Genomic DNA, 57,671 nt, shown 5'->3' on the forward strand with positions numbered 1-57,671 from the left:
AGCGGGGCGACTTTGTCCTGAAAATCAAGAAAGAAGGCATCCTGCACACGCTGGTATACGATTACCACCCCTTCGATGTGGTGGGCTGGGATGGCTACAATTTCCCCTACGGCATTTCGATTCACGATTTTGAACCCATCACGGGCCGCATTCACCAGCCGCCACCGGTGCATCAGATGTTCGAGACGAAGGCCTGCGTGGTCTGTTCCTTTGTGCCCCGTTTGTTCGATTACCACCCGCAGGCCATTCCAGCCCCCTACAACCACAGCAACATCGACTCTGACGAGGTACTGTATTATGTCGATGGCAACTTCATGTCGCGCAACGGTATAGGTCCGGGCGTGCTAACGCTGCATCCGGGGGGCATTCCGCACGGCCCGCACCCCGGCGCCATGGAACGCAGCATTGGCAAAACCGGCACCGACGAACTCGCCGTGATGGTCGACACGTTCCGCTCCCTACGCCTCACCACCCAGGCTATGGGTATTGATGACGGCGTGTATTTTCAATCGTGGCGGGAGGAAGGGAAGTAAGGGTTTGATTGTTTGTCTGTTTGTTGGTTTGTCTGATGCTGACGCCAATGAGTGTTCGCACTTGACAGACAAACACTAAACTAACAAACAGACAAACCCACAGACAGTCGAACATTTTTCCCCATGCATCCCGATTTTACCCTTCATAACCTGCCGTTTGGCATTTTTAATACCGTCAACAGCGAACCCCGCGTAGGGGTAGCTTTTGGCGACCAGATCATCGACATGGCCCTGGCATCTAACTGGGCCATTTTTGATGACTTTTTGACCAACAAGCAGAAAGAAGCTTTTGAACAGCCGTTTCTCAACGACTTTATCCGCCTGGGTCGGCCTGTTTGGCGGCGGGTTCGGGAGGTGTTACAGCTAGCGCTCACGAAACCTACGTTGCAATGCCAACTGCCCGCACATGCGTTTGTGCCCATGGCCGAGGCCACCATGCACCTGCCCGTTCAGATTGGCGACTACACTGATTTCTATTCCAGCATCGACCACGCCACCAACGTGGGCAAGATGTTTCGCGACCCGGCCAATGCGCTCCTGCCCAACTGGCGGCACCTGCCGGTGGGGTATCATGGGCGGGCATCGTCGGTGGTGGTGTCGGGCACGGATATCCGGCGGCCCAGTGGGCAAATGATGCCAAAAGGCGCTACGCAGCCCGTTTTTGGGCTAAGCCGTCGGCTCGATTTTGAGCTGGAAACGGCCTTTATTGTGGGCAAAGACAGCCCCCTGGGTACAGCCCTGACCCCCGCCGATTTCGACGAACACGTGTTTGGCATGGTGCTGTTTAATGACTGGTCGGCGCGGGACATTCAGCAGTGGGAGTACGTGCCGCTGGGGCCTTTTTTGGGTAAAAGTTTTGGCTCGTCGATGTCGCCCTGGGTAGTAACGATGGAGGCTTTGGCCCCGTTTCGCGTGCCGGGCTACGAGCAGGACCCCACGCCACTGCCTTACTTGCAGGAGACCAACCCGCTGCCCAACCTCGACATTAACCTGGAGGTGGTCCTGGCCACCTCAACGGGGGACGCCGATTCGGGGCAAACGGTCATTTCGCGTTCGAATCAGCGTTTTTTGTATTGGTCGCAGGCGCAGCAGCTGACGCACCATACGGTCAACGGCTGCAACATCCGGGTGGGCGATCTGATGGCATCGGGTACTATTTCGGGGCCGGAACGGTCATCGTGGGGATCGCTGCTGGAACTGTCGTGGGGTGGGGCCGAACCTCTCGCCCTGGCCAACGGCGATACGCGTACCTTTCTGGAAGACGGCGACACCGTCACGTTCCGGGCCTGGGCGGGCGAAGGCGAACACCGTATCGGTTTCGGCGAAGTCACGGGCCGAATTGTGGGCTAATCAAAAAAACACGACCAATGCGCTTTATTCCTTTTCTGTTTCTGCTTGCCACGGCTGCCTGTGGTCAGGATCTACGTACCAAAGGCCTGCAACAGCCGGTTGAGGTGCTACGCGACACATGGGGTGTGAACCACATATACGCCAAGAATGAGCACGACCTGTTCTTTGCGCAGGGGTATCTGGCGGCGCAGGACCGGCTGTTTCAGTTGGAACTCTGGCGGCGGCAGGCCACCGGCACCGTGGCTGAACTGCTTGGTCCGCAAGAACTTAAGCGCGATGTTGGTACGCGGCTGTTTATGTTTCGGCCTCAGAACCTAGATGCTGAACTGAACCGCTACCACCCCCACGGCAGCCAGATTGTGCGGGCGTTTGTGGCGGGCATCAACGCCTACGTAACGGAGATCAACCAAACACCCGAAAAACTGCCCTTCGAGTTTAAGACTCTAAATACCCAGCCCGGACTATGGACGCCGGAGGTGGTCATCAGCCGCCATCAGGGCCTGCTTAGCAACATCCGCGATGAACTAAATTTCGGTCGGCTGGTGCATCTCATCGGGGCCGACAGCCTGCGGGCGTTACAGTGGTTTCACCCAGTAGCTACCAAAGATAGAGACGATAAATCGCCCGACCTGACGCTGCATGTAGATGGCAAAGGACTGATGCAGCACATTTTAGGTCTGTACGAAGCCTTCCGCCTGCCCATCCGGTTTAGCAAAGCCGACAAGACCCTGGGCGTAACCATGGAAGACGACGCGCTCAATAGGAGGGGTAAGGATTTGGACGGTTTGAAGCAGGCCGAAACCGATGCCTGGTTTGACGCAGAAAAGCAGTTTGTGGGGTCGAACAATTGGGCTATTTCGGGGCAGAAATCGGCGAGTGGGTACCCCATGCTGGCCAATGACCCCCACCGGGCGCAGTCGGTGCCCTCGCTGCGGTACTGGGCGCACCTGAACGCACCGGGTTGGAACGTGATTGGTGCGGGTGAGCCTACACTGCCGGGCATATCTATTGGCCATAATGACTACGGCGCGTGGGGCCTTACCATCTTCGACACGGACAATGAAGACCTGTACGTCTACGACATTAACCCCGCCAACGCCAACCAGTATCGGTACAAGGGCCGCTGGGAAACCATGCGCACCCGCCGCGAAACTATTGCTGTGAAGGGGCAGGCGGCCCAAACCATCAAGCTGAAATACACCCGCCACGGGCCGGTGGTGTTTGAAGACGGCCCTTCCCACAAAGCCTATGCCGTGCGGGCGGGCTGGCTCGAACCGGGCTGCTCGCCCTACCTGGCTAGCCTGCGCATGAATCAGGCCCGGTCGTGGACCGAGTTTCGGCAGGCGTGTCTGGCTAGCCGGGTGCCGGGTGAAAACATGATCTGGAGCGATCCCAAAGGCACCATTGGCTGGCAGGCGGTGGGGCTGGCCCCCATCCGAAAAAACTGGACGGGGCTGGTGCCCGTACCCGGCGATGGTCGCTACGAGTGGGCCGGTTTTTTACCCATCGACCAGTTGCCGCATTCCGAAAATCCCCAGTCGGGTGTGATCGTGACGGCCAATAACAACCTGACGCCCACCGACTTTCCGCACCGCGATGCCATTGGTTGGGTGTGGGCTAGCCCTTCGCGGGCGCAACGCATTGAAGAGGTGCTGAGCGACGGCAAGCGCAAGACCGTGAGCGATTTCATGCGCCTGCAAGCTGACTATATAGCCCTACCCGCCCGCACGCTGGTGCCCCTGCTGGAACCTCTTTCGGCAGAAGAACAGACCACCGAACAGGCGTTGGCGTACCTCCGCAAGTGGAACTACTCGCTCGATATGAACTCGGTAGCGGCATCTATCTATGTGGGTTTTGAAGCCAGCCTACGCCGTGCCTTCGCCGACCTGACCATCCCTGCCGATGCCAAACCGTACCTAAAATCGGTTCCCACCAAACGCATCCTGGACTGGGCAGTGTCGCCGCAGTTGATTCTCCATCAGGCCATTAACCGCGACAGCCTGCTGTTGGCCTGCGTGGCGCAGTCAGTGGCCGATTTAACGCAGCGATTGGGACCAGACATGGAAACGTGGGTGTACGGGCAGCGCACCAACAAGCACATCACCCTCACCCACACCCTCAGCGACCTGGTAGGCGACGAGCAGCGGAAGCGAATTAACCTGGGACCCGTACCTCGAGGCGGCTACAGCGAAACCGTGAACGTGACGGGAAGTGGCCTGAATCAGGAGCATGGCGCGTCGTTTCGGATTGTGATGGACACCGAAGACTGGGACCGCACGATGGGTATCAATACGCCCGGTCAGTCGGGCAACCCCGACAGTCCTCATTACCGCGACTTATTCCCCCTCTGGGCTGAAAACAGCTATTTTCCCGTGTTTTTTACCCGCAAAAGGATTGAGCAGGTAACAGAGAGCAAGATGGTTTTGAAACCGTAGACTGGTCATTAGTCATTACGCTTCGCTGTCATTGGTCATTTGTTGTATTCAGCTGCCAATGACCAATGACAGCGAAGCGTAATGACTAATGACCAGTTCACACCGGCAAATACACGCTGAAAGTGGCTCCCTGGTTGGGCTGGCTGGTTACGGTGATGGCTCCACCATGGTTGGCTACCACTTTTTCGCAGATGGCCAGCCCGATGCCCGTACCCGCAAACTGCCCGCGACCGTGTAGCCGCTGAAACACCTGGAAAATACGATCTGCATATTTCTCGTCGAACCCAATCCCGTTATCGGCCACGTCGATGCGGTAGTAGGTGTCGGCTTCGCGTGCTGGCTTAAGTATGTGGGGCAGGGCGGCGGCGGGTAGGGTATGTACCGTGATGTTCACCTGGGGCGGAATACCTGGGCGAGTAAATTTCAGGGCATTGCTGAGCAGGTTTTGAAAAAGCTGACCCAATTGCGAGGCATCACCCTGGACGGTGGGGAGTGGCACCACCTCGATCACTGCCTTGGTCTCCTGAATGCGCAAATCGAGATCGAGCAGAGCGTTGGAAACAACGGTTGTCAATGACACACGGGTGGTGGCCTCCTGCCGGGTCGAGATGCGCGAAAACGTCAGCAGGTCCTGAATAAGTATCGACATCCGGTTGGCCGAGGCCTTCATCCGATCCAGCAGGTCGCCACCATCGCCTAGTTTATCACCATACTGAGTTGAGATCAGCGTGCCGAATGACTGAATCTTGCGGAGCGGTTCCTGCAAATCGTGCGAGGCCACGTAGGCAAACTGCTGAAGATTCTGATTCGACCGTTCCAGGTCACGCACTGAGGCCTGCAATTGCTGGGTGCGTTCGGCCACTTTCCGTTCCAGTTCGGCTTCAAGTTCTTTCTGCTGCTGAATATCGGTGGCCGTGCCGACCCATTGGATAATCTGACCCGATTCGTCGGACAGGGGCCGGGCGCGGTTAAGGTGCCAGCGATATACGCCGTCGGCCCGTTTGTAGCGGTTTTCGACCACAAACTCTTCGTCGGTAGCTAAGGCGTGCTGATAACGGGCTACTGTCTGGGCCACATCGTCTGGGTGAACCACGGCCTGCCAGCCCCAGTCGCGGGTTTGTTCAAACGTCAGGCCCGTATAATCGTACCACCGCTGGTTGTAGAAATCAACATCGCCTGTTGGGGTGTTGGTCCAGGTCATCTGCGACATGGATTCGAGCAGGGTACGGAACTGCCGCGCACTTTCTTCAATTTTCTGGCGGGCCAGCACTTGCTGGGTCACGTCGGTGGCAATGACAAACACACCTGAGATCGAGCCATCTGCTTCATACTGGGGCTGATAGGTCAGGTCAACGTAAATTGTCTGTAGCTGACCCTGCCGCAGCAGTTGTGCCGCCACCTCATTGGCAATGAATGGCTTGCCGGTTTCTATTACTTCGTTCAGCAGTTGGTCGAACCCCTGCCCGGCCAGTTCAGGCATCGCCTCCAGCATGGGTCTGCCAAGCAGTTCGTCGGGGGCACGTCCGGTCAATACGCCATAGAACGGGTTTACCAGACTAAACGTGAGGTTTTCTTTTTGAATAATGGCAATGCCTACCGGCGACCGCTCAAACAGGGCCAATAACTGCCGTTGACTTGACTCAACCTTCTGCCTGGCCATCAGGCTCTCTGTTACGTCAACGGCCATGTTCATAATGGCATAGACTTCCCCATTATTGGTAAAAAGGGGTTTATAAGTGTAATCGAAATAATACGTACGCAGAATTCCATCAACTAGTAGCGTAGCTTTTTCTGCTGTGGCAACATAGGGTTTGCCCGTGGTGAACACCTGGTCAAGAATGGCTAAGAAGGGCTGGCCGTCTAGCTCAGGCAGGGCCTTGGCAAGAGGCTGACCAAGCACCGATCGGTCTTTGCCCCAATAGGTAATGATCGTGTCGTTGGCTACTTCGATCACCAGATCACGACCCACCAGCAGGCAGGTTGCTACCGGCGCTTCTTCAATCAGCGACCGGAACTTGGCTTCGCTACTGCGCAGGGCTACTGCTGCTTCCCGTTGCCGGTTGATGTTGGTATGTACCCCCACCCACTCGCGGATCGAGCCATCGGTGTTGAGCAAAGGAATGGCCCGTACCGAGAACAACTCATAATGTCCCGCCGCTATCCTTACCCGATGCTCGAATACAAACATACTGCGTTGCGCAAGCGCCTGTTCCCAGGCCGCAATGGTTGGCTGTATATCGTCGGGGTGAACGGCTTTGGCCCAGCCGTAGCCCTGGTAGTCGTTGTACTGCTGCCCCGTCAGACTGCTCCAGCCAGGTTGTTCGCCTTCCATTTCGCCAATGGCGTTGTTGGTCCACAGGATACCTTCAACGGCAGTGATAGCGGCCTGAAACCGTTGTTCACTGGCCCGCAGCGCTTCTTCGGCCTTTATTCGCTCGGTAAGGTCCCTGGCCACTGCAAACATGTGGGGTTTGCCATCCAGCAACAGCCCGCCCATATTTACCTCAACAGGGTAGGTAATGCCGTCTTTACGGCGGTGGATGGTTTCAAAGGGTGGTATCTTTTCGGTCTGTGACCGGGCAAAGGCTGCGGTAAATACAGTGTCGTTATAGATTAGGTCTACGTCGGGGACTCGCAACGTCTGGGCTTCTTCGGCAGTGTAGCCCCAGCGATCAAGGGCCAGTTGGTTGAGGTAGGCGAATGTACCATCTTCGCGCATCAGGATAAAGGGGTCCGAAGCGTTTTCGACCATGTACCGGAAGCGGGTGAGTGCTGCTTCTGACTGGCGCAACTGGTTAGCAGCCATCACCTGTTGCGTGGTTTCGGTGCAGGTTACCAGCACACCGGCTGTCTGGCCTTCATCGTTATAAGCCGGGCCGTAACTGAAGGTCCAGTATACGTCTTCAAGCTGGCCATTGCGGTGAATGGGCACCAGCTGATTTTCGTACCAGACTGGCTCGGCCGTGGTTATGACTTGCTCAATCAGGGGACCAATGAACGACCAGATTTCTGGCCATACGGCTTTGGCAGGCCTTCCAATGGCAGGGTGTTTACCAGTTTGTCCCAGGCTAGGCCGGTAAGCGTCGTTATAAAAACACGTCAGCTCGTCGCCCCAGAACAAAAACATGGGGAATGCCGAATGCAACACAATACCCAAAGTGGTCTGCAGACTTAGCGGCCAGGCGTCGGGTGGACCGAGGGGCGTTTGGGTCCAGTTGAATTCGCGGGTTAGCTGGCCCAACTCCCCGCCACCGTTCAGAAATGAGTATTGGCGTGTAGTGGTAGGGGTCATAAAATGATGGCTGAATAGCGGCTTAAAATAATAGCAAATCGGCATCAGGAAGTAATCATTGGCCGGAATTCCATTCTGCGGGCTTTGCCAACCAGGCCTACGCTGCCATTGTATGGCGCGATAGCTTTAGCCCTGCATCAGGATAAAATTGACCCGGTTTACCTTTTAGCCGGTAGGACCTATTGAATTTTACCCTGCTGCTGCGGTTTGTTGATCGCCTGGGGTTGCTTTCCGGCTGAATCGCCTAATTTTAGCTTTTGCTACGTATGGCATTACCTCTCTAAACCCACGAAACTGTTTTCATGAAGCAACTTGTTACTGCGGATTACATCGTTTTCCTCCTCTATTTTATTGGCGTTTCGGCCTATGGCTACTGGATCTACAAACGCAAGCAGACCAAAAATCAAGATACTAAAGATTTCTTCCTGGCCGAAGGGTCGCTGACCTGGTGGGCTATTGGGGCGTCGCTCATCGCCTCTAACATCTCGGCCGAACAGTTCATCGGCATGTCGGGCAATGGGTTCACGCTGGGGGTAGCTGTGGCGGCCTATGAGTGGCTGGCGGCCATTGCGCTCATTATTGTGGCGGTGTGGTTCATTCCGATCTACCTGAAGAATAAAATCTACACCATGCCGCAGTTTCTGAGCACCCGCTATAATGAAACCGTGAGCCTGATCATGGCCGTGTTCTGGCTGTTTCTGTACGTTTTCGTTAACCTGACCTCTATCCTGTTTCTGGGTGCTCTGGCCATCAGCAGCCTCGTTGGCCCCGATTCGTTTCATCCCATCGTGATCGGCCTCAGCCTGTTTGCCATCGTGATCACCCTCGGCGGCATGAAAGTGATTGGCTTCACCGACGTGATTCAGGTGCTGGTGCTCATCATTGGTGGCCTGGTAACGACCTACCTGGCGCTGGTAAAGGTGAGCGAAGTGATGGGCCTGGGTTCATCGGCAGTGACGGGGTTTCAGGCTATGATTGCCAACGCCGATGACCACTTCCACATGATCTTCGAGAAGCCCACCGCCAATACCCCGCAAGTGGAAGTAAACAAGTATTTGACCCTGCCGGGCATTGCTATGTACCTGGCCGGGCAGTGGATCGTGAACCTCAACTACTGGGGTTGCAACCAGTATATTACCCAGCGCGCCTTGGGTGCCGACCTGCAAACGGCCCGTACGGGTATTCTGTTTGCAGCCTTGCTGAAGCTGTTTATGCCCCTGATCGTGATGGTGCCGGGCATTGCCGCCTATGTGATTTTCAAAAATGGCGGTCTCCAGGCCGAAATGGCCACCAACGGCAAGGTCATGGCCGACAACGCCTACTCGGCGGTGCTCACGTTCCTGCCTAGTGGACTCAAAGGTCTGTCGGTGGCGGCGCTGACGGCGGCTATCGTGGCCTCGCTGGCGGGCAAAGCCAACTCCATTTCTACCATCTTCACGCTCGACATCTACCAGAAATACATCAAGCCGCAGGCCAATCAGCAGCAGCTGGTGTGGGTGGGTCGGCTCACGATTTTGGCGGCCATGCTGATCTCTATTGGCTTCACCTGGCAAGATTCGCTCGGCATTGGGGGTGAGGGTGGCTTCACCTTCATCCAGAAGTATACGGGCTACGTTAGCCCCGGTATTTTCGCCGTGTTTATCCTGGGCTTTTTCTGGAAACGGACCACCGGTGCCGCCGCCGTAACGGGTATTTTGCTGGGCCTGGGGCTGGCGGTGCTCTTCAATGATTTTGCGCCAAAACTATTCGGCAATGAAACGCTGCTATACACGGCCTTCTTCAACAGCAATTCGGGCCAAATGGAGATTCCGTTCCTGATCTGCATGGGCTGGTCATTTGTGTTTACGGTATTGACTATGGTGGCCATGAGCCTGGCCGGACCCAAAATCAACCCCAAAGCCTTCGTTATCGACGCCAGCATGTTCCGCGTGTCGCCATCAACAACGACCATGATTGTTATCATCCTGGTCATCATTTCGGCCTTGTATATTCGGTTTTGGTAGTACTTGTAGAGACGCAAGATTTTGCGTCTCAGGCGCGGCATACTAAGAATGATAACCGATGGCTTTCATTAAAAATCATTCATACCTCTTAGTATGTCGCGCCTGAGACGCAAAATCTTGCGTCTCTACTACCTTTGCCTCCTGAATCTCCTCCCCTGTGAACGAAATACGCGTGTTTGCCCCGGCTACGGTGGCCAATGTGGCTTGTGGCTTCGATATTTTTGGCTTTGCCGTCGATCAGCCCGGCGATGAAGTGCTGCTCCGCCAAACCGACGTGCCGGGGGTTCGTATCCTCGACATCATTGGCGACGACGGTCGGCTGCCCCGCGAGGCTGCCCGCAATACGGCCGGCATTGCCATCCAGGTGTTTCTGAAAAAGCTAGGCCGTACCGACGTGGGTTTCGACATGGTGCTGACCAAGCATATGCCCCTGGGTAGTGGGCTGGGATCCAGCGCGGCGAGTGCCGTGGCGGGGGTTTTTGCGGCTAACGAACTGCTGGGCAGGCCCCTGACCACGCTGGAACTGCTACCCTTTGCTATGGAAGGCGAGCGTGTAGCCTGCGGTTCGGCTCATGCCGATAACGTGGGGCCGTCGTTGCTGGGGGGATTTGTGGTTGTTCGGAGTTACAATCCCCTCGACGTGATCAAGATTGAAACGCCCGCCAATCTGTTCGCCACGCTGGTGCACCCCGACGTGGAGGTGAACACCAAAGACGCCCGCTACATTCTGAAAAACGAGGTGTCGCTCAAGAATGCGATCACGCAGATGGGCAACGTAGCGGGCCTCATTGCGGGCCTGATGAAGCCCGATTATGACCTCATCGGCCGCTCGATGGTCGACGTGATCATTGAACCCGTCCGGTCGATTCTCATTCCCGAATTCAACGAAGTGAAACAGGCTGCCATGGCCAGCGGTGCCCTGGGGTGCAGTATTTCCGGCTCCGGCCCGTCGATGTTTGCCCTCAGCCGCGACGCCGAAACCGCTCAACACGTGGGGCAAGCCATGCAACAGGCGTTCCTCTCCGTCGGCATCACCAGCGACGTATACGTCTCCGGCATCAACAACGCCGGACCGAGGGTGATGTACTGAAAGGAGTGGCAGTAGGCAGTGCTGACGCTGCTATATTGCTCTAGCGTCAGCACTGCCTACTGCCACTGCCCACTGCCACTTCTCTTAGTACATCACCGTCAGTGTACCCTGCTGTTCGGGTAGGAAGGGAGTAGGCCGCACCATGTAGTGATACACGCCCGACGGGATCAACTGCCCGGACAGTCGCCCGTCCCAGGGGTGTTGGTAGTCGTCGCTGGCAAAGACTACCTCGCCCCAGCGGTTGAACACCCGCACCGTGCAGCCCGGAAAAGACTCAACACCCCGAAACTCCCAGGTGTCGTTCATCCTGTCGCCGTTAGGGCTGAAGGCCGTGGGGATAAACAGGCCCGGCAGCACCGTCAGCTCCACGTCGTCAGAGAGGGGGCATACGCCGTTGCGGCTCACGACGAGGCGGTAGGTGGTGGTCTGGGCAGGCTGCGCCACCGTGCTAATGGCCGTACCCGAACTCAGCCCCGCCACCGGTAACCAGGTGAAGGTTAGCCCCGTGCCGGGTGGGCCGGTTAAGGAAACTCGGCTACCCACTACGATGGTCTGGTTCGGGCCAAGATCGGGCTGTGGCACGTCGACTACGGTATACGTTCGGGTAGTGTCGGCGCGGCACCCGGCAGCGTTCGTTACTGAATACACAACCGTGTGGCGACCAGCCCCCACCAGGGCCGGGTTTAGCTGACTACCGCTGACGCCCGTGCCTGAAAACACGCCACCCACGGGGCTACCCCGCAAAGCCAGCGCCGGGGCCGAAGACCCGCAAATAGGCGAAATAGAGTCGATTTGGGGCACTGGGCGGGCGTTCACCTGCGCCACCGCCGACTTCACCGAACAAACCGAATCGCTGACGGTAACCAGATACCCCCCCGGCTTGTCGGCGCGGGTGGTGGCCGCCGTGGTAGACAAGGGTGCACCGTTGAATTGCCAGCTGTAGCTGATGCCGGTTAGCGACTGGGGAAGCCTGACAGTTAGTTGACTTCCCGTGCAGAGCGGCCCCGACAGCGATGCCACCACGATGGCACTCGTGAGCGGGCTTTTCACCAGCTTCACCGAGTCGGCGCTGAGGCAATTGTTGGCCGTATTTAGTATCTCCAGCCGGTATTTTCCGCCCCGTGGCGACATCAGTTTGGGGCTTGTTTCGCCGGGTAGGGGCTGGCCATCCTGAAACCACTGGTACCTGAAATTGGGGCTGGTGTTGGCCTGTAATGATGCAGGACGATCTGCACAAATGACCGTGTCAGCGACCGTAATCCGGGCCGGGTCGTTGGGTTTATACGTCACCCTGAACGCCTCCGAGACCGAGTCACGGGTGCAGACGGTGGCAAAACTTTTGATAACCGTATAGTCGCCCGCCAGCGTGGTGCGAATCGTAGGTTTGTTTTCGCCGGGTAGGTTATAACCGTCGCGCCGCCACTGGTAGTTGAAGTCGGGTGCGTTTTCTGACGTAAGTGTAATGTCGCTGCCCAGGCAGATGGCAATGGGCGAGGCCCCCGTTGGCGAGACCGGCGTAATGACGGGCTTGGGCGGCACCTGCGGCGAACAGTCGACAACCAGAATCTGATGGTCGCGGCGCACTTCGCCAATCTTCACGCCGTTCCGATATTCTTCGCAAAGCACCGCAAAGGCAAACAAACCCAGCTTGTCGGGCCTTACGCTCAGCACACCGTCGCTGCTGATGGTCAGAGCTGGTTTTCCCGAAATAGCATTTTTGGCCGAGTAGCCCGGTTGCCACGACAGCAAGGGAAAATCGGGGTCTTTGTACGAATTCTTGAAACCATAGGGCGTGTAGATATTGTCGCGGTAGGGTGTCACGAGCGAATACCGCAGTTCATCACCGTCGGCGTCGGTGGCCTGAAAGGGGAGGGTGAAATCTTTGTCGCGGCAGATGTATTCGGGGTTGGGCGTCAGGAATACCGGCGACGAGTTGCGGAAGGCACCACCCCCGCGCAGCAGGGCCGGAAACGCCAGGTAGTAGATCATACCCGACTGATCGGGCCGGTCGATGTTGGTGACGTTTTTGTTACGGCAGCACTTCTCCCAAACGATATAGTAGCCTGCCGGGTCGTTGTACTGCGCGGCGTCGAGTTGAATCAGCCCCTGGTATTTCACCTCCGACGTTTCCAGGCCCTTCGACCGGGCACAGGCGGGGTTGGCGTAGACCAGCAGGATTTTACGGAGAAATTTCAGCGGGAAATCGCCCATCAGCTTATTGTCGCGCTGCCTGAAAATGGAGAGGAAAATCTGCGGGTCAATGACGGCCTCGGGGCCTTTGCTGGCTTCGTCGATATACAGATTAAGGCTCAACCGATACTGTCCCGGCTTACCCGTAGCCACCAGCTCCACGTTGCCCCCGGCAATGTGCGATGCCCAGGCTAGTCTACTGGTGAGGCAAAACAGCATGAAAAAAAGTAGTGCTGGTTTCATACGTCGAGATAACAAGTAAGCAAGGAAAAATACGAACTAATCGGGAAAGCAACGTATACTTATCTACTGGTTGGCCCGAATACGGGCAAGACCTTAACCAGACGCAAAAGGTTGCTTCGTACCGTATATCTCAGACGTGATTTTCGTAGCGACCGCTGGGTAGAGGATCTCTTTTCGCAACACTAGGCGGCGTGGGTAGGTTATCCGTCAAATTACCAACGTTATGTCAACTCCCGAAAAAGCCAGCCGAGCCTTCAATTATGACCTGGACTACCGCAACCTGAACCTGCGCGAACAGCCGGAGCTTTATCGCGTAGGTAAGGGCGAGATGGGGGTCTTGTTGGTGAGGCCGTACAGAGACGAAATCCTGCCCCACTGGCGCTTTAAAACGCCGGATATCGCCCGCGAATCGTCGGAGAAAATCTACGCGATGTTTCTCGATTACAAAGCCGCCAACGACTTCATTGGCATGGACATGGCCAGAAAATTTTTGCAAATGGGCTATACACGGGCGAGGCGGTACGCCAACCACGCCTCTGGCCAGAAATACGATGGCCCCGTTCCTGATGATAAAAAAGGGCAGTCTGGTGCGCACGGCCGCGAGCAGCTACCGCGCACGGAAGACCCCGTCAAAGCCGAATCGGCCCGGATTTTCTACGCCAAATACCTCCAGGCCCGCGAAGACCCGGAGTATAAGAAACAAAGAAAAGAGTGGCAGGAGAAGTGGGGGTGAGGTAATAGGCCGAGGGCTATTTCCGGCCAAAGTCGGCGGGGTTTTCGCCCCACTGGGTGGTTTCCCATTTCAGAATCGCATTGGCAAACCGGTGGGTGTTGAGCCAGGTTTCGGCCCGTTGGATCAGCTCGAACAGCTCGGCGTTGCGGGGGGTGGGGTCCAGCTTAGTGTTGGCCTTTTTCTTTTTCACCCAGCTAATGGCCGTGCGCGAATCGGAGTAGACAGGCAGGTTCGAGTCGCGCTGATGGAGCATGGCAAGGGCGTGGACCACCGCCAGAAACTCGCCGATGTTGTTGGTGCCGTCGGGGTAGGGGCCGCGGTGGAAGAGTTTTTGTTTCGTAGGGAGGTAAATACCCTGATATTCCATGTCGCCGGTGGCGGTGTTCCAGGCGGCATCGACCACCACGCTGTCTTCAATGGGGGGGCGGTGCAGGTCGGTGAGTTTCAGTTGTGGGGCGGCTTTGCCCTTGCTACCCATGTACCGCGATGGCTTGTCGCTGTAGGCTTTCAAGGCCTCTACCTTACTGTCGAACGATTTAAAAACGGCCTTGTCGAAGCCTTCAACCTGCTTCTTGCACGTATCCCAGCTATCGAACACCCCCGTTTGCCGCCCACTCCAGACCACGTAATATTTCTGCTTCTTCGCCATAATTTATGATGCCGGAATCACTTCGGCTAAATCGACATAAGTAATCGTTAGATTTTTGAGCTGACCATAAGGAAATACAACTAATTGCTCATTTATTTCCTCAGACTCGTCGTAACTAAACGCTTCTTTATTGCTGAATTTTTCGCCCAACGGACTGTCGAAATTCGCCGATTGCTGGTATTTAAATCCACTTATCTCTTTATGAATAAATCGTTTAGACACGTTAAATAAAATAATTCTGTCCAAGCCATTATTGTCTGATAACTCATAATCCCAAAGAAAACCATCGTAGATGATCGATTGCTCTTTTGTTTCACTCAACACGTGAATCCAAATAACGTCAAGCGTTTTTTCCGCTTTACCCAAAATTCGGCCTGAGAGCAAATAATCCCAATCGCTACTGAAGCGTAATAGTTTGATAAACAGGTCGATGTAATACCGTTTGACTACTGTACGGCAGACTGCCCCTATACTACTTGCTACCACCAAAAGGGCCAAAAAATAGCCTATAAAACGGGGTAAGCTATCCGTAACCTGCTCAATAGCAGCAGCATCGAGCCTGTCTGCAACTAAAATCCTGTAGACCAGTCCATAGTCGGGTACGCTTACTCGCCAATGACCAAAGCCCGACACCAGCTGAATGGTTAACAAATGCACAAAAAAAGCAGGCAATAAAGAAGCGATAACCTGCTCCCATATTGCCTGCCCGAAAATGCGAAATTTACTTTTACTTACGTTTCTGTTAAACTGAATCTGACCTTTGCCTAATGGCACCGTTGCTGAAGCACCAAAGATTCCTTTTACATCGAAACCTCGAACATACAAAACCCGAAACAAAACACCTGGGTAAAGTAACGCCACAATAACGACGGCCCCGAAAGCTATATTCATTCGGAAACCAGTTAACGGGAGGTCACTTCGACAACGACACTTTTGCTTTTGTCTTTGTCATAATAAGTGATTCTGTTGCTCTGGGCTTTGCCAGACAAAACGTCTTTCAGTTGACGAGTAGCAGCTTTGTCTGTTAATAACTTCTGAGCTAATTCACTGATTGGCGGTATCATGCTGATTGGTAATTATGCTCGAAATTGATTCATTCTCTTGGTAACAACAAGCGTTTGCTAACAAAAGTTGATCCGGTATTTCCCTTGACCTGGTACCGTTGCTTGTTTAGATAAGCGCCAGCAACCAACAATCGTTACACCAGCTTTTCCAAATCCATCGGCAGCCGCCGTTGCCGTTTGCCGGTGGCCATGAAGATGGCGTTGGCGAGGGCGGGGGCTACGGGGGGCAGACCAGGTTCGCCCACACCTTTGATAACGGGGCCGCCTTCGGTCAGGATGTGTACCTCCACCACGGGCATCTCGTTAATGCGCAACATGAGGTTGGTGTCGAAGTTGGTTTGCTGGGCGGCACCGTGTTGGAACGTAATGCCCGGCTTGGTGGCCGCAGTGAGGGCCATAGCAATGGCACCTTCGGTTTGTGCCCGCACCATGTCGGGGTTCACCATCGTGCCCAGATCGATGACGCAAATCACCTTCTCTACCTTCACCGAGCCATCTTTTCGGGTCGATACTTCTACCACGTGCCCGGCCAGGCCAGCGAAAAACTCCCACTGCGCCACGCCGCGGCCCCAGCCCGCCCGCAGGGGTTTGTCCCAGTTCGAGACCTCGCGGAGCTTGGTCAGCACCCGTTTGGTATCTGATGCCTTGGTCATCATGGCCAGGCGGTAGTCGAGTGGGTCTTTTCCGGCTTTGTGGGCCATTTCGTCGATGAAGCACTCGTGGGCAAACGCCAGCGTGGTGCTCGTCACGGCCCGCCAGTAGCCGGTGGGTACGGGCAGTTCGGCAAAGACGAAGCGATTGTCTACGTTCGGAATCTCGTATTTCTGTTCGCTGATGCCCTCGGTCATGGTTTTGTCTACCGTTCCGGCTTTGAGCGGGGTGCCCAGCGTGGCCTCAATAGAGGGCGAAATAACCTTGTGCTGAAACGCCAGCGGCATACCATCAGCACCGAGGCCGGCGCGGAAGGCCGAGAACGTCATGGGCCGGAAGGGGCCAAGCTGTGTGTCGTCCTCGCGGGTCCAGATCACTTTCACGGGCTTGCCCACCTCCTTGGCGATATGGGCGGCTTCGAGCACAAAGTCCTGAAACAACCGCCGACCAAAGCCACCGCCGTTGAAGGTGATGTTGACTTTCACGTCGTCGGCCTTGAGCTTGAACTCCTGCACCATGTTTTCTTTGATGATGGTGGCCCCCTGCGACGACGCCCAGATTTCGACCGACGTGGGTGAGGCCCAGTGCACCACGCAGTTCATGGGTTCCATGGGCGAGTGGCTCACGATGGGCGTTTCGTAGAACGCGTCCAGCTTCGTGGGGGCGTCGGCCAGGGCTTTGGTGAAATCACCGGCGGCATGGTCTACTACGCCGTCCTGCCTGGCCAGCTCGTGCAACTGCTGTTCGTAGGCCGGGGTGTTGAACTGGTCCAACCCCTGATGATCCCAGGTCACGGCCAGCGCCCGGCGACCTTTTAGGGCGGCCCAATAGGTATCGGCCACCACGGCTACGCCCTCGTACCGGTTCTTCTCAAGCACACGATTGGCTTTCAGGACGTGCTTAACGCCCTTCACCTGCTTGGTTTTGGTATCGTCGAAACGAACCACCTTGCTGCCAGTAACGGGGCTGCGTTCCACTGATGCATACAGCATACCCGGCACCTTCACGTCGATACCAAACACGGCCCTGCCCGACGATTTGGCGGGTACTTCGGGCCGCATCGTGGCCTTACCCAGGATCGTGAAGTCTTTGGCATCTTTGAGTTTCGGGCTTTTTGGCGTGGGTAGTTTCGATGCTGTCTCCACTAGCTCACCAAAGCCAACGCTACGGTTCGAGGCTTTGTGGTGTACGCGGGCATCGGCCACGGTGCATTCGTCGGCGGGCACGTTCCACTGCTGGCTGGCGGCGGTCACGAGCAGCTCCCGCGCCGACGCCCCCACCTGGCGCAGGGTCATGTAGTTGCCCCGCACCGACGCACTACCCCCCGACACCTGGCCCCCGAAGGCTTTTTCGCCCCCGGTTTGCAAAATCGTCACCTTGTCGAGCGACAGCCCCAGTTCCTCGGCCATGAGCGCGGGGATAGACTGGTGGGTGCCCTGCCCCATATCGGGCTGAGAGTTCATGAGCGTCACTTTGCCCGTTTTGTCGATGATGATGTAGGGCGTTAATGCCGTGCCGGTGGGGGCCGCGTTGATGTTGAGCAGACGGCTCACCGGCCCGCCCATTACCTCGGCACTGCCCGACGACACGCCCACGACGAGCGCCGCGCCCGTGAGGCCCAGCATCTTCAAAAAATCGCGGCGGTTGGCCGACAGGGTATCGTTCGTGTTCATCGCTTGCCCACTTTAGCACCGTTTCTGGGTAATTTATTCGTCGTGCTGATCTCTGCCGAAGCCGTGTGGATGGCTTCCCGAATGCGCGTGTACGTGCCACAGCGGCAGATATTCCCCTGCATGGCATTGTCAATATCGGTATCGGTTGGCTTGGGGTTGGTCTTGAGCAACGCCACCGCGCTCATGATCTGGCCCGACTGGCAATAGCCGCACTGTGGCACCTGATGCTGAATCCACGCCTTCTGCACGGGGTGATCGGCGTTTTTGGAAAGGCCTTCGATGGTGGTAATCTTCTGCCCGCTCACCGCCGACACTGGTACACTGCACGACCTCACCGGCGATCCGTCGAGGTGGACGGTACACGCGCCACACTGGGCAATGCCACAGCCGAATTTGGTGCCGGTAAGGCCCACCACGTCGCGGATAGCCCACAGCAGGGGCATATCAGGCTCCACGTCGAGGGCGTGCGGCTGGTTATTGATCGTGAGTTTGATCGTAGCCATTGGAGAGGTTTATAGAGTATATGCGAAGGTAAGGAAAAGTAGTAGCAGTAGGCAGGACTGACGCAGGCATAGCTTCGCGCATCGTGCCCTTCGACTACGCGTCTCGGACAGGCTCAGGGTGACAACGACCTTGAAGCAATTCAAGAGATTTTTTTTATTGGACTGTCACCCTGAGCTTGTCGAAGGGCCATGCGTCAGCAATACGCTCATTTATGATCCATAACTCACGTTTCATTGGCACAAAATATAGGCTAATTTGGCTTTTCTAAATGAAGCGCCCACAGCCAGATGTGGAACATACGTTTGATTTTGACGCACATTTCCACCGCCTTAAACATGCTAGTGGGGATGAGTTTATGACGATTTGGAAACAATTTCACACGTAACCAAATGGGTCAGTAAAGGACTCCCTGCTACATGCTCAAACTGACTACTCAGCTAACAAAAACTTATCTAAAAAAGCTAGGCCAGTTTCCATATCGCTTATAAGTTCAATTATGGCTTAGTACCGTTGCTGAAATAACTTCCCCAAGGTAAATACTTTACGAGAGCATACTCTGCCTCATCTTTAGCTCTCAGATCAGCCCACTCTGTAGACTCAATTACATCCTTATATTTCTCCAGATCACTCTCTTTAGATGCAACAATCCAGCGTCGAGAGTAAAGTGCCATTACTTTGTTTATAGCATCTACGAATTCGGGCTTTATACCCATGTGGAGTATCGTTGAGTTAGCTGCATTTTTAAATGCTAGTACAATCTTGTTGGTCAGTACGATGAACGAAACGTCGTCATCGTCAAATAGTCTGTGTATTAATGGGTGATCGCAATAGATGAAGTGGTGATCATCATCCGATGTCATGACGGTGAACTCTATTCCCACATAACTGTTAACTTCCTCTGAGATCGTATTGATAATATTTTCAAGCGCAAGTACCTTATCGTCTCTTTCAGGCTTGCCGCTGATGTTTTCTTTAAGTTCTGGGTTTTCTTTTATGAACCTAAGATAGATATCAAATCTGTGTTTTGATGAATAATCCAAAACAAAAATGGCCGTTAAAATCTTTGCTAGATGAGTTCGATCTTTGGCAATATTATTTATATTCTTGCTTATAAGTTTATCTATAAATGGGGCGATTGTATCCTCAAGACCACTTTTCCATAATTCCATATCTACGTTTCGTATACCATCTATTGTTGGTACATATAGATCAGATGAAATTGCAAATGAAAAGGCACTTTTACCCTTAGAAGATGAGAAATATTGCTTGCCTTTGATTATGTCATAAACAAATACTCCTTCACGCTCATCCTTTGTTATGACCCAGTGCTTTAGAACGGCTTTAGGTATTGTATGGTTTTTCTTGTATTCCATTGTTATTGTTTAGTTATAAATTTAGCTAATTCAACAGTTTTTGTTTCATGCTGAAGCCCGTTTCTTGAATCAGCGTTTGATTGACACATACAGTTTCTGCCGCCATTTGTCTGCCATTTTTTCGGAAATGCCAACAAAAACGCCTGACAATACTTGATTATCAGGCGTTTGCACGCTGGAGACGCAGGGATTTGAACCCTGGTCCAGTCAAGGAAAACGTCGCGCTTTCTACATGCTTAGTGGTGATTTGGATTGTCGGGTGGAAGACTGGCTCACCACTGGCCTATCCGACACCGTATACTGCTCAGATTATGAATAGACAAAGGCATCTGCGATTGCCTGCTTCACAGAATAGATGCCATTCTCAAGCCCAGAAATACTGGCATACTTGTCGCTAGTTGCCAGAATGCTTCCACTCCTGTCTTTTAGCACAAAATAGTGAAATTCTTCAGCATCCGTTTTTTTGTCATACAGGAATGTATCTGTAGGAAGATGAAGGAGAGAGTCCAGGGCCTGATCGCAGTCCTGTTTCGTTTCGTAAAGCTTACTTGTCAAAATCACTTCTCCATTGTGTGCCAGAAGGCTGAATGAGTAACCTCCCCCAGCTTTGATTAGTCTAAACCGATTCATCGTGTTTGCGTTGATGTTTGACGAAGATGACCATTTACCTCATTAACAAATTTATCGATCTCATTGATCCAGCTTTTTACCTTGATTAAGCTGATTGATTTATACGCATGATTGCCGCTACCTATGCGTCTGCTGCCATCCCTGTCAGCACGATGCACAATATTGTGTCGGCGCTTTATCATTTCGTCTAAAAGTGGGAAACAGTCTCTCATCGGTTCCGTTACCTCTACGCCAATACTCCTCATGGCCGAGACGATATCAGTCGTATTGTTGAAACTCATCATGCCCAGGTATTCGACTATTGACGCCTCAATGACCTCGTCGACTGTTTTTCCTCTATACGCAACCAGATCACCGAGTTTAAATTTAGTCTCTCTGTTTCCTGTTAACGACATACCGACCAACGGCACCTGATTCAATTTAGTGCTGTCTGCCATAGATGGTAATTTCCACATCAATACGCTTCTGAGGTAATCTTCAAGCGTAGAATGGGCCAAAACAGTAGTTGATCTTAACAGATCGAGGTGGTAGCTACTTTTTCTGCCCCGGCCAGTTGTCAGCGTACTGTACAGAGCCATCAAATTTCTCAACCTCAAAAAATTTTTGTCGAAATAGTAGACGATGTCGTCAAGCATTGTTCAATCGGGCGTGCTGGTAAAGGCCATGCAGAAAAAGCTGGTTAGCAGGTAATTATAAGAAAATTGAGGCGAAACGCAAAAGCCCCCACTCATCCGAGTGGGGGCTTTTGCCATTTTGGGTGGAGACGCAGGGATTTGAACCCTGGTCCAGTCAAGGAAAACGTCGCGCTTTCTACATGCTTAGTGGTGATTTGGATTGTCGGGTGGAAGACTGGCTCACCACTGGCCTATCCGACACCGTACATTGTTTTGTCTCGCCTCTTGTTACAATGATTATCGAAGCCAGCGCAGCGGGTCGACGCCTCCTGATCCACTCAGCGGCGCAGAGAGTGGGGAGACGATGGCATTTGCTTAACCCTCCGGGTTAGGCAGCCATGGCGTAGTTATATTCGCCAGTTATTGTTTTGACGATTTGTTTGGGCGGGAAATACCGTCAACTCCCGGCATGCTTACACGCGCCTTCGGCAAGCTGTCAATTCCAGTCGCCCCCGGGTAATGTGCTTAAATAACCTGGATGTAGGGTTCAAAGTTCAAGGTCTAAAGTCTAAAGTTGCTTCGCGCTGGCGTATTGCTGACGCACGGCCCCTCGACTGCGCTCGGGGTGACAATCAGCTTGAATCAACTCTTTGAGATTGCTCTACTCACCTGTCACCCCGAGCGCAGTCGAGGGGCCAGGCGTCAGCAATACGCCACCAGCGCCAGCCAACTTTAGACCTTAGACCTTGAACTTTAAACTTAAAACTCCCAGCGGTAGCTCAACACCGGAATGATGCCCAGCTGGTATTGGGGGACTATTTTGCGCTGGAAGGCGTCATAGTAGCTGTAGGCCTGATTATGGGTGTCGGTCACGTTTTGCAGGTCGAGGGCCAGCATCCGGCTATAGTGGGGGTTGCTCTTGCGCCAGTAGATACGCAGGTCGGCGCGGGCGTAGGCGGCCAGGCGGTTGGTATAGGCGTAGCCCACGTAATAGGTTGAGGTTTGTCCCTGCGAGGCCGTCACGTCGATGGTGCGGTCGAGGAAACCCCCGGCGTAGGTGAGACGGGCGTTGAGGCCCCAGGTCTGTATTCGTTTTCGGGCCTTGCCCGTGGTGGCGGGCGTGGCGGCGGTGGTCCATTCGCGGCCCACGGTGGCGTTGGTGGCGTAGCGCCCGTTGAAGCGCGACTCGCGCCAGGTGCCGTCTAGGGTGCGGTACTCGGCGTTATAGAGCGACCCCGTCAGGAGCCAGTAAAGCTGTTTGGTGAGGTACTGCTGGAAGGTGATCTCCAGCCCCATGTTCCGGCCACTGCCGCCGTTGACCAGCCGCAAGGGCCGTTCCACAAACTCGGTGGTTTCAGACAGGTTCAGGGCCGAAAAAGCCCCCGTAACGCTGTTGTTCACCAACGCCACCGGCACGTCGAACAGGTATTGGTAGTAGGCCTCGGCTTTCAGGTAGGCCGACGGGGTAAGCTGATGCGTGTAGCCCAGCACCAGGTGATGCGCTTTGGTCAGGCCTAGGCCCGTGTTGTCAATGATCGATGCCGACGTGGGCGGCAACTGGGCCAGATACACACCCGGCTGCTGAAGCTGAGAGTGCAGCCCGTAGGCCAGTGAAATTGTCCGCCCCGGCCGCACGTCATACCGGGCCGAGAGGCGAGGTTCAAGTAGCTGACTACGAGCATTATAGCTAAATGTCGTGTAGTGCAGCCCAGCCTGAATAAACCAGGCGGGGCTGGGTTGCCACTGGAGGTTTGCATACGGCTCCACCAGCCAGCCCGTCACCGTGCCGTCTACCACGTCGGGGGGCAAGATGGCCCCGGTGTCGGCGGGGAGTCGCTGGGCGGTCAGGTTCTGCTGCACCCGCGTTAGGTAGGCCCCCGCCTGAAGGGTCGTTTTGCCCGACAGGCGCACCCCCAGCGAACTCGTCAGCGTGGCCCGGACGTTGGTGCTCTGGTCAACCTGGGTGGCAATGCCATTGGGCGGAAAACCAACCGGCAACTGGGCAAATTCCTGGTAGCGGCTGCTTTGATTGCCCGACACCACCAGCGCCGACCGCCACGTAACGCGCGCGCCCAATGGCCGCACATAGGTAAGCCCGCCCGCGCCCATCTGCGACCGGAACCGAATGTTATACAAGTCTTTAGCCGACACCTGATCGCTCTTGGGCAGGGCCGTGAACACGTTGCCGCTGTTGCCGGTTACGCCAAAAATCTTTAGCAGGCCCCGTCCGTGCGTGGGTAGGGTCAGGCTGACCGACAAATCCTGAAACCGGATGGCCTCGCCGCCAAACGTGACGCCCAGTAGCCCCAGCAGGCCCGTAAACGAATACCGGTAGTTGACCAGGTACGACCGCCCGCTGCCGGGTACGCCCATGGGGCCTTCGGCGGCGATGTCGAGGCCAATGAGGCCCGCCTGCACAATGCGCTCGTGGCGCTCGTCGTTGCCGCTCCGCAGGTTCATGTCCATCACGCCCCCCACCGTGTTGCCGTAGGCAGGGCCAAACGCACCCGTCAGAAACCGCGTGGTGCCCAGCAGCTGCGCGCTCAGGATGTTCACCCCACCACCCGACGCCGTAGGCCGGTCGCCGAGGGTGCCAGCGTTGCCCAGGTGGTTGGGGTTCACGATCTCCACGCCCTCCAGCCGCCAGATCAGCGCGTTGGGCGTGTTGCCCCGAATGGCAATGTTGTTGGCCTGGTCGTTGGTGTTCACCACGCCCGCGTAGGCCGTAGCGAGTCGGGCTGGGTCGAGGTAGGTGGCGGGGTAGCGCAGGATCTGTTCGGGCGTAATGGTCTGGGCGCTGGTGAGGTTGGCGTCGGGGCGCTGGCCTTTCACCACGGTTTCAGGCAGGGTGCGTGCGCCCGCCCGCAGGCCCACGTCCAGCACCTGCTCCCGCCCCGATTCCACCAGCACTTCGGCGGTGGTTTGCGGGTCGTAGCCCAGGTAGCGAACCGTAAGCGTATAGCGACCAACGGGCACGTCGGGCAAACGAAAAACGCCGCTCGAGTCGGTGTAGGCCACCAGCAACGACGGTGCGCCGAGGGCTACGCTGGCACCTCCCAATGGCCTGTCGGTGCTGGCGTCATACACCCGCCCGCGCACCACCTGGCCAAGGGGTTTTGGTTGTGCAACAAGCTGATAATGACCTGCCAATAAATAAAAACAGGCGAAAACAAACGGCAGACGGTGAATCATTCGGGCCAGTTTACGAACTTGCTTAAACCTTACTAAACAACGGTTGTTACCCATGTCTATAGGGGTAACTATTTTTTGCGCATAGGTTTCCACTTGTTTATCCATAAGGCCATGACGCTGACGCCGTTTGAAACCAGCCTGTACCGGCAGTTAGCCCGGTTTTTCAACGAAAATGGTTTCGCCCTGCTACCCGAAAAGAAGCAATTCCGAAAAAATACCGAGACGGGTTTCCATAACGTCATTCTGTCGCCGTCCTACTATGGCAACACAACGCTGCTCGATGTGAATTTCGGATGCCGCAATGATCAGGTCGAACAGATTGCCCAACAATTTCTGCCTACCCTCACCGATTTCCGGCCCGATGCCAACACGCTGCTGATGTCGGTCAATAAATACCAGCAGGCCGCCACACCTCGTTTCAGCATCCATACCGATAGTGAACTGGAGCACGTTTGCGACACGATCATGGCGTTTTTCGTGGAAACCGGCTTCGATACCCTCGCCAACAGTATATCGCTGAAACGTCTCGACGTGATTTTCAACAGCGAACCCGCCAAGCCCTGTGCCTTTGTCTACAACCAGACGTTTCGCTGCTACAAGGGTCTGACCGTGGCGAGCCTGACCCACAATCCGCACTTTCTGGGCCTGATCGACCTTTACCGCCATCAGCTCACCCGCCAGTCGAACAACGCCTACGAAGCCATGAACTTCGACCGGCTGGTGTCCTATTTGCAGCACTATTCGGCAAACTAGGAAGAGAGTTTAGAGTTTGCTGTTTAGAATCTTCAGTTATGGGTTAGCCAGCGCCTTGTCCCGTAGGGACGTAACAGGCTACCGACGCTGCGCTGTTACGTCCCTACAGGACAAGGCGCTGGCTAACCCATAACTGAAAACTATTTTTTTACAAACGCCGCCATCACATCGACCACGCCGGGGATGATGGTGAGTTTGGCGTTTTTGTAGGTGGCCAGATTGGCCATGCGGTCGGCGGGGGCTTCTTTCAGGATGTGGCTCATGGTGTCGAAAAAGGTTAGCTGAGCGTCGGGGCGGGCTTTTTTGAGCAGTTCGGCTTCCGATACGGCCACCTGTATGTCGCGTTTTCCCTGAATGATCAGTACCGGCCCTGTGAAGGTTTGTAGCTCAACGGCGGGGTCGTAGTGCATCCAGTTGATGATGTATTTCTGCTGCGACGGCGGCACGGGCATCAGGGGTAAGATCCTGACCGTATACCCCGCCTTCAACGAGTCGATACCGGCCACCGACTTATCGACCAACATGGGTGCCGCCCCCGACGCGCGGAACTGCGTTTTAATTACTTCGGCGATGTTTTGCCCCGCCCCGGCAATGGAAATAAACGCATTGGCCTTGGTTTGTCTGGCCGCCAGCATCCCCACCAGCGAGCCTTCGCTATGCCCGGCCACCACCACCCGCGAAAACCGTTTGTCGGTCTGAAGCTGACGGATAAATCCGGCGGCATCGGCCACGGCATCGTCGAACGTAGATGCTTCGAGCTGTTTAAACTGGTTGATAAACGCAGCCCGGTTGGTGCCCGTCCCCCGCTTGTCGTACCGAAACACGGCCACCCCCTGTGCCGCTAGTTTGTCGGCCAGTTGCCGGAACGTGTTGATCGAATCATAGCCGGGTATGGCGCTGTTGCTGTTGCGGTCGGTGGGGCCGGAGCCGGCAATGAGCAGCACCACCGGCACCTTCTTTTTGGCGTTTTGGGGCATGGTCAGGGTGCCTTCCAGCGTGAGGGTGGCGCTGGCCGGGCTGGTAATGGCATAGCGGAGGGTCTCTTCGGCAGGCGTTTGCGCCGGGGCATGTGTGGCCGCCAGCAGCACCACCAACAGGACCGCTAACCCCTTGCGAAACAGGGAATAGGAATACCCGAACGGCACCACCACCAGGATGGCTACGATGGTCATGAATACCGGAAATTTCCAGGCGTCGGGCAGGATGAGCATGGCCACAAAAGCCAGTAGCCCACCCGCCAGCCAGAGCCGCCCGCCCAGGCGGTGCGTCTTGCGCCAGTTGGCTTCGCTGGCCAATGCCCAGGGCGTTTTTATGCCTACAAAGTAGTTTTGCGGCACCGTGACCATCACATTACCCAATGCCGCCAACAGCAACGAAACTGTGGCCAGTAGGAGTGTATTCAGGCTGCTGCCGGTCAATTTGGTATGCGCCAAATACACCAATATCAGGCCAAGCGCTGACAGAAAAATGCTGATTGTCAGTCGGATACGTTCGTAACCGGCACCGCCTAGTTTCTTAATAGGGTCAATACGCGGCAACAGTCGAAGCAGGGCATAGGTCAGTAGCGAGAGAGCCGCGATGAGGATCAAAAAACCAGTTTTGGAGGAATAACCGTCTGGCTGGCCACTGGTGTCGAAATGGGTAGGTACCTGCTGGGGGAGGGTATTCCAGACCAGGGCAAGGTACACTAAGGGGACCAAAGACAAGCCCATTAACAGGGCTTCACGCGAACGCAGAGAGGTTGACATGATACTAGTGACGAGAAGGATGAAAGGGATGAATAGCAGCAAACGAAACGACCGTTGCATTAAGGCTGGGGCGGGTCGACGGGTGGCGAACTGTTGTGAACGGCTGATCCCTTGAAACTCATAAGCCACGATAACATCTCGTCCAACACGGTGGTGTTCAACGTGTAGCGAATAAACTGCCCTTCCTTTACTGAATCAACCAGGCCCGCCTGCCGGAGCAGATCGAGGTGGTGCGAGATGCTGGGTTTGGTCATGGCAAACTGATCGGCAATCTCACCGGCGGTCAGGTCACCGGCCCGAAGCAGGTCCAGCATCTGTCGGCGGGTGGGGTCGTTCAGGGCTTTGAAAAGCATGTTCATGGCGGGAGAAGCATTAGATAATTAGACAAATGTCTAAATAACAGCTTTGGTTAGTTCATTTATTATATGGACGGTCGTCAGGCCTGTCGGATAGTCTATTTCTGTTCTTTCAGGATCACGCTAAGGTTGCCACTCCCTTCTAGAAAACACCGTTTCACGTCTTCGACCGATTCAACGCTTTGTTGCCGCAGTAATCCCATAAACTCGTCTTCGGTGATGAGCTGCTTCTTTAAATTTTGCCGTTGCAGCACCCCGTCCTTGATTAGCAATACGGGGTCTGGGTTGCCGAGGCGGTCGAAAAATACGGAACGGTAGCCCAGCCAATTGATGCTGTAATCCCAGGCTACCAGAGTGCCCACCAACGCAACACCTTCTGTAACAGATTCGTACGACCCCGCCATGGCATTCTGCGAGGCATCGGAAATCAGCGTAATCAGCAGAATATCGGTCACGTTGAGCTGACCACTGCTGCGTCTGAAAAAGCGGAGAAAGAGAAACACAAACCAGTAAGTAAGCGAACCCCGGATGATGATTTCCAGGATAGAACTGCTGGGGATAAACATGGTCCGCCAGTCAACGTCGAATAGTTTTTCCATTGGTAGAGTGCGTTTAGTAGAGGATGCCGGATGTAAAGTATCACAACGCATTCGCCAACTTTGCGGCTTTACTTTCTTAGCCAGCAGTCAATCATGCCCGTTTTACCCGTCAACAAACAACATCAGGCCGCATTTCAACAGGTAATCGACCAAAAAACCAAGCCGCTGGGTGCGCTGGGTGCCCTGGAGGCCCTGGCTCTGCAAGTGGCTCTGATTCAACAGACCGACACCCCCCAACTCACCAAACCGCACGTGGCGGTCTTTGCCGCCGACCACGGCCTTACTGCCGAGGGCGTAAGCGCTTACCCTGCCGACGTAACCTACCAGATGGTAGAGAATTTCAGGGCAGGGGGCGCGGCTATCAACGTTTTTTGCCGCCAGAACGGCCTGCAACTGGTGGTCTGTGATGTGGGGGTGCGGGGTATTTTTGAGGAAAATACCCCTGATTTTGTGAAATTTAAAGTGGCCCACGGTACCCAAAATATGCGCCACCAACCCGCCATGACCACCGACGAAGCCGAAGCCGCCATGGACGCCGGTCGGCTGGTGGTCGACGGGTTGCATCACCGGGGCTGCAACATACTGGGCTTCGGCGAAATGGGCATTGGCAACACATCGTCGGCGTCATTGCTTATGCACCGACTGCTGCAACTGCCTCTCGATCAGTGCGTTGGGCGGGGCACAGGCCTCACCGACGACCAACTGATTCATAAGCTGGCCATCCTGACCGACGTGGCCCGGCGGTATGAATCGCTTACCCAACCGATGGACCTGCTGGCGGCTATGGGTGGTTTTGAGTTGGCGGCCATTGCCGGTGGCATGCTCCGCGCCGCCGAATATGGTATGGTGATCCTCGTTGACGGGTTTATTGCCACGGCGGCTCTGCTGGTGGCTCACGCGCTTGAACCCGCCGTGCTGAATTATTGCGTGTTCACTCACCAGTCAGACGAGGCGGGTCACCGGCTTATGCTGGCCCACCTGAACGCCCGCCCCCTGCTGAGCCTGGGCTTGCGCCTTGGCGAAGGCACTGGCTGCGCCCTGGCCTACCCACTGGTGCAGGCGGCCGTAGCCATGCTCAACCAAATGGCCTCCTTCGCCAGCGCGGGAGTTTCGGTGAAAGAGTGAATGGTGAAAGAGTGAAAGAGTGACTGACCGGACCACACTCTTTCACTCTTTCACCATTCACTCTTTCACCCTTTTCCTCTAGTTTCGTGCTAAGAAACCGCCACCCAAATTGCCATGACCGATCAGACAAATTTGCCCGAAGAACCAACCGCTCAGCTACCTGCTGACCAAGCGCTGGAGGCTGCTTTGGCAGAGAAAAAGACTAAGAAAGAAAAGAAGGAAAAGAAGAAGAAAAAAAAGGCCAGTAAAGGCGTCGAGACGATGTTTCGGACCACGCTGGGCAACCATTTGCGCCTCAGCGAGATGGCCGACCAGAAAGCCAACCTGATGATCACTATCAATACGCTGCTAATCTCGATCACGATTTCTTCGTTCCTGCGTCCGGTGGCCGGTGCCGATGGGTTGCTGATCCCCGAAATCCTATTGCTGATCGTGAGCCTGATCACGGTGGTCATTTCCATTTTCGCCACCAAGCCCAGTTTTTCGCTCCGTAAAAACGTGATGCCCCGGATTCACCCGCCTATTGATCTGCTCTTCTTTGGCGACTATACGCAGTTGTCGGCGGCACAATACCGTGAGCAGCTTCAGCAGTTGATTGCTAACGAAGAGGGGTTGTATAACAGCATGATCGACAATATTTACGCGCAGGGGCTGGTGCTGAGTAAGAAATACCGCCTGCTTACCGTGGCCTACAACTTCTTTATGGTGGGCTTTTCGGTGGTAGTGCTCAGCAGCCTGGTTATGCTCGTTGCCCGCCGCTGATATAATTCATCAGTTGTTATTCATACCCCGAACCTGAATGCTCCGGTCGAGGTCGCTCTGGAAGGCGGCGCGGGCCTTTTCGGGGTTATCAATTGTCTTGTAAAAAGCATCGAGGTAATAGATGGTGTCCCGTATGTAGCTTGGGCTGAGGCGCTTTTCGTTCTGATAGAAAGCGTAGAAGGTAGGCTTTAGCGCTCGAAAACGGGCAAAAACCCGGTTGAGCATCGCCTGCGGATAAGCCGGGCCCCGGTAGAGCCGTTCGCGGACCGATTCAATGGACAACTGCTCGGCGGGTTTGGCGTAGCGGGCATCTACCAACCCCGCATGATCGAAATCATAGGGAACAGCCAGGGGCCGGGGCATGGTAGAATCGAGCACCATCTTGATATTGTGCCGATACACCACCGACCAGTCGGTGTTACCAATCATGTATTCAAACACCGAAATTGTAGCCATGTTGAGGCTATCTACAAACGCTGACTTCACCCGGTTTTTATAAACGGCCACGTTGTTTCGGCTGGCCACGTCGTCTTCATCTTCCAGCAAAATGCCCAGGTGCGTTTCGGGTTTGCGTTTTCCCGCTGAATCGAGGTAGGTGACCTGTGCCAGCCGGGCTTTAAAGCTCAGGTCGGTCAGTTGGTTATAGAGTCTGTAGACCAGGTATTCGCGCAAGACGTATTCGTCTTCGCGGCAGTGTGTTACCAGCTTCAGCTTATTCTGTTTGGCAAACAGCGTGCCTTTAACTGCTTTTTTGGGAAAATCGACGTACAGTGGTGGAAACACGCAGTTGGCTGCGTCGCGCCGGAAATTGCCTCGCACTACCAGATCGAGCGGCAGGGCCACTATTGAGTCGCTGGGGGTAGCGGAGTAAGTCAGTCGGGCGGGGTGACGCGTAACCGGGGCTTTGGGGGAGGGTTTGGTGCGGTCGCGGACAATGCGCTGCATCTGCGCCGACAGCGTAAACGAAAGCGGCTCATCAGCCGCAAATAAGGGCCGAACGGTAGCTACACCCGTTGCCTTAGCCTTCTTTTTGGCCCCTGTTTGTTTCGTCGTGGTGGTATCGGTTTGGGCAAAGGCCATAGTAATGCCCAGCGTCATGGCAACAAGCATGACGACGGCCACCGGGTAACGGAAGAAAGCAGAGTAGATCACGGCAGATTAGTTGAAGAGTTAGTGGTCATTGGTCATTGGCTGCGCGGTCATTTGGTAGTCATTCAATAGTCATTCGTCGTCTTTACAGCGAATGACCGCGCAGCCAATGACCATTCTATGGCTAAAAATAAGCCTGTAGCTGCAACAAAACACGTCTGGTTTAGGCACCATAGCGTAATGCCAGTGTCTGGTTAATAACAAGCGATTGGAGAAGGAGGGGGATGGCTTCCGGCGTGGGGAGGCCTGGTGGGCAGCAACCTGAGAAGGTAAACGTGCTGATAATCAATCAGATGATTATATAGACGTGGGCTGAGCCAGGAAGTAGTTGTTAAGCAGCGGGCCAGATTTATGAAGGAGGCTTGCAGGGCGAACCCATGCACAACATAAATCAAAGCCGGTGTTAACGAAACAAATGCACTTAGAAATCGAGGCGGTACGTGTACTGGGTTCTGAGTTTATCGCGGGTGCGTTTCAATCTCATTTTCACAGCACTGTCTTTCAAATTGTACTGTTTGGCAATCTCCTTAATGTCTAGGTCTTGCTCGTATTTCAGTCGGAGTAGAGTTACTTCATCAGTCGAAATTGTTTGAATGGCGAGTTGTAATGTTTGAAGTTGCTCTTCGTGAAATTCAGCATCTCCTTCATCAGCTATGGTATGGGCCATGTCTTCGTCAATCGTCACGGTATTTAACCGATGATTCAACCGAATCTGATCCATGCAATAGTTGTATGAGATCGAGTACAACCAAGTTGAAAAGGATGAACGTTCTTTAAAGCCGTTAAGGTTAGCATGAACCCGTAAGAAGATGTCCTGCGTGTAGTCTTCGGCTTTGGCGGTGCATTTTGTCAGTGAATAACATCGTCGGTAGACCTTATTCACGTACCGATGGTAGATCGTCTCAAAATACTCATTCTGATGAGTACTGAGAAAGAGACGAATCAGTTCTTCGTCTCTTAGTTGAGGGGCTGTCATAGGGGCATATTTTATGGGTCATTCGTGGGTAGGGAGAGGCGATGGTTTTGTAAGCGCACAAATTAGGTCCAAACTTGTCATATCAAACAAAATGGCCCGCGAGATTAACGAATTTTAAGCAGGTGACCTGCTACGGGTAACAACTGTAACAAGAATAACCCTCATTCGTGAAATAGTTGCTTAAAATATAGTAAGCGGCTAGTCAATGTTGAATATGGACCAACGCATGGCTCTTGAAATGAAGAAAATCGGGATTACTGGCGGTATTGGCTCTGGTAAAAGCACGGTTTGCCAGGTGTTTAGGGCGCTGGGCGTCCCAGTTTACGAGGCCGATGAGCGGGCTAAATGGCTGACGATGCACGATCCTATATTGCGGGCCGACATTCTGCGATTGCTAGGGCCACAAGCATATGACGCGGCCGGACAGTACAACCGGACTTTTGTGGCGGCGCAGGTATTTACTGATCCCGCCCTGCTTAGGCAGTTAAATGCCCTTATTCATCCCCGTGTGCAGGCTGATACCCTCCGCTGGGTCGAACAGTACAGCCATCTGCCCTACGTGATTAAAGAAGCGGCCCTAATGAATGCGGCCGGCGATGGTAACGACCTCGACGCCGTGGTGGTGGTGATAGCCCCCCTCGACCTGCGTATTCAGCGCATTCGGCGGCGCGACCCGCAACGCACTGATGCCGAAATCAAGGCCATCATTAGCCGCCAGATTACCGACGAGGTTCGGCGCGCCCTGGCCGACGAATTACTCATCAATGACGAGACGCAACTCCTTGTTCCGCAGATACTTCGATTAGATAGGGCTTTTCGGAATTAACCCCTATTTTGGGGCTCATTCATTCCTTGAACTAACTAATGCAAAAGAAATTCACCCTCGCCGAAACTGACATTCCAGAACAGTGGTACAACATTGTGGCCGATATGCCCAACAAGCCGCTGCCCCCGCTCCACCCCGGCACCCACCAACCCATTGGCCCCGAGATGCTGATGCCGCTGTTTCCGATGGAGCTTATTAAACAGGAAGTGACCACCGACCGCTGGGTGGGTATTCCTGAAGAGGTGCGGGAGATTTACAAAGTGTGGCGCCCTACGCCGCTGTTTCGGGCCACGGGCCTGGAAAAAGCCCTCGACACCCCCGCCAAAATCTATTATAAGTACGAAGGCGTAAGCCCAGCCGGGTCGCACAAGCCCAATACGGCCGTTCCGCAGGCATTTTATAACAAACAGGAAGGCGTAAAACGCATTACGACCGAAACGGGTGCCGGACAGTGGGGGAGTGCGCTCAGCTTTGCGTGCAGCCTCTTTGGCATGGAGTGCGACGTATATATGGTGCGGGCCAGCTACGACGGCAAGCCCTACCGCAAAATGATGATGCACACCTGGGGAGCCAACGTGTACCCCTCGCCATCAGATCGGACCAATGCGGGCAAGCAGATTCTGGCGCAGGACCCCCACTCGCCGGGCAGTCTGGGCATTGCCATTTCCGAGGCCGTGGAGATGGCCGTGCAGGATGAGCACACCAAATATGCGCTAGGCAGCGTGCTCAACCATGTGCTGATGCACCAGACTGTCATTGGACTGGAGGCCATCAAGCAACTGGAACAGGCTGGCGATTTTCCCGACATTGTGGTGGCACCTTTTGGCGGCGGGTCCAACTTTGCTGGTATCTCGTTTCCGTTCCTGCGCTACAACCTTGCCGAGGGTAAACAAATCCGGTGCATCGCTGCCGAGCCCGCCTCCTGCCCAAAGCTCACGCGCGGCGTGTTTCGCTACGACCTCGGCGACACCATTGGCATGACGCCGCTGATACCCATGTACACGCTGGGCCACAATTTCATTCCGGCACCTATTCATGCGGGTGGTCTGCGTTACCACGGCGCGGGGGCCATTGTGAGCCAGTTGCTACACGACGGCCTGATCGAGGCGCAGTCGCACAACCAGCTGTCGTGTTTCGAGGCGGGTATTCTCTTTGCCAAAACGGAAGGCATTATCCCCGCCCCGGAGGCCAACCACGCCATTGCCACGGTGATCCGTGAAGCGCAACAGGCCAAAGAAGAAGGTGTGCCCAAGACCATCCTGTTTAACCTCTGCGGCCATGGCCACTTCGACATGGCCGCCTATGAGCAATACCTCTCTGGCAAGCTGGTCGACCACGAGGTAACGCAGGAAGAAATCATGGCATCGCTGGCCGAACTAGATACACCATTAATTAATGTATAATGAACCGCCGCTGCGGTTCATTATACATTCAAAACTATGATTGCACTTATTACCGGCGCTTCGTCGGGTATTGGCTGGGCCACTGCCTACGCCTTTGCCAACCTACAGTACCGCCTCATCCTGTGCGGTCGCCAGCAGGATAAACTGGATGAACTGGCCGGGCAGTTGTCGGCCAAAACCGAGGTGACTACCCTGGTGTTCGACGTGCGTGATTATGAGGTTGTTACCGCAGCCATCGGCTCGTTGCCCGAAGCCTGGCAGGCCATTGACATCCTGGTCAACAACGCCGGGAATGCCCACGGCCTTTCCGCTATTCAGGACGGCGACGTGGCCGACTGGGACGCTATGATCGACGGCAACGTGCAGGGATTATTGTACGTATCGCGGGCGGTGGTGCCCGGCATGGTAGCCCGGCAGCGGGGGCACATTGTCAACATCAGCAGTATCGCGGGCAAGCAGACCTACGCCAACGGGGCGGTGTACTGCGCGAGCAAAGCGGCCGTAGAAGCGCTCAGCACGGGCATGCGGCTAGACCTCACTCAGCACGGCATCAAAGTGACCAATATTGCCCCTGGGGCCGTAGAAACGGGTTTTTCGTCGGTGCGTTTCAAAGGCGATACCGAACGCGCTGCCCAGGTCTACGCCGGTTTCGACCCCCTTCAGGCCACCGATATTGCCGATACCATTGTCTACGCCGTAACGGCCCCTGCCCACGTCACCATCGCCGACATCACGATCCTCGCCGCCGCCCAAGCCGCCGCAACGACGATCTACAGGAAATGAAAAAGGAGTGGTAAGTGATGAGTGGTGAGTGGTAAGTTTGCTTCCGCCAGAGTAGTTACCCTGGCGGAAGCAAACTTACCACTCACCACTCATCACTTACCGCTCTTTTTGGGTGTACTACTCAGCATCATTGTTTTGCCTGTTTGCAGGAAATCGCAGTGGGGGGCTAGTACGCAGGCGTCGCACTTAGGTGTGTACCAGGTGCAAACGCGTTGCCCGTGCCAGTAGAAGTGCTTGTGGAAATTGAATAGTTCGGTCGCATCAGCAGGTAAGTAGCTGAGCAACAGAGCATGGGCTTTTTCGGCGCTTACTTTTGGGCCAATTAGACCCAGGCGTTGCGTAACCCGGTGCACGTGGGTATCAATGGGCAGCACGGGTTTGTGAAAAGAGAACAGCAGCAGTAATGTGGCCGTTTTCAGGCCGACGCCGGGCAGATTGGTCAGCCACTGCATGGCGTCGTCGGTGGTGAGGTCGTGCAGGAAATCGATGTTGGCAGCACCCCGTTCGGCAATGAGTTCGCGGAGCACATTCTGGATGTACGGTGCTTTCACCTCGGGATAATTGGCCGTATGGATGGCAGCAATCAGGTCGGGGAGGGGGGCGTCGCGCACGGCCTCCCAAGTAGGAAACCGCTCACGCATAGTGCGGTAGGCCGTTACTTCGTTGGCATGGGTAGTCCGGTGCGACAGGATCGTCCCGATTAGCTCGTGCATAGGGTCTACGCGGCCGTAGATGGCCTGCACACCGTAGTGTTCATTCAGCAGTTGGTGGGCTAGTTGGGTCTTTTCTGCGGGTGTCATAGACAGGAGAACGCAGATGACACAGATTGGGTGGATCTAAGCGGATTTTCTGCTTTAGCGGGCAACTTCAGCAATTAATTTATCGGCCAACTGCGTCATGCCAATGCTGGCGGGTTCGCCGATGAGAGTAAGATTCGGGCGTTTTTTTACCTCCGGCAGATTAGGATCGACCACGTAGATGGGCACGGTGTCGGGAATAAAATCGACCAGGCCAGCGGCGGGATATACCACCAGCGACGTGCCCACGACAATGAAAATATCGGCGGTCAGGGCCACGTCGACGGCTTCTTCAATCATGGGGACAGCCTCGCCAAACCAGACAATGTGCGGGCGCAGTTGAGAACCTTTTTCGCAGCGGTCGCCCAGCTTAATTTCCCATCCCTCGATCTCATATACCAGCGAGGGATCAACCGAGCTACGGGCCTTTGAGAGTTCGCCGTGAAGGTGCATGACGTGGCTAGAACCGGCCTTTTCATGGAGGCCATCCACGTTTTGCGTCACGATGGTCACGTCGTAGTACTTCTCCAGCTTCGCCAGTGCGTAATGGCCCGCATTGGGTTCAACGGAAATAGCCTGTTTGCGGCGCTGATTGTAGAATTCCAGCACCAGTTCGCGGTTTTTCTGCCAGCCCTGCGGCGTGGCTACGTCTTCGATCCGGTGGTTTTCCCAGAGGCCATTCGAGTCTCGGAAGGTGGCGATGCCGCTCTCGGCGCTGATGCCCGCCCCCGATAATACCACGATTTTCTTACGCTGTTTCATAGGTATAAGATACGGAAAAAATCCGTGTCAATTCCTGTCTACCTTCAGTTCACGTAATCAATAACCGTGACCGAATAGATCTCTTCGCCTTTCATCGTGCGCAGGGTTACCGAGTCGCCGATGTGTTTGCCCTGCATGGCGCGGGCAATGGGGGCGGTGAAGGCTACACGTCCGTGGGTGGCGTCGGCTTCATCTACGCCCACAATGGTGAGGATGCGGTCGGGGCCTTTTTTAGGGTGTAGCGTTACGGTAGCGCCAAATCGAACTTCGGTGTGGGGTTGGTTGGCGGGGTCAACTACACTGGCTGAGGCAATTCGCTGATTCAGGGCGCCCACGCGGCCATTGATCAGGGCCAGCTTTCGGCTGCGCTCACTCTCGTCGGGGTCGTGTTGCGTGGCTCCGCGTTCAGCTTCCAGGTCGGCTAGTTCCTGACGGAGGAGGGCTAACCCCCTCGGTGTCACATAGTTGGTCACGCCCGGTGGCAGCGGTGCCCGCGCCGGAATCACTACGGGGGCGTCGGCGGTTTCGTTCTTTAAAAAAGCACTACTCATAGAAAACGTTGGCTCGTAAAGGCCTGTAAATGACTGATGCCATCACTTGAAGTGATGGCATCAGTAAACACAAGACCAGCGTTCTTCGCTTACTTTTTCTTCGCAACGGCTTTTTTTGCGGGCGCTTTGGCTGCCGCTTTCACCGGTACTTTGGCTGACGTAGCTGCTTTCTTAGCGGGGGCTTTTTTCGCGGCGGGTTCGTCGCCACCAGCCAGTTCCAGGCACTTCTCCAGCGTCAACTCGGCTGGGTCGATATCTTTTGGTAAGCGAACGTTGCGTTTGCCTACGGCCAGATATGGGCCATACATGCCGTTAACTACTTTGATTTCAGGACGTTCCGGAAATTCTTTGATATACTTGTTTGCTTCGGCGTTGCGCTTTTGCTGAATCAGCTCAATGGCGCGTTCCAGGGTCAGGCCCGTCAGCTGCTCACCTTTGCCCAATGAGATGTACTTGTCTTCGTACTTCACATACGGGCCAAAACGTCCTTTGCCACTCGTAACGGGCTTGCCTTCAAACTCCCCCAGCGCATCGCCCGACGATTCGTTGCGTTTCTGCAAAATCAGTTCGGTGGCGCGTTCGGCGGTGATCGTGTAGGGGTCGTCCTCCTTGGTCAGCGAAACGTATTTGCCGTCGTGCTTTACGTAGGGACCGAACTTACCGATACCAATGGTCATGGCGTTGTCTTCAAAGAAACCCACCTCGCGCGGCAGGGCAAACAGGCTCAGCGCATCTTCAATGGAAATCGTCTCGATCAACTGCCCGTCGCGGAGGTTGGCGTAGATGGGTTTTTCGTCATCGGTCGATTCGCCGATCTGGACGTAGGCCCCGTATTTACCCAGCCGCGCCGAGAGTTTTTTGCCTGACTTGGGGTCAATGCCCAGTTCGCGGGCACCGGTCTTGAACGATACCACGCTCGACCCCTGAATCTCTTCAATGTTCTTATGAAAATCGCCGTAGAAGTCGCCCAGCATTTTCTGCCAGTTCACTTTGCCGTCGGCAATCTCATCGAATTCTTTCTCTACGTTGGCCGTAAACTTGAAATCGACAATGTCGGGGAAATATTCGACCAGGAAATCGTTGACCACAATGCCCGTGTTGGTGGGGAACAGCTTGGCTTTTTCCGAACCGAAGTTTTCCTTGCCGCTAGTCTCGCTGATCTGTTCGCGTTGCAGCGTAAACTCTTTGAAGGTCCGCTCGGTGCCAGGTTTGTCCTGCTTCACTACGTAACCCCGGTTAATGATCGTCGAGATTGTGGGCGCGTAAGTAGACGGGCGACCGATGCCCATCTCCTCCAGTTTCTTCACCAGCGACGCTTCAGCGTAGCGCGGAGCCGGGCGGGTAAACTTCTCCGACGCTTTCATCACGCTCAGATCAAGCTCCTGCCCAACCGTCAGCGGGGGCAACATGCCCTTGGTGTCTTCGTCGTCCTCGTCGTCTTTCGATTCAAGATAAACGGTCAAAAAACCGTCGAATTTGATCACCTCGCCTTGCGCAATCAGTTCAGAAGGGAACTGACTGTTGCGGCCACCGGGGCTTTGAACATCAATCGTAACCGTGGTACGTTCCAGCTGAGCATCGGCCATTTGCGAGGCAATGGCACGTTTCCAGATCAGTTCATACAAGCGTTTCTGGTCGCGGTCACCACCGGCGGCGCGGTCGTTGAAGTTGGTGGGGCGGATGGCTTCGTGGGCCTCCTGCGCCGACTCGTTCTTGTTCTTGAAATGCCGCGTCTGCACGTAGTTCTTACCAAACTCGGTCGAGATTTCGGCCACGGCCTTGTCGACGGCTTCCTGCGAGAGGTTCAGCGAGTCGGTCCGCATGTACGAAATCTTACCGGCCTCGTACAGGTTCTGAGCAATGCGCATGGTGCGGTCTACCGAGTAGCCCAACTTGCGCGATGCCTCCTGTTGCAGCGTGGAGGTGGTAAACGGTGGTGCCGGTGATTTCTTGGCGGGCTTCACCTCCAGGTTTTTAATAGTAAACGTGGCACCAATGCAGTGCTCCAAAAAGGCGCGGGCTTCGGCGGGCGTAGCAAAATTTTTGGCCAATTCGGCATTCAGCATCTTGCCGCCGTCGACCAGAAACTGGGCTGTTACCTTAAAGCTCGACTTGCTGCTGTGCTTGTCTATTTCCCGCTCGCGCTCTACCACCAGCCGTAACGCTACCGATTGTACGCGCCCCGCCGACAGGCTTTGGCCGCCTTTGATTTTGCGCCACAGCACCGGCGAGAGTTCATACCCTACCAGCCGGTCAAGCACACGCCGGGCCTGCTGGGCGTTAACCAGGTCAACGTCTATGGTGCGCGGCGACTGAATGGCATTCAGGATGGCCGACTTCGTGATCTCGCGGAAAACAATGCGATTGGTATTGTCACGCAGGCCGAGGGCTTCTTTCAGGTGCCACGAAATGGCTTCGCCTTCGCGGTCATCATCCGTGGCCAGCCACACGACCTCGGCGGCTTTGGCCAGCGATTTCAGTTCACTCACCAACTTCTTCTTGTCGGGCGAAATTTCGTACGATGGCAGAAAGCCGTTGGTCACATCAACGGCCAAACCATCTTTGGGCAGGTCGCGGACATGGCCAAAACTAGACCGAACCGTGAAGTCGCGGCCCAGATAACCTTCAATTGTTTTCGCCTTCGCCGGCGACTCCACAATGACTAAGTTCTTCGACATAAAGTGTCTATCGTGTTGATGATGTTGTTACTGCATATACGTACGACAGACTGACCAGCGATTGGCCAAAAACTGTGCCGAACGGTAAGCGGAGCATCAAATGAAGACCGCCAAATATAGACGCAAACGCAAGATATAGCGCAAGCATTGCCACCCGGATAACCAAGTGCGACGTAGCTGACAGGTTTACTTACTTAACACCGTTAGGCGGCAATTCGTTCGGCATGAGATAACTCTGTCTGTTATATAAATAACTGTATATCAATAACTTATGTTTATTAGCGAGAGCCAGCGCTTGCCGACTTATTAGCAACAGAATGGGTCTAAAAAACAGCAGTTGACTCCAAAAAACGCTGCTGAATTGCCCATTAGTTTACTTGACAAACAGGGTTAACTAGCGCCGGGCGTACTGTTTATATCGTTGCAGGACGGCAAACGTTAAGTCATATTCGGCGGCCTGCAAGACAAAATCGTCGTTGAAATTGCAGTAGTCGCGGAAGGTCTCAATAGCCTCGCCCTGGAGGTCGGTGGCGCGTTGCGTAATGAGTTCAACGCGGTAATTGGCCAGCATCCGTTTGCGGTGTTGCTGACTAATCATAACGGCCTTGCGGTGCGACCGGGCCTGCTTGCTGAACAACTCATATAGTAGCGTCACGGGCGACTGCGCCAGCGAAAATATCTCTTCGCCCGACAGGCCTTTGCGGGCTTCGGGTTCGCTCAGGATCTGGGCCAGTTCTTTCCGTATTTCGGCTTCGCGCTTTCCCCGAACGGTCAGCGTGGGCAGGTTTATTACGTCGTCGGTGAGTTGTCGTTTCATCACCAGCTGTGGCTCTTTAGTCATGCCGTCCCACTTCATGGCCACCCGCCCGTGGCTGGGGCTGATCACAATTACTGAGTCGCCGGGTTTCACGTCGATGTAGAAAGCCCCCAGCGTGTTGGTGCGGCCCATGGCCTGCGTGCGCGGATTGATGACCGAGGCGTTGTTGACGCCCTTGCCGGTTTCCTGGTCCAGCACCTTGCCAATAATAAAGCGCGGCGTCTGGGCAGTGGCCCCAAACTGGATACCAATAAGCAATAGGAGTGCAAACAAGCCGCTACGAATCACAGCAATAGGAGGTAGGTTGATTGGGCAATAACGGCGGTGTGGGCCAAGTGGTGCTGGTATTTAGCAAAATTTAACACCCTGCTTTGCCTTCCCGCCGGGTTAGCTGGACACCCGAACGGAAGATTCCTGCGACCACAGGCGGGTAAAGAGCCAGGCCAAAACCACCACCAGCAGGCACCCCACCACGTTGAACCAAAGGAAGGCCATCAGGTCGAGGTAGTAACAGATAAAGACCACGGCTTCGGCAATGACCGCTGCCCAGAACGTGGCCCGTCCCCCAATGGATTTCACGTAGAACGCCACGCAGAAGATGCCCAGAATGACTCCATAGAACAACGACCCCAGAATATTAACCGTCTCGATGAGGCTGCTGCCGATGCGGTTGGTAAACTGAGCCACTACTACACAAAACACCCCCCACCCAATAGTCGACCAGCGCGATACGACTACCTCGTCATACGTGCTGTTGGGCCACACGCGCCGGTACATATCGACCACCGTGGTAGATGCCAGCGAACTGTAGGCCGCCGCAATAGACCCCATCGACGAGATAAAAATCATGGCGATCAGCAGACCAATGAGGCCGTGGGGGAGGTAATCGAGAATGAACCGCAGGAACACGTAGTTCAGGTCGTTTTTGTCGGCTGCCGGGTTGTTGCGCTTCACCAGGTCGGCCACCGCCGTGTGGGTTTTGGCCAGAGCCGCGTCGGCTTTTTCCAATCGTCGACCCGCCAGGGTAGTGGCAGCATCGTCGTGCTGCGTAGTGGCCCGTTGCAACGCCAGTACGGCCTCGCGGCGTTGCGCCGACAACGTCAGGTGCTGCTGATTAAGCTGCCGAAAGTCGCCTGCCAGCGGACCCGCCTGCAGCCGGACCACCTCCTGCTGGTTGAAAAACACCGGCGACTCGTGAAACTGGTAAAAAACGAATACCAGCACCCCCACCAGCAGAATCAAAAACTGCATGGGCACTTTTAACAACCCATTCATCAACAGTCCCATACGGCTCTGCTTGATAGTCTCGCCCGTGAGGTAGCGCCCCACCTGCGACTGGTCGGTGCCGAAATAGGATAGTTGCAGAAAAAAGCCGCCAATGAGTCCTGACCAGAGGTTATACCGGCTTTTTACGTCGAACGTGGTATCAATTAAATTGAGCCGTCCGGCTTTTCCGGCCACGCGTAGGGCATCGGTAAAGCCCATATTGGCGGGTAGCTTGTGGACCGTCAGGAATCCGGCAATGAACATGGCCACCGTCACGATCAGCATCTGGGTCAGGTGCGTGTAGGAGATGGCTTTGGTGCCACCCCATACCGCATAGAGCAGCACCAGCCCGCCCATGAGCAGGTTGGTCCAGTAGATATTCCAGCCCAGAATAGTGGAGAGAATAATGGACGGGGCATAAATAGACACGCCCGTAGATAGGCCCCGTTGCAACAAAAAAAGCCCCGCCGTGAGGGAGCGCACCCGCCCGTCGAACCTATTTTCAAGGAATTCATAGGCCGTGTAGACCCGTAGTTTGTGGAAAATGGGTACAAACGTGATCGAGAGCACCACCATGGCCAGGGGGAGGCCAAAATAAAATTGCACAAACCGCATCCCGTCGGCGAAGCCTTGCCCTGGTGCCGACAAAAACGTGATGGCACTCGCCTGTGTAGCCATTACGGATAGCCCTACGTGATACCACGGCAGCGATTTCCCGGCCAGCGTGTAGTCGTCGAATGATTGGGTGCCGCGGCTCTTATACAGGCCATAAAGTACAAGCAGGGCAATGGTGCCGCCCAGAATCCACCAGTCGAGGCTGCTCATGCAAACCAGCGCATTAAACCATAAAACAAGGCAATCTCAACAGCGAGCGCCCCGATCACAACGGCATAGGCTAGCGGCCAGGAGCCAAACAAGGGTGTTTCGGTGGGTGGGTTCATGGGAATCATGGGCGGTAAATGTACGCATGAACACGAGAAGTGAATGGCCGAATACGAAGTCGCTATAGGACAAAGCTGCGCTTTAAACTTACTTTTGTGAAACCACGTAACTTCTTAATTCAATCGCCCACATGGATTTAGCCTATTACCAGGACTACTATAAGCTAGAGCGTACGCATTGGTGGTTTGTCATTCGGGGGCAACTCATCCAGCGGCTAACGAAACAATACGCTGCTAAAAATCAGCCGTTGCGTATTCTTAACGTGGGCGTTGCCACTGGCCGAACCACAGAACTGCTGAGTGCCCTGGGCGAGGTGACCTCGGTAGAATATGAATCATCCTGTTGTACGTTTCTGCGCGAAGAACTGGCCATGGAGGTGACAGAAGGATCGGTTACCGACCTGCCTTATCAGGATGGCTCCTATGATGTGGTGTGCGCCTTTGACGTTATCGAGCATGTAGAAGACCATCAGACAGCCGTTGCCGAACTTCAGCGGGTGTGCAACCCAAACGGATTAGTATTTGTGACGGTGCCTGCCCACATGCTGCTCTGGAGCCACCACGACATAGTGAACCAGCACTTTCGGCGCTACACCCGCTCTGAACTGACGGGCCTTTTCTCCGAGCAAATTGGGAAGATCGTTTATTCGTCATATTTCAACGCGCTGCTGGCAGGCCCGGTACTCATGCTCCGCTGGATGACGCGCCTGGTGCCCAAAAACTGGGTTCGTAGTAAAGCCGGTTCCGACTTTACAATCCTGGCCGATGATAGTTTGCTGAATAAGCTTTTCTACAAAGTACTGGCCGCCGAAGTCAAACTCATGCCGCGTGTTTCGCTGCCAACGGGTACGTCGGCCTTTTGCCTCTGGCAGAAAGGCGCGGCCGCTTTAAACTAATTTCGCGTATACCAACAAATTAATACTTCATCTCCTATGTCTGTTGTTCAGGCTGAGAAAGCCGTTTTCGATTTAACGAATAAAGTAGCCATCATCACCGGAGCCAGTAAAGGCATTGGTGAGGACATTGCCCGCCTGTACGCCCGCTTCGGGGCTAAGGTCATCATCAGCAGCCGCAAGCAGGAAGCCTGCGATGCCCTGGCCGCCGAAATTAGAGCCGAGGGAGGCGAAGCCACCGGTATTGCTGCCCACGTGGGCGACATGGACCAACTGGCCCAACTAGTAGAAAAAACGATGGCTACCTACGGTGGAGTCGATATTCTGGTGAACAACGCCGCCTCGAACCCGGTCTTTGGTCCCTCACTGGATGCCGACGGCGGGGCCTTCGACAAGATTATGCAGGCCAACGTGAAAGCTCCATTTGAGTTGAGCAAGCTGGTATACCCCAGCATGAAAGCGCGGGGCGGCGGTAGCATCATCATGATCAGCAGCATTGCCGGCCACACCCCCGACCCTGGCCTTGGCCTCTATAGCGTGAGTAAAGCCGCCATGAATATGCTGACCAAAGTGCTGGCCAAAGAATGGGGTACCGACGGTATCCGGGTTAATGCCATTTGCCCCGGCCTGATTAAGACCAAGTTCAGTCAGGCCCTCTGGCAGGACGACAAAACGCTGGCCCACTTCACCAAGCGCCTGCCCATTGCCCGCATGGGCACCACCGACGAAATTAGCCCTCTGGCCCTGATGCTGGCCTCCGATGCCTCATCCTACACCACCGGCAGCTTCTTCTACGCCGACGGAGGAACGGTTATTTAGTCTAGTGGTGAGTGCTAAACGGTAAGAGGTGAGTTTGCTTCCGCCAGAGCAAATACGCTGGCGGAAGCAAACTCACCTCTTACCGTTTAGCACTCACCACTAGACTAAAAACTCCCCCAGCGCTGCTACAAACTCGGCGGGTTTTTCGGCTTGTACCCAGTGGCCGGCTTCGGCTATGGTAACGAGTTTAGCGTGGGGGAACAGGCGCAGGATACCCGGCCAGTCGGAGTCGAGAATGTAGGGCGAACGCTCTCCCCTGATAAATAAGGTAGGTTGCGGCACGGGCTGCATGTCGGTTAGCTCGTCGCCGATGCCGTGGATCTCGCGGGTAATGACGGGCAGGTTCAGCCGCCAGTTGAAGGCCACGCTGCCATCGGCATTGGTGTCACGGTAAAGGTTTTTGAGCAAAAACTGCCGTACCGTCGGTATGGGTTCATAGTCCTTTAGCACGTCGTCGGCTTCATTGCGGGTTTTCAAGCCCGACAGGTCGATGGCCGAGAGACCGCGCAGAATGTCGGCATGGTGAACGGGATAAAACTTCGGCGCAATATCGACCACCACCAGCTTCGAGAACGTAGTAGGGTAGGTCATGGCGTACTGCATCACGGTTTTGCCGCCCATAGAATGGCCTACCAAAACAGGTTGCTGCAAGCCCAGATTCAGAATCAGTTCGTGCAGATCGGCGGCCATGGCGGGGTACGAATGATCGTCACTGCGGGGCGACTGCCCGTGGTTGCGCTGATCGACCATGATGACGCGGTAGCCCAGCGCGGCAATTGACTTACTGATTGTCAGCCAGTTATCCGACGAGCCAAACAGCCCATGCAGAATAATAAGTGGTTGATTGGCAGGATCACCCACCTCGCGGAAGTATAATTTCATAAAGAAGGGGAGGAGGGGGAAGAAGGGGACGAGAGGGAGAAAAGGGATTGCTTACGCCAGTTTATTGCTTTGGCGTAAGCAATCCCTTTTCTCCCTCTCGTCCCCTTCTTCCCCCTCCTCCTTTTAATTCACATACACCACTTTCTCCCGTTTCGCTGTCAGTTCGCCGAAGGCGTGCAGGGTGAATCCGTTTTCGGTGGCTACGCGCTCAAATTCGTCGCTGCTGCCGGGGTCAATGGCAATCAATAGGCCACCTGACGTTTGGGGATCGGCTAGGATAAACCGCTGCTCGTCGGGGAGGTTGGCAATTTTGTGGCCGTAACTGTCGAGGTTACGGATGGTGCCGCCCGGCACGCTCTTCTGGGCCAGGTATTGGGCAATAGCATCCAGCTTGGGTACGTCGTCAAAGCTGATTTCGGCGCTGAGGCCGCTGCCTTCGGCCATCTCGACCAAGTGCCCCAGCAGGCCGAATCCCGTGACGTCGGTGAGCGCTTTCACGTAGGGCAAACGGCCCAAAACAGCCCCAAACGAGTTCAGTTGGGCCATTTGGCGCGGGGCCAGGTCGGCATGTTCGGGCAGGAGGACACCTTTTTTCTGCGCTGTGGTCAGGATGCCCACGCCAATGGGTTTGGTGAGGTAGAGGCGGCACCCTTCGGTGGCGGTGTTGTTTTGTTTCAGGTCGCTGATGCGCACGCGGCCCGTCACGGCCAGGCCAAACACCGGTTCGGGGCAGTCTATACTGTGGCCTCCTGCCAGCGGAATGCCCGCCTCGGCGCAGATAGACCGGCTCCCAGCAATAACCTGCCCGGCAATTTCGGGCGGGAGCTTATCAATAGGCCAGCCGAGAATGGCGATGGCCATGATGGGCTGCCCACCCATGGCATAGACATCGCTGATGGCGTTGGCCGAGGCGATGCGCCCGAAATCGAAAGCATCATCGACTATGGGCATAAAGAAATCGGTGGTGCTGATGATGGCTTCGCCGTTGCCAATGTCCATCACGGCGGCATCGTCGCGGCTGTCGTTGCCCACCAGCAGGGTCGAAAACGACTGAGCTGGTGAGGCTGGACCGGCGGCTTGTCCGTGCAGGATTTGGTCGAGCACCTTGGGCGAAATTTTACAGCCGCAACCCGCCCCGTGGCTGTATTGCGTGAGCTTGATTGAATCCTGAATTGTCATGGCACAAAAGTAGCCTGTTTAGGTAGGGATAACGCGCCGGGAGGGGATTCGGTTGGCTTAACAAATAGATAACAAAAGGAAGTGTATTTAATGGGGGTTAAATAGGACGATTTGTAAGAAATGAGCCGTTTGCTAAGTCAATCATAGCATTTTTCAGTGATAGGTCACTTGGTGGTCACAGAAACTTGTCAGACCTTTGCGGCTGAAAATTTCACTTCGTACGCATTGCGCGGACATGACAGCATTAACAATCAAACCAAACACTTCTATGTTTAAAAAGCTACTGCGCTTCCGGGCGGCTTTCATGCTGCTTGGCAGCATGTTACTGGCCTTGCTCGGCGGGTATAATGCCAAAGCACAGGTAACATCAGCCGCTATCAACGGTTTTATTACTGATGCGAAAGGGGAAGGGCTACCAGGCGCTACCGTGGTCGCTATTCATACGCCATCAGGTACCCGGTACGGCGCCGTGACTAATGGTAAGGGTGTTTACACACTGCCAAGTGTTCGTGTTGGCGGTCCTTTCACCATCACCGCAACTTACGTTGGTTTTAAGGATGAGGTGACTAATGATGTGTATACAAACTTGGGTACATCTACAGATGTAAGCTTTAAGCTCCAGGATCAAGGCACAAACCTGAATGAAGTAGTTATTACTACAAACCGTTCTGATATTTTTAGCTCAGACCGTACGGGTGCTGCTTCGTCATTTGGTCGTGAGGCGATAAATACGACGCCAACTATTGGCCGTACTATCAACGACATTACTAAATACAACCCATACGGTAATGGTCAGTCATTTGCTGGTCAGGATAGCCGCTTTAATAACATCACCATCGACGGGGCGGTATTTAATAATGGATTTGGCCTTGGTGGATCAGCGCAGGCCGGTGGCCGGACAGGTACTACTGCCGTATCACTGGATGCTATTGATCAGGTTCAGGTAAACGTAGCTCCGTTCGACGTTCGTCAGTCGGGCTTCACGGGTGCTGGTATCAACGCCGTAACGCGGTCAGGTACTAACGAATTTTCGGGTTCTGCTTACACGCTGTTTCGTTCAGATAAAATTGTTGGTAAAACGGTGGGCGGGGTAACAATCACGCCTGCGCCAAACCTAAGTGAGACCACCTACGGTTTTCGGTTGGGTGGACCAATCATCAAAAACAAGCTGTTCTTTTTTATGAATGGCGAACAGTTCGACAGCAGCACACCAGCGCTGACGTGGTCGCTCAACAGGGGACAAACGGGAGGAAATATTTCACGCCTGACACAAGGTGAAGCCGACGACCTGACTCAGTTCATGCAAACTAACTTCAAGCGGACGCTTGGACCATTCGATGGCTTCAATAACCAGGTTAAGAGCATAAAAGGATTGATTCGCCTTGATTATAACATCAACGATAACCACAAGTTATCAATCCGGTATTCACACCACGATTCAAACTCTGATGTGCCCATTAGCCAGAGCAACAGCAGCAACACGGCGGGAAATGGAAACCGGACAAACTCACGGGATGCTCTTTCTCCAGAAAACACAGGTTATGTTATCTTCGATAACACACGTTCCCTTGCGGCTGAATTGACATCGACGTTTGGAAGCAGACTATCTAACGATTTGATTGTCACTTACAACAAGCAGATTGAAGACCGGGCGTATAAAACTGATCTGTTTCCAACAATTGATATCCTGAATGCGGCGGGCGGCACTACGTTGACGTCACTTGGTTTCGATCCGTTCACGCCCAACAACAAGTTGAACTATTCAACTTTCAACATTACGAACAACGTGAGCTACTTTGCTGGCAAGCATACGCTCACGGCGGGTGCTGTGTATGAACACTTTACCTCGAACAACGTGTTTTTCCCATCATCGAATGGGGTGTACGTCTATAATTCGATTGCTGATTTTAAGGCTGCTGCGTTGGCGTCAATTAGCAACCCTACCAGTACGACCTCTCCTGTAACGGTAAACCGTTACAACCTGCGGTATTCATTGCTCAAGGATGGTGCCGAGCCGCTGCAACGTCTGGATCGTGATCTGTACAGTGTCTACGTTCAGGATGAGTATCAGGCAACGCCAAATTTGAAATTGACGCTGGGCCTGCGTGGTGACGTGTTTGCTTATGATGATTCAAACGCCGCCAGTTTCGATAATGAGCGTGTTAGAAAACTAACCTTCCGTGATGAGAACGCAAGTCCGTACAACATAACCACGGCTGCCTTTCCCAAAGCGCGGTTGTTGTTCTCGCCCCGTATTGGTTTTAACCTGGATGTGAAGGGTGATAAGAAAACGCAGATTCGTGGCGGTACCGGCTTCTTCGTTTCGCGCATCCCGGAGGTGTTGATCTCAAACCAGTTGGGTAATAACGGTATCAACACGGCAGTTTTTAACCTGACCAACTCGCGTGTTCCGTTTGTAACAGATCCTAGCAAATTACCCGCTGGCATTTTGCCTGCTGCTACGTCTCCTGCTAGCTTAACAGGTTATGCCATCAACGCGTCAGACCAAGATCTGAAATATCCCCAGATCTGGAAGACAAACATCGCTATTGATCAGCGTTTACCGTTTGGGTTGATCGGTACAGTTGAGTTTATCTACAACAAGACCCTGAACGGGCTGCGTTACATTGATGCAAACTTAGCAGCCCCTACGGGTACAACGCCCGATGGTCGTCCGCGTTTTCCGGCGTTGGGATTGACAGGTACAGCCGCTACCAATGCGCGTTTTATCAACCCAACTATTGGTAATGCCTTCGTACTGAAAAATACGGATCAGGGTGATTCATACATCGCAACGATTAAGTTGGAGAAGCCTGCTTACAAGGGCTTCGGTGGCTTTGTTTCCTACACTTATGGCCAAGCACGCGACATCGCTTTTGTTGCTAGTACAGTCCAGGCCAACATTGCAACGAGTGTCGGCCAAAACTACCTGCCTCTGACGTACTCGGATACTGATCTGCGTCATCGTATTGTTGGGTTGTTGAACTATCGCCTGAACTACGGTGGCAAAATAGGCGGTTCGTCAACGTTTACGCTTGGCTTCGTTTCTAATAGTGGATCCAAAGTATCGTACACTTATGCTCAGGACGTAAATGGTGACGGACAGACGTCGAATGACCTGATTGCTGTTCCGAACAAAGCATCTGAGCTGACGTTTTTGCCACTGGTAGTGAATACAGCAGCCACATTGACTACACCTGCTTCGTCGGTAACGTACACACCAGCACAGCAACAGGAGGCCTTTGATGCTTACATCGACGGTAATGATTACCTGAAAACGCGTCGTGGCCAGTTTGCAGAGCGCAATGGCGGGGCTTTCCCTTGGCTGACTCGTGTTGACTTCACATTCATTCAGGAATTCTACCTGTCTGTTGGGCAGAAGAACAAGAAAAATACGATTCAACTTCGGGCTGACATCTTGAACGTAGGTAATCTACTGAATGATACATGGGGTGTTGGTAACGTATCAACTACATTCAACCCACTTGCTGCCACAGTAGGAACAAACGGCGCGCTCTCATACCGGTTGGCTACCCAACAGATTACGGAGAACAACGTTTCTAGAACTGTTCTGCTACGTGACTCTTACACGCCTAACGTATCTCTCAATGCTGTTTGGCAGGCTCAGTTTGGCTTGCGTTACATTTTCAATTGAGAAATACAGCACACCAATCGTGTAAAAATGCCCCGGCTTCTTAGTCGGGGCATTTTTTATATAGAACAGTTTGTAACTCAAAGAACACCTTAACAATTGGCTATGTATTTAACGAAGTATGTTCCGTACAAGTGCTTTTTAGTGCTGTTCAGCGTAATTAACTGTCAGGAAAAACTCATGTCTCAAGGAGTTGGCCAACAATTGACAGCGTGGCAAAAGGAAGAACTAATCATTCATCAAATAAGTACCGGGCAGGGCAATGCGACCTTTGCCGTTTTGCCCGATGGTACCACGTTATTAATAGATGCTGGTGCGATTAGTTCTGTTGACTGGCGAACCAATGCACCGCGAAACTTACCTACAAAACCCAATGCAAGTCGACGGGCAGGGCAGTGGATTGCCCGCTACATCAGTCGCTACATGCCAATTCGAGAAAAACCTTCCCTAGACTACGCCGTCCTAACTCATTTCCATGATGATCACATGGGGTCTCCAGTGCTGGCACCTCTGAATCAATCTGGCGATTATGCGTTGACCGGTATTACCGAAGTAGCTGAATACATAACAATTAGTAGAATAATAGATCGTGGATGGCCTGATTATCGCTATCCACGCCCAATGTCAGGAGACTCTATGATGATGAATTACCAACGGTTCCTGACAAAACAGATCGAGCAGAACAATCTAAAAGTTGATCGGTTCAGGGCTGGCCTGATTGACCAGATTAGGCTGGTTAAGCAACCAAGGGCCTATAAGGCAAATTTTCATATCAGAAATATTGCTGCTAACGGCGAAATCTGGACTGGGAGAAAGCAATCTTCCCGGGCAATCTTCCCCCCTTTGGGTTCATTGCAACCCGCGCAGTACCCCACCGAGAATATGTGCAGTGCCGTTATGCATATTCAGTATGGCCGCTTCGATTATTTCACAGGAGGCGATATTCCCGGTGTGCTTCGGTTTGGGTCACCAGCGTGGCATGACGTTGAAACGCCGGTTGCCAACGTCGCAGGGCAAATAGATGTGCAATTAATGGACCATCATGGCTACGAAGACGCTCAAAACGGAACCTTGTTGAAAAAACTGCGTCCACAAGTACTGGTAATCCCCGTCTGGCACGAATCACATGCCAATGATGAGGTGCTTGAACGGGTATTTTCCGATTCATCAGAGACAGGCGAACGCGACGTATTTGCAACTCAGTTGCTCAAGAAAACACCATCCGCCATAGCTGCAAAGATGAAAAGTACGGCAGGACATGTTGTTGTTCGAGTGAAGCCTGGTGGCGGCTCATATCGAGTTTTTGTGCTGGAAGATACTGATGAGCAAAACAGGATAAAGGCAGTCTATGGACCATACCAATCAAAATAGCCAATTGAAATGAGGTAGGTTATGCTTTCCGCAATACGTCGGTGCCGGCTTTGTAGCCCTGCACGATGAGTTTGCTGATGTCGTCGGAGGTGAACTTGAATAGCTTATTATACTGAACCTCGACGAGTTGGGAGTAGAGCCACCACTTCGATCTCATTCGATAGTAGCCTGTAATACAAAGTGGTATGCTTAGTTAGAACACATTCACGGAGACCAGGACGTTTTTCGGAGTGACGATATAAGTCGGGCATTTGGCTAATGCGCTCCAGCGTGTCGGAAAGTTTTGCCAGAAAATCTGTTTTAACACGCTGTGACCAGTTTTCGCCCAGGTAGCTAACAATCGCTTCTAACTGCTCCTCAGCTTCGGCAGAGAAGTAGATGGTCATTCGGCGTATTTTTTCAGAATAGAAGAGAAAGGTTTCCGACGGCCAGCCGCCAAATCGGCCAGTCCCCGGTCAATAGATGTTTGTTGCTCAGGCGATAAATCGTCCCAGAAATCGGCTGACTGCTGGGTCACTTCCCGGCTCAGTAACGTCAGGTGAGCCTGCAACACTACGTCATCACTGATCTGGTCAATCAGCCTGTGTAGGGTCGAGCGGAGTTCAAGCGTGCTCATAGTTCAGTTGTTGGTTAGTAGTAAAACTACGAAAAGACGGCATATGCTCAGCCTTTCCGCAGCATGTCGGTTCCGGCTTTGTAGCCCTGCACGATGAGTTTACTGATGTCGTCGGAGGTGAACTTCTGGAGGTTCAGGTAGAGGGGTTCTGTGGGGCGGATCACGGTCATCTGGAAGGAATGGCCCCGGCTTGTTTCGCGCTCTACAAACCGCTCGGCCCAGGCGATGTCGTTGTTCACAATCTGGTTGACGGTGATGTCTTTGACGCGCTCAACCAGGTTCAGCAGGTTGCGGTAATTAAACGCCTCGTTGAAGATGTGTTTGGCGTGGCAGGCCACGCACATGATGGCCGTGGCCCCGTCGCCGATGGCTTCGCGCAGGGGGGCCACCTCGCGCAGACCACCATCCAGAAACGCCTTGCGGTGATCGCCGCCAATGGGTACGGCGGGCATCAGAAACGGCAGCGAACTGCTGGCAAATACATAGTCCAGAAAATGATCATCGGTGGGGTCAACATAGACCATGTCGCCCTCGATCACGTTGACGGCGCCTACTTTCAGTTTGATCGGTCCCTGCTTGAGCACGGCTACATCCACACGGCTGCTGATGAGGGTACGCAGGGGCGTGTTGTCCAGAAAACCATCGAACCGGCTCATGAGCGTATTGTACCCCGTGAGCAGCCGTGGGCGAATGACGGCGACGTCTTCGGGGCGGGTGATGCTCCTGATCCAGAATTCGAGCAGGGCACGACCCGCTTTTGGCCAGTCGATGTGGCCAGTTTCGGCGTGTTGGCGGTTGGCTTCGTGGGTGAGAAACGTGGCGTTGAGGCTACCTACCGAGATGCCGTAGAGGGCTTCGGGCTGGTAGCCACTCTCCAGGATAGCCATAATGGCCCCGCACTGAAACGCCCCTTTCAACGAGCCACCACCCAGCACCAGGGCACGGCCACAGGACGTGGGCAGGGGCGAAGAGGTGACGTCGGAAGCGGGTAGGGGTGGTTGATCGGGCATGTGGGCAAGATTGGCAATTTTCGAGCACCACGCAAGATTTTACGTCGCTACTGCGGTTTCGTGGCTACTTTTGCCCCACCACAAATTCACAGGGAAACGTATCGCGGGTGACCACGAGGGGTGCCCCTACAGTATACGCTTAATGCTTACCATCGCCGACATACAAGCCCCGATTGCTACTGAAATGAAGCTGTTCGAGCAGAAATTTCGGGACTCTATGAAAAGCGACGTCATGCTCCTCGACCAGATCATGACCTACATCGTGCGGCGAAAAGGTAAGCAACTTCGGCCCATGTTTGTGTTTCTCACGGCGGGCGTTTGTGGCACCATCAACGAGTCTACCTACCGGGGCGCGGCCCTGATCGAACTGCTCCACACGGCCTCGCTCGTGCACGACGACGTGGTCGACGATTCGGACTACCGGCGCGGTTTCTTTTCGGTCAATGCACTCTGGAAAAACAAGATCGCCGTGCTCGTGGGCGACTACCTGCTGGCGCGGGGGCTGTCGCTCTCGCTCGAAAATGGTGATTTCGACCTGCTGAGCATTGGCAACAAGGCCGTGCGCGATCTCTCGGAAGGCGAACTCCTCCAGATGGAAAAGGCCCGTCGGCTCGATATTTCGGAGGCGGTTTATTATGAGATCATTCGGCAGAAAACGGCCTCGCTGATTTCGGCCTGCTGCGCTATGGGTGCCCGGTCGGCTAATGCCCCCGCCGACATGATCGAGACGGCCCGCCTCTTCGGCGAAAAAGTGGGCATCGCTTTCCAGATCAAAGACGACCTCTTCGACTACGGCACCGCCGAGGTGGGCAAACCGCTGGGCATCGACATTAAAGAAAAGAAGATGACCCTGCCCCTAATCTATGCCCTCAACAAAGCCGCTTCGGGCGATAAACGGCGGGTGATCAACACGATCAAAAACCACAGTGACGAACCCAAGCGCGTCAATGAAGTGATCGACTTCGTGAAATCGTCGGGCGGGATTGAATATGCCGCACGGGCCATGGAAGACTACGTCCGCCAGGCCCAAACCCTCCTGAAAACCCTCCCCGAATCGGTCTACCGCACCTCGTTGCAGGGGCTGGTGGAGTATACGATTGCGAGGGAGAAGTGAGGAAGGGAATGTACATTATTCATTGTACATTCCCTTCTCTCGCTTCCGCCAGTTTCCACCAGGGGAGATACGGCTGAGTGTGGTGCTCTTCGTGGTAGCCGAAGAAGTAGCAGGAGACAAATGCCCAAGTGTGGTTAAGTGCCTGACTACGAGCGTTATGGGGCGGGTTATGGTGTTCGCCCCGGTGGGGGAGGTAGGTGCCGAAATAGAACAGCTGGAACGTGCTGAGGAAGGCCGGGACCATCCAGAACACGATCAGGTTCTCCATGGGTAGCCACAGTTTCAGGATGTTGTAAGTCACGGCCATGGCCACAATCTGCCAGATGGAAACATAGCTCCGGGCAAAGTCGACGAACCACAAAACGATGTTGGGGTTGCCCCGGTGGTAGTCGGGGTCATGTTCGGTGGCGGCGTGCTTGTGGTGCAGGTGGTGTCCCGCCGACAGCTTTTTGTAGTTGTTGAAGGCAAATAACGCCGTAGCCAGGGTGCCAATGGCGTTGTTCAGGCGTTTGTTGTTGGGGGCCACCACGCCGTGGATGGCGTCATGGGCGGTGATGAACACGCCCGTGTAGAGGTGCATCTGGAGCAGCACAAACACGTACACAAGCGGGTCTTTCCAGCTCAAGCTCAGGCCAGACGGGGTGGTGCCGGGACTGTGATAAGTGAGCAGAAACGACAGCAGCAGCAGCCAGGCCGTGAGGATGACGGCGGCGAACCAAACGCCCCGGTTCCCAATCTGGGCAGGACTAAACGAACGTGTTTTTGGCATGAAAAAGGCCGGTGGCAACGGGTCAGTCGATGCCGACGACCGTGCCTGTAGCTTAATGGTTTGCTAATCCGTTCAACGGCCCCTGCCCCCAAAATGTTCGCTACCTTTGCCGCGCTACTCTCATTTGTCTTGTTAATCACCCATGACGCGCCTCACTGCTGCTCTGTTTGCCTTTCTCCTCTCTGCTTTTTCCGTTATTGCCCAGGTAAAACGCACCACCTCGACCTCCACAACGCCTTATTTCCCCGACCGGCCTAAACTTGTAGTAGGCATTGTTGTCGATCAGATGCGCTACGATTACCTGTACCGGTATTACGACAAATTCGGCGAAAACGGCTTCAAACTGCTCATAACGCAGGGGTTTAACGCCCGTAACAACCATTATCACTACGCCGCCACCTACACCGGCCCCGGCCACGCGGCCATCTACACCGGCTCGGCACCCGCGCTCAACGGCATTGTAGGTAATGATTTTTACGACCGCAAGCTGGGACGCATCCTCTACTGCACCGAAGACACCACCGTGCGCACCGTGGGCAACAACGGCGGGGCGGGCCAAATGTCGCCGCGCAACATGATGGTCACCACCATTGGCGACCAACTGAAGCTGGCCACCGACGGGCGGGCCAAAGTGGTAGGCGTGGCCCTGAAAGATCGGGGGTCTATTTTGCCCGCCGGCCACGCCGCCGACGCTGCCTACTGGTTCGACTCGAAAGATGGTAACTGGATCACCAGTTCGTTTTACCGGAACGAGCTGCCCGCCTGGATGAAGGCCTTCAACGCCCGCCGCCTGCCCGACGAGTTCATGCAGAGGAAGTGGGACCTCCTCTTGCCCGCCGACAAGTACACCGAAAGCACCACCGACGATCAGCCGTTTGAGGCGAACCTACCCGGCGAAACCAAATCGACTTTTCCACATGAGTTTATTACTGTGAGTGGGCAAAATCGCTACGAAGTGCTGCGGGCCACCCCCTACGGCGACCAACTGACTCTGCAATGCGCCCTGGCGGCCATTGACGGCGAACAGCTGGGCAAAGACAACATCACCGACCTGCTGGCCGTCAGCTTCTCCTCGCCCGATTACGTGGGTCATGCCTTCGGGACCCACTCGGTAGAGGTGGAAGACGAATACCTGCGGCTCGACCTACAGCTTGCCGAACTACTCACCGAACTCGACAAGCGGGTGGGTAAAGGCAACTGGCTGGCGTTCCTCTCTGCCGACCACGGTGCCGCCGACATTCCGGGTTTCTCGCAAACGTATCGGATTCCGGCGGCGGTGAAATCGTTTGGCGAAGTAGGCGAGTCGGTAAAGGCGGCGCTGACCAAAGCCTACGGCCCCGGTCAGTGGATGATTGGCTATTACAACCAGCAGATCTACATGAACACGGCGCTACTGGCCGAAAAGAAAATTCCGATGGCCGAGGTATATGCACTGGTGCGGGCTACTATTTTGCCGCAGCGTGGGGTCATCAACGTGGTGAACCTGCACGACCTGTCGGCTACGGCCTTGCCTGATAATCAGCTGACTATGCTGAAAAACGTGTACCAGCCCAACCGTAGCGGTGACTTCTACGTGATGTTGCAGGCGGGCTGGTTCGAGGGTCGGAGCAAGGGCACTACCCACGGCACCACCTACGCCTACGACACCCACGTGCCGTTTTTGCTCTACGGTTGGGGCATCAAGCCAGGCCAAACGTTCCACCGCACCGCCATCGCCGACATTGCGCCCACCATCTGCGCCCTCCTCGGTATCCTCGAACCCAGCGGCTGCATCGGAAACCCGGTTGGGGAAGCGATAGAATAAATGAGTGGTAAGTGCTGAGCGGTAAGTGGTGAGTTTGCTGCCGCGTCTACTCTCGCGTCAGCAAACTCACCACTTACCGCTCATCACTCACCACTATAAAACCTACTTCTTTAAACGCAAAGTAACGAACCGCACCGTTGGTGAGGATGCCTAGGCGACCGGTAGGATCTATGGAGACGATGGTGCCCCGGAAGCGGTGGCCGTCGGCTTCGTAGGTGTGTTCCTGCTGGTAGCGGTAGAGGTGTTGCAGGTAGGAGGCCCGCAGGGTGTCGCGCTGATTATTGCGGAGTTGGAGGTACCGTTTTTCAAGTTGTTCGCAGAGGGTGATGAGCAGGGCGGGCAGGTGATAGCCTTCCTGGTAGGGCGCTTCGAGCAGGAGGGAGGTGGCAGACGGGTAGCTAAACTGCATCTGATTGATATTCAGTCCAATACCAACTATTGAATGGGCCAAATTGTAGCCCTGTAAGGTATTTTCGATCAGAATACCCCCCATCTTCCGATCATTCACGTAGATATCGTTGGGCCATTTCACGGTCAGTCCCGTTGGAATAAACGGTACCAGGGAGTCATACACGGCCAGTGAAACGGCCATGTTGAGCCAGAACTGGTCCGAGGCCTGGAGGAACGAGGGAAGCAGTATGAGCGAAAACGTCAGGTTCTGGCCGGGCTGCGCTTCCCACTGATTGCCCCGCTGCCCGCGCCCCTGCGTTTGCTGGGCGGTAGCCACAATGTCGCCCTCATAGGCAACCCCATCAGACAGGATACGTAAGGCTTCGTCGTTAGTGGACTGACAGGTTGGCAGAAATACGATATTTTGACCAACAAAGAGGGTTTTGGGATAGATTTTGTGCAAAGATTGTTACGTTTAATAGAAAGCAACTGGTGAATGGTGCGGTTGGGTGATTCGTTAACCCGATCTGGCAACGCACCCGCTTCCCGCTTGCTACCACAAGTTTACTCGCAAAGCATGATTCAACACCCCGTTTCAGCCAAACAAACTCAGTTATCTACCGAACAGCTCCGTGATCTGGTAGTGAAAGGAATGCAGGAG

At 54.5% G+C, this 57,671-nt stretch carries 48 protein-coding genes, 1 tRNA gene and 1 other RNA gene (2 of these 50 running past the window's edge); 19 read left to right on the forward strand and 31 right to left on the reverse strand.

Going from position 1 to position 57,671, the window contains the following annotated elements:
• From J2I48_RS05580 to J2I48_RS05590, 3 genes are all read left to right on the forward strand, one after another.
• Positions 1-533: the final stretch of a homogentisate 1,2-dioxygenase gene (locus tag J2I48_RS05580; RefSeq protein WP_207334417.1), read on the forward strand. Its footprint begins 658 nt before the window's first position; the window shows 533 of its 1,191 coding nt (coding positions 659-1,191); its start codon lies beyond the left edge, outside the window; its stop codon occupies positions 531-533.
• Positions 534-656: 123 nt separating this feature from the next.
• Positions 657-1,883: a fumarylacetoacetase gene (gene fahA, locus J2I48_RS05585; protein WP_207334418.1), complete on the forward strand. Its 1,227-nt coding sequence runs from the start codon at positions 657-659 to the stop codon at positions 1,881-1,883.
• Between the two features lie 17 nt (positions 1,884-1,900).
• A complete protein-coding gene (locus J2I48_RS05590) occupies positions 1,901-4,318 on the forward strand; it encodes a penicillin acylase family protein (protein ID WP_207334419.1) in 2,418 nt (805 codons plus the stop codon).
• 97 nt (positions 4,319-4,415) lie between these two features.
• Here J2I48_RS05590 and J2I48_RS05595 read toward each other — a convergent pair whose 3' ends face one another.
• Positions 4,416-7,610, reverse strand: a complete 3,195-nt coding sequence (locus tag J2I48_RS05595; RefSeq protein WP_207334420.1) for a PAS domain S-box protein — start codon at positions 7,608-7,610, stop codon at positions 4,416-4,418.
• Positions 7,611-7,912: 302 nt separating this feature from the next.
• On the opposite strand from J2I48_RS05595, the gene J2I48_RS05600 reads away from it, so the two are divergent.
• Positions 7,913-9,613 (forward strand): sodium:solute symporter family transporter, encoded by a 1,701-nt coding sequence (locus J2I48_RS05600; RefSeq protein ID WP_207334421.1) that lies wholly within the window; start codon positions 7,913-7,915, stop codon positions 9,611-9,613.
• A 157-nt stretch (positions 9,614-9,770) separates the two neighbouring features.
• On the forward strand, positions 9,771-10,703 hold the full coding sequence (locus tag J2I48_RS05605) for a homoserine kinase (protein ID WP_207334422.1): 933 nt from the start codon (positions 9,771-9,773) through the stop codon (positions 10,701-10,703).
• A gap of 84 nt (positions 10,704-10,787) precedes the next feature.
• On the opposite strand, the gene J2I48_RS05610 is transcribed toward J2I48_RS05605, so the two are convergent.
• Positions 10,788-13,136 carry a T9SS type B sorting domain-containing protein gene (locus tag J2I48_RS05610; RefSeq protein ID WP_207334423.1) on the reverse strand — a complete coding sequence of 783 codons (2,349 nt, stop codon included), beginning with the start codon at positions 13,134-13,136 and terminating at the stop codon, positions 10,788-10,790.
• 223 nt (positions 13,137-13,359) lie between these two features.
• Between J2I48_RS05610 and J2I48_RS05615 the strand changes: the two genes are divergently transcribed.
• Positions 13,360-13,869: a DUF4385 domain-containing protein gene (locus J2I48_RS05615; protein WP_207334424.1), complete on the forward strand. Its 510-nt coding sequence runs from the start codon at positions 13,360-13,362 to the stop codon at positions 13,867-13,869.
• Positions 13,870-13,885: 16 nt separating this feature from the next.
• Here the strand turns inward: J2I48_RS05615 and J2I48_RS05620 are convergent, their stop codons facing one another.
• The 10 genes from J2I48_RS05620 to J2I48_RS05665 form a co-directional block, all read right to left on the reverse strand.
• Entirely contained in the window at positions 13,886-14,518 is a 633-nt protein-coding gene (locus J2I48_RS05620) for a ribonuclease H1 domain-containing protein (protein WP_207334425.1), read from the reverse strand.
• A gap of 3 nt (positions 14,519-14,521) precedes the next feature.
• Positions 14,522-15,409, reverse strand: a complete 888-nt coding sequence (locus tag J2I48_RS05625) for a hypothetical protein (RefSeq protein WP_207334426.1) — start codon at positions 15,407-15,409, stop codon at positions 14,522-14,524.
• 307 nt (positions 15,410-15,716) lie between these two features.
• Positions 15,717-17,906 carry a xanthine dehydrogenase family protein molybdopterin-binding subunit gene (locus J2I48_RS05630; RefSeq protein WP_207334427.1) on the reverse strand — a complete coding sequence of 730 codons (2,190 nt, stop codon included), beginning with the start codon at positions 17,904-17,906 and terminating at the stop codon, positions 15,717-15,719.
• Positions 17,903-18,409: a (2Fe-2S)-binding protein gene (locus tag J2I48_RS05635; RefSeq protein WP_207334428.1), complete on the reverse strand. Its 507-nt coding sequence runs from the start codon at positions 18,407-18,409 to the stop codon at positions 17,903-17,905. Before J2I48_RS05635 ends, J2I48_RS05630 begins: the two co-directional genes overlap by 4 nt.
• 495 nt (positions 18,410-18,904) lie before the next feature.
• On the reverse strand, positions 18,905-19,783 hold the full coding sequence (locus J2I48_RS05640) for a DUF4238 domain-containing protein (RefSeq protein ID WP_207334429.1): 879 nt from the start codon (positions 19,781-19,783) through the stop codon (positions 18,905-18,907).
• A 176-nt stretch (positions 19,784-19,959) separates the two neighbouring features.
• A tRNA-OTHER gene (locus J2I48_RS05645) sits at positions 19,960-20,072 on the reverse strand.
• 20 nt (positions 20,073-20,092) lie between these two features.
• Positions 20,093-20,413 (reverse strand): YegP family protein, encoded by a 321-nt coding sequence (locus tag J2I48_RS05650; RefSeq protein ID WP_207334430.1) that lies wholly within the window; start codon positions 20,411-20,413, stop codon positions 20,093-20,095.
• Positions 20,410-21,048 carry a HEPN domain-containing protein gene (locus tag J2I48_RS05655; protein WP_207334431.1) on the reverse strand — a complete coding sequence of 213 codons (639 nt, stop codon included), beginning with the start codon at positions 21,046-21,048 and terminating at the stop codon, positions 20,410-20,412. Before J2I48_RS05655 ends, J2I48_RS05650 begins: the two co-directional genes overlap by 4 nt.
• A gap of 120 nt (positions 21,049-21,168) precedes the next feature.
• Positions 21,169-21,541: a transfer-messenger RNA gene (gene ssrA / locus J2I48_RS05660) on the reverse strand.
• 245 nt (positions 21,542-21,786) lie between these two features.
• Positions 21,787-24,219, reverse strand: coding sequence for a TonB-dependent receptor (locus tag J2I48_RS05665; RefSeq protein WP_207334432.1), 2,433 nt, complete (start codon positions 24,217-24,219; stop codon positions 21,787-21,789).
• A gap of 111 nt (positions 24,220-24,330) precedes the next feature.
• On the opposite strand from J2I48_RS05665, the gene J2I48_RS05670 reads away from it, so the two are divergent.
• On the forward strand, positions 24,331-24,972 hold the full coding sequence (locus J2I48_RS05670) for a hypothetical protein (protein ID WP_207334433.1): 642 nt from the start codon (positions 24,331-24,333) through the stop codon (positions 24,970-24,972).
• A 140-nt stretch (positions 24,973-25,112) separates the two neighbouring features.
• Here J2I48_RS05670 and J2I48_RS05675 read toward each other — a convergent pair whose 3' ends face one another.
• The 3 genes from J2I48_RS05675 to J2I48_RS05685 all read right to left on the reverse strand — a co-directional run bounded on the left by J2I48_RS05675 (position 25,113) and on the right by J2I48_RS05685 (position 27,675).
• Positions 25,113-26,720 carry an alpha/beta fold hydrolase gene (locus J2I48_RS05675; RefSeq protein ID WP_207334434.1) on the reverse strand — a complete coding sequence of 536 codons (1,608 nt, stop codon included), beginning with the start codon at positions 26,718-26,720 and terminating at the stop codon, positions 25,113-25,115.
• A gap of 59 nt (positions 26,721-26,779) precedes the next feature.
• Complete coding sequence (locus J2I48_RS05680; protein ID WP_207334435.1) at positions 26,780-27,079, reverse strand: autorepressor SdpR family transcription factor; 300 nt, start codon at positions 27,077-27,079, stop codon at positions 26,780-26,782.
• 95 nt (positions 27,080-27,174) lie between these two features.
• On the reverse strand, positions 27,175-27,675 hold the full coding sequence (locus tag J2I48_RS05685; RefSeq protein WP_207334436.1) for a DUF421 domain-containing protein: 501 nt from the start codon (positions 27,673-27,675) through the stop codon (positions 27,175-27,177).
• Between the two features lie 93 nt (positions 27,676-27,768).
• On the opposite strand from J2I48_RS05685, the gene cobT reads away from it, so the two are divergent.
• Positions 27,769-28,800: a nicotinate-nucleotide--dimethylbenzimidazole phosphoribosyltransferase gene (gene cobT / locus J2I48_RS05690; protein WP_207334437.1), complete on the forward strand. Its 1,032-nt coding sequence runs from the start codon at positions 27,769-27,771 to the stop codon at positions 28,798-28,800.
• Between the two features lie 114 nt (positions 28,801-28,914).
• The gene (locus J2I48_RS05695; RefSeq protein WP_207334438.1) at positions 28,915-29,562 is read left to right on the forward strand and encodes a Pycsar system effector family protein; all 648 of its coding nucleotides are present in this window, start codon (positions 28,915-28,917) and stop codon (positions 29,560-29,562) included.
• A gap of 9 nt (positions 29,563-29,571) precedes the next feature.
• Here the strand turns inward: J2I48_RS05695 and J2I48_RS05700 are convergent, their stop codons facing one another.
• Together J2I48_RS05700 and J2I48_RS05705 are read right to left on the reverse strand one after the other, a co-directional pair.
• The gene (locus J2I48_RS05700) at positions 29,572-30,714 is read right to left on the reverse strand and encodes a hypothetical protein (protein WP_310587252.1); all 1,143 of its coding nucleotides are present in this window, start codon (positions 30,712-30,714) and stop codon (positions 29,572-29,574) included.
• Positions 30,715-31,132: 418 nt separating this feature from the next.
• Positions 31,133-31,687: an RNA polymerase sigma factor gene (locus J2I48_RS05705; RefSeq protein WP_207334439.1), complete on the reverse strand. Its 555-nt coding sequence runs from the start codon at positions 31,685-31,687 to the stop codon at positions 31,133-31,135.
• A 238-nt stretch (positions 31,688-31,925) separates the two neighbouring features.
• On the opposite strand from J2I48_RS05705, the gene coaE reads away from it, so the two are divergent.
• Genes coaE through J2I48_RS05720 form a run of 3 tightly spaced genes read left to right on the forward strand, consistent with a single transcriptional unit; the run spans position 31,926 to position 34,699 of the window.
• Positions 31,926-32,513, forward strand: coding sequence for a dephospho-CoA kinase (coaE, locus tag J2I48_RS05710; protein ID WP_207334440.1), 588 nt, complete (start codon positions 31,926-31,928; stop codon positions 32,511-32,513).
• 38 nt (positions 32,514-32,551) lie between these two features.
• Positions 32,552-33,916, forward strand: a complete 1,365-nt coding sequence (locus J2I48_RS05715) for a TrpB-like pyridoxal phosphate-dependent enzyme (RefSeq protein ID WP_207334441.1) — start codon at positions 32,552-32,554, stop codon at positions 33,914-33,916.
• Between the two features lie 36 nt (positions 33,917-33,952).
• Positions 33,953-34,699: an SDR family NAD(P)-dependent oxidoreductase gene (locus tag J2I48_RS05720; RefSeq protein WP_207334442.1), complete on the forward strand. Its 747-nt coding sequence runs from the start codon at positions 33,953-33,955 to the stop codon at positions 34,697-34,699.
• A gap of 92 nt (positions 34,700-34,791) precedes the next feature.
• Here J2I48_RS05720 and J2I48_RS05725 read toward each other — a convergent pair whose 3' ends face one another.
• The 6 genes from J2I48_RS05725 to J2I48_RS05750 form a co-directional block, all read right to left on the reverse strand.
• On the reverse strand, positions 34,792-35,499 hold the full coding sequence (locus J2I48_RS05725; RefSeq protein WP_207334443.1) for an endonuclease III domain-containing protein: 708 nt from the start codon (positions 35,497-35,499) through the stop codon (positions 34,792-34,794).
• Positions 35,500-35,553: 54 nt separating this feature from the next.
• Positions 35,554-36,258, reverse strand: a complete 705-nt coding sequence (locus J2I48_RS05730) for an SIR2 family NAD-dependent protein deacylase (RefSeq protein ID WP_207334444.1) — start codon at positions 36,256-36,258, stop codon at positions 35,554-35,556.
• A 44-nt stretch (positions 36,259-36,302) separates the two neighbouring features.
• A complete protein-coding gene (locus tag J2I48_RS05735) occupies positions 36,303-36,809 on the reverse strand; it encodes a GreA/GreB family elongation factor (protein WP_207334445.1) in 507 nt (168 codons plus the stop codon).
• A gap of 89 nt (positions 36,810-36,898) precedes the next feature.
• On the reverse strand, positions 36,899-39,487 hold the full coding sequence (gene topA, locus J2I48_RS05740) for a type I DNA topoisomerase (RefSeq protein WP_207334446.1): 2,589 nt from the start codon (positions 39,485-39,487) through the stop codon (positions 36,899-36,901).
• 394 nt (positions 39,488-39,881) lie between these two features.
• Positions 39,882-40,592: a hypothetical protein gene (locus J2I48_RS05745; protein WP_207334447.1), complete on the reverse strand. Its 711-nt coding sequence runs from the start codon at positions 40,590-40,592 to the stop codon at positions 39,882-39,884.
• 99 nt (positions 40,593-40,691) lie between these two features.
• Positions 40,692-42,395 carry a sodium:solute symporter family protein gene (locus tag J2I48_RS05750; protein WP_207334448.1) on the reverse strand — a complete coding sequence of 568 codons (1,704 nt, stop codon included), beginning with the start codon at positions 42,393-42,395 and terminating at the stop codon, positions 40,692-40,694.
• A gap of 247 nt (positions 42,396-42,642) precedes the next feature.
• Here J2I48_RS05750 and J2I48_RS05755 point away from each other — a divergent pair, with 247 nt between their 5' ends.
• Both J2I48_RS05755 and J2I48_RS05760 read left to right on the forward strand, forming a co-directional pair.
• Positions 42,643-43,407 (forward strand): class I SAM-dependent methyltransferase, encoded by a 765-nt coding sequence (locus tag J2I48_RS05755; protein WP_207334449.1) that lies wholly within the window; start codon positions 42,643-42,645, stop codon positions 43,405-43,407.
• 36 nt (positions 43,408-43,443) lie between these two features.
• Complete coding sequence (locus tag J2I48_RS05760) at positions 43,444-44,223, forward strand: glucose 1-dehydrogenase (protein WP_207334450.1); 780 nt, start codon at positions 43,444-43,446, stop codon at positions 44,221-44,223.
• 99 nt (positions 44,224-44,322) lie between these two features.
• On the opposite strand, the gene J2I48_RS05765 is transcribed toward J2I48_RS05760, so the two are convergent.
• Both J2I48_RS05765 and selD read right to left on the reverse strand, forming a co-directional pair.
• Positions 44,323-45,105: an alpha/beta fold hydrolase gene (locus J2I48_RS05765; protein ID WP_207334451.1), complete on the reverse strand. Its 783-nt coding sequence runs from the start codon at positions 45,103-45,105 to the stop codon at positions 44,323-44,325.
• A 123-nt stretch (positions 45,106-45,228) separates the two neighbouring features.
• Positions 45,229-46,278, reverse strand: coding sequence for a selenide, water dikinase SelD (gene selD, locus J2I48_RS05770; RefSeq protein WP_374758151.1), 1,050 nt, complete (start codon positions 46,276-46,278; stop codon positions 45,229-45,231).
• Positions 46,279-46,552: 274 nt separating this feature from the next.
• Between selD and J2I48_RS05775 the strand changes: the two genes are divergently transcribed.
• Both J2I48_RS05775 and J2I48_RS05780 read left to right on the forward strand, forming a co-directional pair.
• The gene (locus J2I48_RS05775) at positions 46,553-49,939 is read left to right on the forward strand and encodes a TonB-dependent receptor (protein ID WP_207334453.1); all 3,387 of its coding nucleotides are present in this window, start codon (positions 46,553-46,555) and stop codon (positions 49,937-49,939) included.
• 102 nt (positions 49,940-50,041) lie between these two features.
• A complete protein-coding gene (locus tag J2I48_RS05780) occupies positions 50,042-51,307 on the forward strand; it encodes a ComEC/Rec2 family competence protein (protein ID WP_229375829.1) in 1,266 nt (421 codons plus the stop codon).
• Positions 51,308-51,326: 19 nt separating this feature from the next.
• On the opposite strand, the gene J2I48_RS05785 is transcribed toward J2I48_RS05780, so the two are convergent.
• Genes J2I48_RS05785 through J2I48_RS05800 form a run of 4 tightly spaced genes read right to left on the reverse strand, consistent with a single transcriptional unit; the run spans position 51,327 to position 52,933 of the window.
• Entirely contained in the window at positions 51,327-51,464 is a 138-nt protein-coding gene (locus tag J2I48_RS05785) for a hypothetical protein (RefSeq protein ID WP_207334546.1), read from the reverse strand.
• The gene (locus tag J2I48_RS28630; protein WP_207334454.1) at positions 51,415-51,693 is read right to left on the reverse strand and encodes a type II toxin-antitoxin system RelE/ParE family toxin; all 279 of its coding nucleotides are present in this window, start codon (positions 51,691-51,693) and stop codon (positions 51,415-51,417) included. Before J2I48_RS28630 ends, J2I48_RS05785 begins: the two co-directional genes overlap by 50 nt.
• Complete coding sequence (locus tag J2I48_RS05795) at positions 51,690-51,923, reverse strand: hypothetical protein (protein WP_207334455.1); 234 nt, start codon at positions 51,921-51,923, stop codon at positions 51,690-51,692. The genes J2I48_RS28630 and J2I48_RS05795 overlap by 4 nt, the downstream gene beginning before the upstream one ends.
• A gap of 47 nt (positions 51,924-51,970) precedes the next feature.
• Complete coding sequence (locus J2I48_RS05800) at positions 51,971-52,933, reverse strand: patatin-like phospholipase family protein (protein ID WP_207334456.1); 963 nt, start codon at positions 52,931-52,933, stop codon at positions 51,971-51,973.
• 142 nt (positions 52,934-53,075) lie between these two features.
• Between J2I48_RS05800 and J2I48_RS05805 the strand changes: the two genes are divergently transcribed.
• A complete protein-coding gene (locus tag J2I48_RS05805; protein WP_229375832.1) occupies positions 53,076-54,047 on the forward strand; it encodes a polyprenyl synthetase family protein in 972 nt (323 codons plus the stop codon).
• A gap of 19 nt (positions 54,048-54,066) precedes the next feature.
• Here the strand turns inward: J2I48_RS05805 and J2I48_RS05810 are convergent, their stop codons facing one another.
• Entirely contained in the window at positions 54,067-54,816 is a 750-nt protein-coding gene (locus tag J2I48_RS05810) for a fatty acid desaturase (protein ID WP_207334457.1), read from the reverse strand.
• 142 nt (positions 54,817-54,958) lie between these two features.
• Between J2I48_RS05810 and pafA the strand changes: the two genes are divergently transcribed.
• Complete coding sequence (gene pafA, locus J2I48_RS05815) at positions 54,959-56,620, forward strand: alkaline phosphatase PafA (RefSeq protein WP_207334458.1); 1,662 nt, start codon at positions 54,959-54,961, stop codon at positions 56,618-56,620.
• 73 nt (positions 56,621-56,693) lie between these two features.
• On the opposite strand, the gene J2I48_RS05820 is transcribed toward pafA, so the two are convergent.
• Positions 56,694-57,473 carry a biotin--[acetyl-CoA-carboxylase] ligase gene (locus J2I48_RS05820; RefSeq protein WP_207334459.1) on the reverse strand — a complete coding sequence of 260 codons (780 nt, stop codon included), beginning with the start codon at positions 57,471-57,473 and terminating at the stop codon, positions 56,694-56,696.
• A gap of 114 nt (positions 57,474-57,587) precedes the next feature.
• On the opposite strand from J2I48_RS05820, the gene rsfS reads away from it, so the two are divergent.
• On the forward strand, positions 57,588-57,671 hold the start of the coding sequence (gene rsfS / locus J2I48_RS05825) for a ribosome silencing factor (RefSeq protein ID WP_207334460.1). Its footprint extends 336 nt past the window's final position; only the first 84 of its 420 coding nucleotides appear in the window; the start codon lies at positions 57,588-57,590; the stop codon falls past the right edge of the window.

The sequence above is a fragment of the Fibrella aquatilis genome, assembly GCF_017353255.1.
Classification (GTDB): domain Bacteria; phylum Bacteroidota; class Bacteroidia; order Cytophagales; family Spirosomataceae; genus Fibrella; species Fibrella aquatilis.

Bases quoted from the DNA above. Each gene is read 5' to 3' on its own strand.
- fahA (WP_207334418.1), top strand. From the start codon at position 657: ATGCATCCCGATTTTACCCTTCATAACCTGCCGTTTGGCATTTTTAAT.
- J2I48_RS05590 (WP_207334419.1), top strand. From the start codon at position 1,901: ATGCGCTTTATTCCTTTTCTGTTTCTGCTTGCCACGGCTGCCTGTGGT.
- J2I48_RS05595 (WP_207334420.1), bottom strand. From the start codon at position 7,610: ATGACCCCTACCACTACACGCCAATACTCATTTCTGAACGGTGGCGGG.
- J2I48_RS05600 (WP_207334421.1), top strand. From the start codon at position 7,913: ATGAAGCAACTTGTTACTGCGGATTACATCGTTTTCCTCCTCTATTTT.
- J2I48_RS05610 (WP_207334423.1), bottom strand. From the start codon at position 13,136: ATGAAACCAGCACTACTTTTTTTCATGCTGTTTTGCCTCACCAGTAGA.
- J2I48_RS05615 (WP_207334424.1), top strand. From the start codon at position 13,360: ATGTCAACTCCCGAAAAAGCCAGCCGAGCCTTCAATTATGACCTGGAC.
- J2I48_RS05620 (WP_207334425.1), bottom strand. From the start codon at position 14,518: ATGGCGAAGAAGCAGAAATATTACGTGGTCTGGAGTGGGCGGCAAACG.
- J2I48_RS05625 (WP_207334426.1), bottom strand. From the start codon at position 15,409: ATGAATATAGCTTTCGGGGCCGTCGTTATTGTGGCGTTACTTTACCCA.
- J2I48_RS05630 (WP_207334427.1), bottom strand. From the start codon at position 17,906: ATGAACACGAACGATACCCTGTCGGCCAACCGCCGCGATTTTTTGAAG.
- J2I48_RS05635 (WP_207334428.1), bottom strand. From the start codon at position 18,409: ATGGCTACGATCAAACTCACGATCAATAACCAGCCGCACGCCCTCGAC.
- J2I48_RS05640 (WP_207334429.1), bottom strand. From the start codon at position 19,783: ATGGAATACAAGAAAAACCATACAATACCTAAAGCCGTTCTAAAGCAC.
- J2I48_RS05650 (WP_207334430.1), bottom strand. From the start codon at position 20,413: ATGAATCGGTTTAGACTAATCAAAGCTGGGGGAGGTTACTCATTCAGC.
- J2I48_RS05655 (WP_207334431.1), bottom strand. From the start codon at position 21,048: ATGCTTGACGACATCGTCTACTATTTCGACAAAAATTTTTTGAGGTTG.
- J2I48_RS05665 (WP_207334432.1), bottom strand. From the start codon at position 24,219: ATGATTCACCGTCTGCCGTTTGTTTTCGCCTGTTTTTATTTATTGGCA.
- J2I48_RS05670 (WP_207334433.1), top strand. From the start codon at position 24,331: ATGACGCTGACGCCGTTTGAAACCAGCCTGTACCGGCAGTTAGCCCGG.
- J2I48_RS05675 (WP_207334434.1), bottom strand. From the start codon at position 26,720: ATGTCAACCTCTCTGCGTTCGCGTGAAGCCCTGTTAATGGGCTTGTCT.
- J2I48_RS05680 (WP_207334435.1), bottom strand. From the start codon at position 27,079: ATGAACATGCTTTTCAAAGCCCTGAACGACCCCACCCGCCGACAGATG.
- J2I48_RS05685 (WP_207334436.1), bottom strand. From the start codon at position 27,675: ATGGAAAAACTATTCGACGTTGACTGGCGGACCATGTTTATCCCCAGC.
- cobT (WP_207334437.1), top strand. From the start codon at position 27,769: ATGCCCGTTTTACCCGTCAACAAACAACATCAGGCCGCATTTCAACAG.
- J2I48_RS05695 (WP_207334438.1), top strand. From the start codon at position 28,915: ATGACCGATCAGACAAATTTGCCCGAAGAACCAACCGCTCAGCTACCT.
- J2I48_RS05705 (WP_207334439.1), bottom strand. From the start codon at position 31,687: ATGACAGCCCCTCAACTAAGAGACGAAGAACTGATTCGTCTCTTTCTC.
- coaE (WP_207334440.1), top strand. From the start codon at position 31,926: ATGAAGAAAATCGGGATTACTGGCGGTATTGGCTCTGGTAAAAGCACG.
- J2I48_RS05715 (WP_207334441.1), top strand. From the start codon at position 32,552: ATGCAAAAGAAATTCACCCTCGCCGAAACTGACATTCCAGAACAGTGG.
- J2I48_RS05720 (WP_207334442.1), top strand. From the start codon at position 33,953: ATGATTGCACTTATTACCGGCGCTTCGTCGGGTATTGGCTGGGCCACT.
- J2I48_RS05725 (WP_207334443.1), bottom strand. From the start codon at position 35,499: ATGACACCCGCAGAAAAGACCCAACTAGCCCACCAACTGCTGAATGAA.
- J2I48_RS05730 (WP_207334444.1), bottom strand. From the start codon at position 36,258: ATGAAACAGCGTAAGAAAATCGTGGTATTATCGGGGGCGGGCATCAGC.
- J2I48_RS05735 (WP_207334445.1), bottom strand. From the start codon at position 36,809: ATGAGTAGTGCTTTTTTAAAGAACGAAACCGCCGACGCCCCCGTAGTG.
- topA (WP_207334446.1), bottom strand. From the start codon at position 39,487: ATGTCGAAGAACTTAGTCATTGTGGAGTCGCCGGCGAAGGCGAAAACA.
- J2I48_RS05750 (WP_207334448.1), bottom strand. From the start codon at position 42,395: ATGAGCAGCCTCGACTGGTGGATTCTGGGCGGCACCATTGCCCTGCTT.
- J2I48_RS05755 (WP_207334449.1), top strand. From the start codon at position 42,643: ATGGATTTAGCCTATTACCAGGACTACTATAAGCTAGAGCGTACGCAT.
- J2I48_RS05760 (WP_207334450.1), top strand. From the start codon at position 43,444: ATGTCTGTTGTTCAGGCTGAGAAAGCCGTTTTCGATTTAACGAATAAA.
- J2I48_RS05765 (WP_207334451.1), bottom strand. From the start codon at position 45,105: ATGAAATTATACTTCCGCGAGGTGGGTGATCCTGCCAATCAACCACTT.
- J2I48_RS05775 (WP_207334453.1), top strand. From the start codon at position 46,553: ATGTTTAAAAAGCTACTGCGCTTCCGGGCGGCTTTCATGCTGCTTGGC.
- J2I48_RS05780 (WP_229375829.1), top strand. From the start codon at position 50,042: ATGTATTTAACGAAGTATGTTCCGTACAAGTGCTTTTTAGTGCTGTTC.
- J2I48_RS05785 (WP_207334546.1), bottom strand. From the start codon at position 51,464: ATGAGATCGAAGTGGTGGCTCTACTCCCAACTCGTCGAGGTTCAGTAT.
- J2I48_RS28630 (WP_207334454.1), bottom strand. From the start codon at position 51,693: ATGACCATCTACTTCTCTGCCGAAGCTGAGGAGCAGTTAGAAGCGATT.
- J2I48_RS05795 (WP_207334455.1), bottom strand. From the start codon at position 51,923: ATGAGCACGCTTGAACTCCGCTCGACCCTACACAGGCTGATTGACCAG.
- J2I48_RS05800 (WP_207334456.1), bottom strand. From the start codon at position 52,933: ATGCCCGATCAACCACCCCTACCCGCTTCCGACGTCACCTCTTCGCCC.
- J2I48_RS05805 (WP_229375832.1), top strand. From the start codon at position 53,076: ATGCTTACCATCGCCGACATACAAGCCCCGATTGCTACTGAAATGAAG.
- J2I48_RS05810 (WP_207334457.1), bottom strand. From the start codon at position 54,816: ATGCCAAAAACACGTTCGTTTAGTCCTGCCCAGATTGGGAACCGGGGC.
- pafA (WP_207334458.1), top strand. From the start codon at position 54,959: ATGACGCGCCTCACTGCTGCTCTGTTTGCCTTTCTCCTCTCTGCTTTT.